This window comes from Serratia sp. PGPR-27 (assembly GCF_022678525.1).
In the GTDB taxonomy this organism is placed as follows: domain Bacteria; phylum Pseudomonadota; class Gammaproteobacteria; order Enterobacterales; family Enterobacteriaceae; genus Serratia; species Serratia nematodiphila.
This window is the reverse complement of record NZ_JALBYS010000001.1, coordinates 170,462-226,676: the sequence shown is the minus strand read 5'-3', so window position 1 is coordinate 226,676 and position 56,215 is coordinate 170,462. Positions and strand designations below refer to the sequence as shown.

The window sequence follows — 56,215 nt, the reverse complement described above, 5'->3', positions numbered from 1 at the left end:
ATGGCGCAGCGCCCGCTTATATTTACAATTACGTAACAATAAACGCGTTAATAGCAACAAACAAGATTAAACGGCTCGTTGAGCTAATAAACCCATCGTAATAGTCATTATTCGCGCTTATGTTTTACTGTGTTTATTTATCAATAAGTTAAAACAACGCGATGATCAATAAGCGAATAATTGTATCCTATCGGGCCGGATAATGCTGAATCGTTCACAGAATTTGAGGTTCTGTGACTTAAACTGGCATTTCTGTAAGTGTTTTTCACAAATCTGTTAACGTGCTACAATTGAATTTGATATATGTCAACAAAGCGTAGTTTTGTTGGGTGATGAATTCGGCACGCGCTGTTATATTGCTGTTAATGGGGTTAGGATATGCGCCGTTTCGGCACCCAAGGGGTTGTAGGGAACAGCATCCCCACCAGGCTAGCGATCTTGTTGACATGAGATGGAAAGTGCATCAAGAACGAGTTTACGTACTTTAGTCATTTGCTGAGAGGGAACGTGGCGCTATCTCTGCCCTCCTCTAAGAAAACAAAGACTTCTGTACTTCCGATTTTCTATTTTGTTGGCAATTTTAGGTAGCAAATATGCAGACCCCGCACATTCTGATTGTCGAAGACGAGTTAGTCACTCGTAACACCCTGAAGAGCATTTTCGAGGCGGAAGGCTACATTGTTCATGAAGCCAATGATGGTGCAGAGATGCACAATATCCTGTCTGAAAATGATATCAATCTGGTCATCATGGACATCAACCTGCCAGGCAAAAACGGCCTGCTGTTGGCGCGCGAACTGCGTGAACAGGCCAGCGTCGCCTTGATGTTCCTGACCGGTCGCGATAACGAAGTGGACAAAATCCTCGGCCTGGAAATCGGCGCCGACGATTACATCACCAAGCCGTTCAACCCGCGTGAGCTGACCATCCGCGCGCGCAACCTGCTGTCGCGCACCATGAACCTGGGCAGCCTCGGCGAAGAGCGCCGTCTGGTCGAGAGCTACAAGTTCAACGGGTGGGAGCTGGACATCAACAGCCGCTCTTTGATCAGCCCGGCCGGCGAACAGTACAAGCTGCCGCGCAGCGAATTCCGCGCCATGCTGCACTTCTGCGAAAACCCGGGCAAGATCCAGTCGCGCGGCGAACTGCTGAAGAAAATGACCGGCCGCGAGCTGAAGCCGCATGACCGCACCGTGGACGTCACCATCCGTCGCATTCGCAAACACTTCGAATCGACGCCGGATACGCCGGAAATCATCGCCACCATTCACGGCGAAGGCTACCGCTTCTGCGGCGATCTGGAAGAGTAATTCCGGCCTGCCGTCATGAAAACGGGGTTCAGCATGCTGAACCCCGTTTTTTTATTTCGTCTCAGCCCACGGCATGATCGGCACCGCGCTCAACGCGTTCTTCGGCGAACCGTCGATCACCTTGTCGGAATAGCTAAGGTAAATCAACGAATTGCGCTTGGCGTCATAGAAGCGCACCACCTGCAACTTCTTGAACACCAGCGAGGTGCGTTTCTGGAACACCACATCGCCTTCCGCCTTGCCGTTTTTGATCTTGTCGCTCAGCTCGATAGGCCCCACCTGCTGGCAGGAAATGGCCGCGTCGGCGGTGTCTTCCGCCAGCCCCAGGCCGCCTTTGATGCCGCCGGTTTTGGCGCGGCTGATATAACAAGTTACATTTTTAACATCCGGATCGTCGAACGCTTCCACCACGATTTTGTGGTCCGGCCCCAACAATTTAAACACCGTATCAACGGAGCCCACCTGCTCCGCCTGCGCGCTGCCAACGGTTGCGCAAACCAAACCGAATAAAAATATCCAGCTTTTTTTCATTTACTTAACTCCGGTATAACCTTGCCGCAAAAATAGATTCGGCGGTCGCCATTATTTATGTCTAAGCTCACGGAATCGGTTTTTTACGGGTCCGCACCGTCCGTTTTAGCACAGAGCGTGACAAAAATCTTTGAGAGTCGCGGAGTAAAAAAATTGCTATGATGCGGCGTCGTTATTTCTTTGCGCCCACTACGGTGTACCCCAATCCAACTCTGGCGCGGCATGCGCGGCAGAGGCAAAGAGTGCAACGCATAATGGCTCATGGATCGGTCTGATAGCGCAGCACCAGCGTGACGAATCAACAGTTCGGGTTCCTACCCCCAAGCTTTACGAGGAAGATCTATGGATCAAGCCGGTATCATTCGTGATCTGCTTAGCTGGCTGGAAAGCCATTTGGACCAACCCTTGTCGCTGGATAACGTGGCGGCCAAGGCAGGCTACTCCAAATGGCATCTGCAACGGATGTTCAAAGATATTACCGGTAACGCCATCGGTGCTTACATCCGGGCAAGGAGGCTGTCCAAAGCCGCCGTCGCGCTGCGTTTGACCAGCCGGCCGATTTTGGATATCGCCCTGCAATATCGCTTCGACTCGCAGCAGACCTTCACCCGCGCCTTCAAAAAACAGTTTGCGCAAACGCCGGCGCTGTACCGCCGCGCCGAAGACTGGAATGCATTCGGCATCTGTCCGCCGATCCGTCTGGGAGCCTTCACCTTGCCGCAGCCGGAATTCGTCTCGCTGCCGGACAAGCAGCTGGTCGGCCTGACCCAAAGCTACTCCTGTACGCTGGAACAGATCACCACCGTGCGCACCGAACTGCGCTCACAGTTCTGGCGTCAGTTCCTCGGTGACGTCGAAACCCTGCCGCCGGTGTTGTACGGGCTGCATCACTCGCGACCGAGCCAGGAGAAGGACGACGAACAGGAAGTGCTGTACACCACAGCGCTGGAGCCGGATCAGGTGCCTGACAAGGTACAGGAAGGCCAGCCGCTGGTGTTGCCGGGCGGTGAGTTTGCGATGTTCAGCTACGAAGGGCCCACCGAGGGACTGCAAGACTTTATTCTGACGGTCTACGGCACCTGCCTGCCGGCGCTCCAGCTGACGCGCCGCAAAGGGCACGACATCGAGCGCTTCTATCCGAAAGGCGAGCGCCGTCCGCATCAGGCACCTATCGAGATCAAGTGCGATTACCTGATCCCGATTCGGCGTTAACGCTGCAGTTCGTCCAACGCGGGCATGTCCAGATGCGTGACATCGCCCGCCGTTTCCACGATCCAGCCGGAAGCCAGCCACGGGCTCTGCTGGTGATCGACGCGCGACAGTGAGCAGTTGCGCAAGCGCAGGCGGCGTTCCGCATAGGCCGGCAGCCCCAGCACCGTACTGATCAAACACCCCAACGCGATACCATGACTGACGAGCAGCGGCTTGCTGCCTTCAGGCAGCATCAGGCAACTCTCCAGCGCGGCGCGCATGCGCTCGCCCAGCTCCTCCATGGATTCGCCTTGAGGGATTCGGCCGTCAGGAGTACCATCGACCATCTGTTTGCGCCACTGCTCTTCCTGCGGCGTCAAACCGTCGATCAGGCGTTCTTCCAGAACCCCCATGTGCAGCTCACGCAAACGCGGATCGCTAATCACTTCGCAGCCACAGGCGTTGGCGATGATCTGTGCGGTGCGGCGCGTGCGCCCCAGATCGCTGGTAATGATGTGCGTAATGCCTTCTTTGCTGACGCGCCTGGCGACCAGACGGGCCTGGTGTTCACCCATGGCGGTTAACGGGCTGTCGGACTGACCCTGGATGCGGCGAGCCGCGTTCCATTCCGTTTCGCCATGGCGAACGAGGTATACCTGTAACATTTTTGTTTTCCGTTATACTGCGTGAAATTTGCATTTATCCCCGGCCCGGTGGCGCTTTTGCCGCTGCCCGGCGTATCGGCCAGAAGGATATCAAACCCGTTATGTACCATGTTGTCGCTGCAACTACCAACCCGGCAAAGATCAAGGCTATTCAACTGGCCTTCGATGACGTCTTTGGCGCAGGCCAATACCGCATTGAATCCGTTGACGTCGCCAGCGGTGTCTCGCTGCAGCCGATAGGCAATCACGAAACTCGCACCGGCTCGCGTCAACGCGTGATGGAAGCGCGCCAGGTCAGGCCCGAGGCCGATTTTTGGGTCGGCGTGGAAGCCGGGATTGAAGAGAATATGACCTTCGCCTGGATGACCATAGAGAACCCGCACATCCGCGGTGAATCCCGCTCGGCGAGCCTGATGCTGCCGGAGGTCATCTTACAAGGTATTCGCGCCGGTCGCGAATTGGGCAGCGAAATGGCGGCGATCACCGGTAACGCCGAGGTGAAGCGTCAGGGCGGCGCCATCGGCGTCTTCACCGACGGCCGGCTGAGCCGCACCAGCGTTTACCATCAAGCGTTGCTGCTGGCGCTGGTGCCGTTCCACAACGACATCTATCAGCAATAGCGCAGAGCCTGCTAGGGCGCATCGTGCAGCAGCTGCTGCTCAAGCCACTGTTTCAGCGCGGGCGACGCCGCTTTCAGGCTGTTTGAACCGCGGGTGATGGTGGCGATCCCCGCGCCCAGTTCATTTTTCAGCTCGCGCTGGCTCATCTCGCCGCGCATCAATTCCTGAATGATCCGTACCCGGGTGCCCAGCGCGGTGCGCTCGTCCGGCGTCAGCATCAGCTGCAGCAGCGGTTGATGCAGTTCTTGCGCAAACGAATTCTGCAGCAGCGCGACGAAGCGCAGCCAATCCTCATTGCCTTGTTCTGAAAGAGCGGGGTCGTTTAATGATAATTGCGTCATGGCAGCCACCATACTATTTAACTAGTACAGCAGCATACCATAGGGTCGTCAAAATCAATAACGTCTCTGCCACTCGGCGTCGGTCAGCACCTTGGCCGGCCGGTGCGTCAGATAGCGGTAAAACGCATCATAGGCCAACACATTCTTGACGTAGCCGCGGGTTTCAGAGAACGGAATGCTTTCGATGAACGCCACCGGATCGATCCGCCCCGCGCTGTTGCCCAGCCAGGTGTTCACCCGCGACGGGCCGGCGTTATAGGCGGCACTCGACAGAATGCGGTTGCGGCCGAACTGCTGATAGACCGACTCCAGATAGCTGGTGCCGATGGTGATGTTAGTCTGTGGATCGAACAGCTGGCTCGGGCCGACGTAACCGGGAATATTGAACATCTGCACCGTATGCTGCGCGGTGCGCGGCATCACCTGCATCAGGCCGGTAGCGCCAACCGGCGACTGCGCTTTCGGATTCCAGGCGCTCTCCTGACGCGCGATCGCCATCGCGTAGCTGGTGGTGATCCCCTTGTCATCGGTCGCGCGGCGGAACTCCTGCGGCCAGGCGACCGGGAAGCGCTCCTCCAGATGATCCCACAGCTTGCCGACGATGGTCGCCTGCACGCTCAGATCGGCCCATTTTTGCTCAAAGGCGTAGCGCGCCAGCGCTTCTTGTTCCGGCCGGCTGCGGCTGGCGACGTAAGAGCCCCACTCGCTGCGGGCCAGGTTATCCATATTCCAGTACATCAGCTCGCGCACCCGGGCGACCTCCGGCCCGTCGACCAGCGACGTGCGCGGCTTGGCCGCCACCGCCACCATCACCGGATAAGTGGCGTTCAGCTTCTGCGCCGCCACCATCGGATAGAAGCCGCGTTCGGTCATCAGGTTACGCAACATCTCCTCGCCTTCGGCGCGTTTGCCTTCGTCCATCAGTTGACTGGCGCGCCAGTAGCGCCACTCATCCTTGTTGCGCGACTCTTCCGGCAGGCGGGCCAGCCAGGTCGCGACGCCCTGCCGATCGCCATAGCCCAACGCCATGCGCACCCGGCGCTCCAACAGCGAAGGCGAACGGCTGCGCAGAATCACCTGATCGCGCCACTGCGCCTGCTCGTAGGTAGCGTCGCTGCCCATCAGGCGCCAGGCCACCGCCTCTTCCAACCCCAGCCGTTCGTCGTCGCTCATTTTCTGCAGCCGCGCGAGCGTCGGGATCATCGCCCGCGCGTTTTCCACATCCTGCCGCGCCAGGCGTTCAAAGGCGATGCCGGTAGCGGCGCGGGTAAAGTCAGTCGGCCCAACGCTGCGGGCGAAGGCTTCCACGGTGGTCGGATCGTTTTGCAAGCGCACCAGGGCGTTGCCCATGGTCTGATAATCGGCCGGCAGCTGGCTGTAGAGGTTGCTGACCAGCGAGCTGTTGCCCTCTTTCAGCGCCAGCTTCATGCGCGCCAGAATATCCAGCGGGGTCTGCTTGCCTGCGCCGCGCCAGACGCTGAACAGCCGATCGCAGGCGCCCGGCAGCGTTTTGCCGTTCAGCCACAGCTCGTCAGCGCCGCTCCAGGCCGCCTGCTGATCGCCGGTGGCCCATTTGGCGTAGTAATAGTTGCAGCGCGCCGCCACCGGTTTGGGCGGCTGCGGGCTGAAAGCCAACAGGGTGCGCCAGTCTTCGCGACGCGCCAGTTCATTGACGAAGCGCGGCACCAGTGATTTCGCCGGCGGCAGCGTCGGGTGGCGTTTGATAAAGTCGTTCACCTCGGAGAACCCCGCCTGGCTCAGATCCTGTGTCAGCTCGCGGTATTCCAGGTAAGGATAAAGCGGGTAATCGCGCAGCGTCGGCATCAGCTGCGCCACCACGTCCATCTGATTGCCATCCCACGCCTGTTTGATCTGCTGGTAACGCTGACGTTGCGCATCCAGAGAATCCGCCAGCGCCGCGCCTGAAAACGCCGTCAGACACAGGCCCATTGCCAACAGCCGTCGCTTGTCCACCTTGACCATCCTCGCTCTTTCCTCACTGGTTATACCGCAGGAGCCGCCCAGCTCCCCCGGTGACCGCCGCACCACGGCGCCGCGGGACAAAATAAAGCCGGGCGCACGGCCCGGACGCGGATATCTACCATAGACAGCGCAATCGCTTATCCATTCAATACTGTAGAAGAAGAAGTGTATCGCCATGACGCGGGCCAGGTAAAAACGTTTACTTTGGCTGACAAATCAGGCCGGCGGGATATTTCCAGCCACCGGATTTTTATTAGCTGCCCCGGCGCTTATTGGAGAAGTAAAATACTTTTTAATTATTAGTCATCACATTATTTGATTTGTTATATGGCGCCACCGTTGCGCAAATCGCCTGACAGCGGGCTAAACGCGCCAACTTTGCAGAAAAGCGGTGGCAAACCCGGGTGGGCATTTTTATACTATCAAAAATAAGTAAGATAATTCCGAGAAAACAGCACATAAAGCGCCCAACGAAGACATCTTATAATACAATCCGCGCCAATTATGGGTTAGATAGTGTTCATTAGGCAGTGCGACTGACAGCTTTCAGCAAAACGATTGTCCCTTCAAGCGGGCCGGATTTTTCCTTGTCAGGCCACGGCCTGCGGGCAGTGGATCAGGCCGGAATGGCGGGTGAAGATGGTGAATAAGACCGCGATAGCGATGCGTTGCGCAAAAAGCCCCGAACCGGGCTTCCTTGACGCACGCCTGAATATCGGCCGCCTGCTGCTGATCGTTTTGTTGGTGCTGCTGACGTTGTCCGAGCCTGCGCACGCCGCCGCTGATCCCTATCAAAAGCGCACGCACGCCGTGACGACCGTAGTGGTAGGCATCATCAGCTACGCACGCTGGTCGCGTGAACCCAATCCGATCCGCTTGTGCGTGACCGCACCCACCCAGTATGCCGAAGGGCTGTTTGATCCGATCCTGCTGAGCGCGCCGCGTCCGATTAAAGCCGAGCGCGTGCCGTTCGATAGCCCAACGCTGAGTACCGGCTGTGATGTCATCTACTTAGGGAACATCACCGCCGCGCAGAGACAAAATTTCATGCAGCGTATTTCCGGCAACTCCATTCTCAGCATCAGCGAGAACGATAGCGAATGCTCCGCCGGCAGCGCATTTTGCCTGCAGATTGATGGGGACCAGGCCAGTTTCAAAGTCAACCTGGACGCTCTGGCGCGCAGCGGCGTGCGCGTTCACCCCAACGTGTTGCAGCTGGCACGCAAACAGGCGCCGCCGCTATGAGGCTGTTGCGTAGAAACCGCTCCGGCAATGCGCGCCCGACGCTGGGCCGAGTGCTGCAGCGGGTGCATCTTGGGCTGGCGCTGATCGCCGTCGGCACCGCCGGCATCTTTTTGACGCTGGTGGCGCTGTTTGCGCTGCGCGCCTATGCCAATCACAACCTGCACCTGATCGCGCGCTCCATCAGCTATACCGTCGAGGCCGCCGTGGTGTTTGAAGACCGCACCGCCGCGCGCGAGGCGCTGATGCTGATATCCTCCAACGAAGAGGTATCAGACGCACGGATCCTCGACAACAACGGCAAGATGCTGGCCAACTGGCGCCATCCTACCGATGGGCCGCTGCACGGCCTGGAGCAGATCGTCGCGCACTGGGCGCTGCCCGAACCGGTCATTCTGCCTATCACCCACGAGGGCAAGCAGGTCGGCCAGGTCTGGCTGAGCGGCAACGGCGGCAGCCTGCTGCGTTTCCTGTTGCGCGGCATGGTCGGCATGATCGCCTGCCTGGTGCTCAGCACCCTGTGCGCCCTGGTGCTGTCGCGCCGCATGCTGGTCGGCATCGTCAGTTCGCTGGACGACATCGCCAACGTGGCGCATGCGGTGCGCCGCGATCGTACCTTCGGCCTGCGGGTGCCGTCAGCGCCTATCGCCGAGCTGCATGAGCTCAGCAACGATTTCAACGGCTTGCTCGACGAGCTGGAGGCCTGGCAGGCCCATCTGAAGCAGGAGAACGACTCGCTGGCTCACCGGGCGACGCACGACAGCCTGACCGGCTTGCCGAACCGCGCCTTCTTCGAAGGGCGGCTGAGCCGCGCGCTGGGCGATATCGAACCGCCGGCGAAATTGGCGGTGCTGTTTATCGACGGCGATCGCTTCAAGGAGGTGAACGACAGTTACGGCCACGCCGCAGGCGATGCAGTGCTGACCACCATTGCCGGGCGCATTCGCGCGCAGCTGCGCGAGACCGATCTGGTCGCCCGCCTGGGAGGGGATGAATTCGCCGTGCTGCTGGCGCCGGTACACAGCACGGAAGATGTCTTGCAGATCGCTGACAACATCATCGACTGCATGACGCAACCGGTCATTCTGCCGAACGACGAGGCGGTCATCACCTCTCTGAGTATCGGTATTGCGCTGTACCCTGATCACGCGTCGACGCCTCAGGGTCTTTTGCACGAAGCTGACGATGCGATGTATCAGGCAAAGCATCGTTATAACGGAGGCTGGCGGCTGGCTATACATAAATAAGAGCCCCGGCTATAACACTTGAACTAGGGATTTTGACTATGATACAGCAACTTTTTAAAGGCCGTTTTTCACTGCTGACGATGATGTTCGTCGCTCTGCTGGCGCTCGCCGGCTGCCAGAGCAAACCGCAGGGCCTGACACCCGAGCAGGTCGCGCTGTTGCAATCGCAGGGCTTCAAACTGACCGATAACGGCTGGGAGTTCGGCCTGTCGGATAAGGTGCTGTTCGGCAACAACATCGGCAAACTGAACCCGGAAAGCACCGAGACGGTACAGAAGATGGGCCGTGCGCTGCTGAGCGTCGGCATCACCAAGTTCCGCCTGGACGGCCATACCGACAACTACGGTGAAGACAGCTATAACGATCAGCTCTCCCTGCGCCGCGCCGATGCGGTGGCCGATCTGCTGGCCAGCGTCGGCATTCCGCGCGCCAATATCGAAACCCGCGGCATGGGCAAGCGCGATCCCGTTGCCGATAACCGCACCTCCAGCGGCCGTGCGGAAAACCGCCGCGTCGCGATCGTCGTCACGCCATAAGCCACCAATATGCGCCTTTATCGGCGCATAAACGGTTATACTTAGCGATCGCTGAGCGATGTCTGGGATCCGAGATCGAAACGGGCTACACTCATGCCGCCAGACATCCTATAAATACTGATATAGAGAGGCTTAGAGCAACGTGGCTCAATACGTCTATACCATGCACCGCGTCGGCAAGGTGGTACCGCCGAAGCGTCATATTTTGAAAAACATCTCCCTGAGCTTCTTCCCTGGGGCCAAAATCGGCGTGCTGGGCCTGAACGGCGCCGGTAAGTCCACCCTGCTGCGCATCATGGCCGGCATCGATACCGATATCGAAGGGGAAGCGCGCCCGCAGCCGGGCATCAAGATCGGTTACCTGCCGCAGGAGCCGCAGCTTAACCTCGAACACACCGTGCGTGAGTCGGTGGAAGAAGCGCTGGCGGAAGTGGTCGGCGCGCTGAAGCGCCTGGACGAAGTGTACGCGCTGTACGCGGAAGAAGGCGCAGACTTCGACAAGCTGGCCGCCGAACAGGGTCGCCTGGAAGAGATCATTCAGGCGCACGACGGTCACAACCTCAACGCCCAGCTGGAACGCGCCGCCGATGCGCTGCGCCTGCCGGACTGGGACGCCAAAATCGCCCACCTGTCCGGCGGTGAACGCCGCCGCGTCGCGCTGTGCCGCCTGCTGCTGGAAAAGCCGGACATGCTGCTGCTGGACGAACCGACCAACCACCTGGACGCCGAGTCCGTGGCCTGGCTGGAACGCTTCCTGCACGATTTCGAAGGCACCGTGGTAGCGATCACCCACGACCGTTACTTCCTGGATAACGTGGCCGGCTGGATCCTCGAACTTGACCGCGGTGAAGGCATTCCATGGGAAGGCAACTACTCCTCCTGGCTGGAGCAGAAAGACGCGCGTCTGGCACAGGAAGCGTCCGCCGAAGCCGCCCGTCGCAAGTCGATCGAGAAAGAGCTGGAGTGGGTGCGTCAGGGCGCCAAAGGCCGTCAGTCCAAAGGCAAGGCCCGCCTGGCCCGCTTTGAAGAGCTGAACAACACCGAATATCAGAAACGTAACGAAACCAACGAGCTGTTCATTCCGCCTGGCGCACGCCTGGGCGATAAAGTGGTCGAAGTCAGCAACCTGCGTAAGTCCTATGGCGACCGCCTGTTGATCGACGACCTGTCGTTCTCGGTGCCGAAAGGCGCGATCGTCGGCATCATCGGCCCGAACGGCGCGGGTAAATCCACGCTGTTCCGCATGATGTCCGGCCAGGAGCAGCCTGATTCCGGCAGCATTGTGCTGGGCGATACCGTCAAGCTGGCGTCCGTCGATCAGTTCCGCGACAACATGGACGGTTCGAAAACCGTGTGGGAAGAAGTCTCCGGCGGGCAGGACATCATGCGCATCGGCAACACCGAGATGCCAAGCCGCGCCTATGTCGGCCGCTTCAACTTCAAGGGCGTCGATCAGGGCAAACGCGTGGGCGAGCTGTCCGGCGGTGAGCGTGGCCGTCTGCATCTGGCCAAGCTGCTGCAGGTTGGCGGCAACGTACTGCTGCTCGATGAACCGACCAACGACCTGGATATCGAAACCCTGCGCGCGCTGGAAAACGCCCTGCTGGAATTCCCTGGCTGCGCCATGGTGATCTCGCACGACCGTTGGTTCCTCGACCGTATCGCTACCCACATCCTGGACTACCAGGACGAGGGCAAGGTGGAATTCTTCGAAGGCAACTTCACCGAGTACGAAGAGTACAAGAAGCGTACGCTGGGCGCCGATGCGCTCGAGCCGCACCGCATCAAGTACAAGAAGATCGCCAAGTAATACGAAAGGCGCCGCATGCGGCGCCTTTTTTTACTCCCGCGCCAGCTCGCGCGCGTAGTCGTCGAACGCCGGATGCTGCAGCACCACATCGATGAAGCAGGCCAACGCCGCGGAATTCAGCTTGCGGCTCGGGTAGACCAGATATAGCTCATTCCCTTCTGCGCGCCACGCCGGCAGCACCTCCACCAACAGTTTCTGCGCCACCACCTCGCGGCTGAGAAACGCCGGCAGCAGCGTGATCCCCGCGCCGGCGATGGCGCATTCGCGCGCATACAGCAGGTTGTCGGTGGTGTGCGCCAGCGGCAGCTGCCAACGGTAGTAGTCATCGCCGCAGCGCAGGTTCCAGGCCGTCCAGGCGCGGTGGGCGATACAGCGATGCTGCTGCAGCTGCTGCGGATGTTCGATCGGCGGGTGCTGCGCCAAATAGGACGGTGCGGCCAACAGATAGCGCGGCGCATACCCGAGACGGCGGCCGATCAGCGAAGAATCCTGCGGCTTGCCGGTGCGCAGCGCGGCGTCGAAACCTTCCTGCACCAGATCCACCATCGCGTCGGACACCGACACCTCCAGCGAAACGTCCGGGTACTGGCGCTGAAAATCCGCTGCCAGCCGCGCCACCAGGGTCGCCCCCAGCCCGGCGGGCGTCGAGATGCGCAGGCGGCCGCTCGGGTTATCGCGCAGCCGCTGCAATGCCAGATCGGCACGTTCGGCAGCAGACATCATGACCTGACAATGTTCCAGATAACGCTCACCGGCGAAGGTCAGGTTCAGCTGGCGCGTGGTGCGATTGAGCAGCCGTAGCCCCAGCGTCTGCTCGAGCTGGCTGATGCGCTGGCTGACGCTGGATTTCGGCAACCCAACGCGCTGCGCGGCGGCGGTAAAACTGCCGCACTCAGCCACCAGCGCGAACAACGCCATGTCCTGCAGTTGTTTGAATTCCATTGTTCACCTTAAACGAACACTCCGTTAGATATTGTCCATCTTATCACCCCACTGTCGCGGGTCTACACTGGGGGCATCATTTGAAAGGAGTACAATCATGTCGATAAAAGCCATTGCCGTAGACCCGCAGAACCCCGCCGATTTCATCGAAATCTCACCGGAGATGCCGGTGCCCGGCCAGTACGATCTGCTGGTGGAAGTGAAAGCGGCGTCGGTCAACCCGGTGGACACCAAAGTGCACGCCGGTCTGCAGAAAAACGGCCTGCAGCAGCCGCGCATTCTCGGCTGGGACGCCAGCGGCGTCGTGGTGGACGTGGGCAACGGCGTCAGCGGCTTCAAGCCCGGCGATGAAGTGTGGTACGCCGGCGACATCACCCGCCCCGGCAGCAACAGCAGTCACCAACTGATCGACTCACGCATCGCCGCGCACAAGCCGCGCAGCCTGAACTGGGCCGAGTCCGCCGCCATGCCGCTCACCGCCCTCACCGCCTGGGAGGCGCTGTTCGAACACCTGAACATTCAGGACGCGCCGGAGCACAAGACGCTGCTGATCATCGGCGGCGCCGGCGGGGTCGGTTCGCTGGCCATTCCGCTGGCCGCGCTGCGCAGCAAGGTGAAAGTGATCGCCACCGCATCAAGACCGGAATCCGCCGCCTGGTGCCTTGAGCGCGGCGCCGATCTGGTGGTGGACTACCGCGATCTGAAGGGCAACCTGGCGCAGCAGGGCATCGAGCAGGTGGATTACATCCTGTGTCTGAACGATACCGACGGCCACTGGCCGGCGATGGCCGAACTGATCGCGCCGCTCGGCCATATCTGCACCATCGTCGAAAACGCGCAGCCGCTGGACCAAAACGCGCTGAAGCTGAAAAGCGCCGCGCTGCACTGGGAATTCATGTTCACCCGCAGCATGTTCACCACCCCGGACATCGCGCAGCAGGGCAAGATCCTGCAGCAGGTGGCGCAGCTGCTGGACGAGGGCAAGCTGAGCACCACACTGAGCGAAACCCTGCACGGGCTGTCGGTAGACACGCTGACCGCCGCGCATCAACAGCTGCTCGGCGGCCATATGCAAGGCAAGCTGGTTATCGCTTACTGAGCCTGAATCGCGGCGGCGCAGCGCGCCGCCGTTACTGCGGACGAACGAAACCGACGCACAGCGTCTGCTCGTCGCTATGCGGATCGGCGCGGAACGTCAGCGTCTGCTGCCAATCGAGGCGCATCTTCGGCCAGTGGGCCAACTCGCCGCCGAAGTCGCTGCGCGCGCAGTCCTCCCCCAACCGCCCGAACAGGGCAACGCCGTGCTGCGCAATCTGCGGATAGCTGATGTTGACGTTGTAGATATTCGGCCGCGTATGATTGGACCAACGCGTAATGGTTCGCGGCCGGGAACCGGCGTACACCGTCATCCACTGCGACAGGTATTCGCCGCCGACGTAGCGCAGTTCAACGCCATACCGCTCCTGCCACTGCCGCTCCACCTCGGCGCTGAACGCCTTGATACCCACCATTTTCTGGCCGGCGTTGCGCACGTTGCCCAGCATCACCGCGGCATACCCCAGATAGACCGCCAGCGCCGCGCACATCAGACCAATGGTCGCCGCGCGCAGCGAACGCACCGGCGGCTGGCGCACGCAACCGACCAACAGCGCAGGCGCCAGCATGAAGAACGGCTGCAGCCATTCGGTCAGCCGGCCGCCGACGTTGAAAGAGAACCAGAAGGTAATGATGCCGAGCGGCAACAGGTAGACCCACAGCAACACCCGCATCGGCAACGCTTTCGGCCAGGCCAGCACCGCCCCGCTGCGCCGCAGGATCAGCCACAGCACCAGCGACGGATAGAACACCAGCAGCAGCGATTGCAGCATGTCGAGATTGAGCTGCATCTTGACTTGCGAATCCACCCACTTAAAGGCGGCGAAGTCGTGGTTCCACAGCCAGAATACGTTCGGCAGCACCAGCGCCAACCAGATCGCCACCGCCAGATAGAACTGCGGCTGGCGATAGCAGCGGCGGATCTGCGGCACGAACAGCGTCGACAGCGCGGCGAAATAGACGAAGGCGAAGGTCGAATACTTGGCCATCATCGCCAGACCGGCGGCCAACGCGAAGGCCGGCCACCAGTTGGCCGAACGGGAAATCGCCATGTGGAAGAACAGCGCCATCCACGGCCACAGCATCACCAACAGGTAGTTGTCGTTGTAGGGAATGATGTCGAAATTGATGATGCCGGACAGATTGAGCGTCAGCAGCGCCATCCAGGCCAGCGAAGTGCTGCCGCTCAGGCGTCGCGCCAGCAGCCAGACGCCCAACATGCCGATGGCGATGGCGATGAAGTGCCCGCCGTACCAGTAAACGTTTAGCGGCAGCCACGACAGCCAGATCGCCGGCTGCATCGCCGCACCGACCAACCAAGGATTTTTCGGTGAGCCCCACTCGCCGTTGAGGCCCCAGTTGAGCGCCTCGACGGCGTCGTAAGGCAGGGTAGGATCAAGATGAACCGTCAGCAGCGTCCAGGCTGCGGCATAGCAGACCAACCAGAGAGCAAGTAAGCGATAAGACATGTCTTCTTCTGAGCGTTATTGTAAAGAAAATCTTAACTTAGTCGCTACCGAATGAACCATGTTTAAACAAACCGTTAAATGTGCGTCCGAGCGGCCGTTTCTGCCGCGCGATCGCACATTACGCTAATTTTTTTCCGCCTGCGGCGTGGCGCTGGGCGGGCGCATTCGCCAGCCGGCCAGCGTCCGCCGCCAGCAGCTGTTGCACCAGCTCGACACAACGCAGGAAGCGCTCTTCGTAATCGCTGGACTCAACGTGCACGTACTCGATGTTGTTGGCGCGCAGCATCTCCTCCAGCAGGCGCTGGAACGCCAGGCGATCGGCGGTGCTGCCGAGACTGCGCAGGCCGTCCGCCACCCACGGCGTGTTGTTTTCCAGCAGGATCACCAGATCGAAGCGGTATTCGTCGATCAGCGCCTGCACGAAGGGATGCTCACGCCCTTCGTACTTTTTGCAAAACGCCTGGGTGGTGACGAAATCGGTATCGATAAACGCCACCTTGTTGGCGTACTTGACCGCGAAATCCACGTATTGCGCCTGCCCGAGGGCAATTTTGTCGTAGTCGGAGTACTGCAACGCCATCTCGTCGCCGCCCAGGTGCGAGAACACGTAATCGCGGCCATATTCCCAGGCGCTGGTGGTGTTGAAGATGTTGGCCAGCTTGTTGACCAGCGTCGATTTGCCGCTCGACTCGCCGCCGAGGATCGCCACGGTGCGCACGAAGAACGGTTTCACCTCGGTCGGGATGTAATCCCAGTAGCGGAACGGATCCTGACGGATCTGATTGCCGCTGATGTTCATGAACGAACGCTCGGGGTCGACCAAAATGGTTTCGATGCCCAAATGCTCGCGGTAGCGCGGCGCATCCTGCGCTTCGCTGGAATAGATGAAGCTCGGCACGATACCCTTCTGTTCCATAAAGGCCTTCATGCCGTCGCTCCACACGTTCCAGCCGTGCGGGTAGGGTTCGATGCCCTGCTCGTCGAACGAGTGGATATGGATGTTTTTCTGGTACTTGAAGGTCTGCAGCAGCCAGCGCAGGCGATCGCTGACCGTCGGCTGTTGCGACATCGAACTGTTTTCGAACAGCTCACGGTCACGCGGCTCGTCGTGGCACAAAATGACGTGCAGCTCATCCACCTGGCTGCAGGCGCGCTGGATCAGATAGATGTGGCCGGTGTGCAGCGGGTAAAATTTACCAAACACCACGCCGACTTTAACCTCTTTACGCGGGAACTCCAGCCCGAGAAAACGGTGCAGCGCTTCGAGCTTTTGCGCGCTCGGGCTTTTGATCTTGTCGTTCAACAGCTGGCTCAGATAGCCCTTGGTCATGCCGCTGGCATCCGCCACCTGCTGCAACGTGCAGCCTTTTTGCTTGATGGACGTCTTCAGGTAATCAAATTGCGGCATGGCCACCTCCGTTTAGTATGCTAAACAAAATAGCATATCTTGCTCGCCGTCGGCGACATTAATAAAACTCTTCCAGCACGTCCAGCGCGTCCGCCAGCTTCTTGACCCCGAACACCTGCATGTTGGCCGGCGGCTTCTTCGGCATATTGCCGTGCGGCACGATGGCGCGCTTGAAGCCGTGCTTGGCCGCTTCGGAGATCCGCTCCTGGCCGCTCGGCACCGGGCGAATTTCCCCCGCCAGCCCCACTTCGCCGAACACCACCAGATCGTTCGGCAGAGGCCGATCGCGCAGGCTCGAGACCAGCGACATCAGCAACGCCAGATCGGCGCTGGTCTCACTGACTTTCACCCCGCCGACCACGTTGACGAACACGTCCTGATCCGACATCTGCAGCCCGCCGTGCCGGTGCAGCACCGCCAGCAGGATCGCCAACCGGTTCTGCTCCAGGCCCACCGCCACGCGGCGCGGGTTGGACATCATCGAGTGATCCACCAGCGCCTGGATCTCCACCAGCAGCGGCCGGGTGCCTTCCCACACCACCATCACCGAGCTGCCGGAGGTGACTTCATCGCCGCGGCTGAGGAAGATCGCCGACGGGTTGCTGACTTCGCGCAGCCCCTGTTCGGTCATGGCGAACACCCCCAGCTCGTTGACCGCGCCGAAGCGGTTCTTGTGGCTGCGCAGGGTGCGGAAGCGGGAATCGGCGTCGCCGTCCAGCAGCACCGAACAGTCGATACAGTGTTCCAGCACTTTTGGCCCGGCCAGCGAGCCGTCTTTGGTGACGTGGCCGACCATCACGATCGCCACGCCGCGCGTCTTGGCGAAGCGCGTCAGGTAGGCGGCGGTTTCCCGCACCTGCGCCACGCTGCCCGGCGAAGACTGAATGTCCGCCATGTGCATCACCTGAATCGAGTCGATCACCATCAGCTTCGGCTGTTCCTGCTCAGCGATCAGGCAGATCTGCTCGATGCTGGTTTCCGACAGCATGTTCAGGCCGCCGGTCGGCAGCCCCAGACGGTGAGCGCGCATCGCCACCTGCTGCAGCGACTCCTCACCGGTGACGTACAGGGTTTTCATCTGTTCAGACAGCTTGCACAGCACCTGCAGCAACAGGGTGCTCTTGCCGGCGCCGGGGTTGCCGCCGATCAGAATCGCACTGCCGGGCACCACGCCGCCGCCCAGCACGCGGTCGAACTCGAGAAAGCCGGTGGTGAAGCGCGGCAGCGCCTCCAGGCTGATTTCCGACAGCTTCTGCACCTTGCTGACGCCGGCGTCGCCGGCATAGCCGCTGAGGCGATCGTTGCGCGCCGCTGCGGGCGACGCGGCCAAACGCACTTCCGTGATGGTGTTCCAGGCATGACAGGCGCTGCACTGCCCCTGCCAACGCGGATAGTCCGCCCCGCACTCATTGCACACAAATGCCCGTTTTGCCGCTTTTGCCACGTCTTACCTCAATCTTTCGTTATCGCACTTCGTGTTTCAGGCTGCCGGTGAGAATACACAGCACGCCCATCAGATCCGCATGCCGGATCGATACCTGCGCTTTTTCATACACTTTCGGCTTGGCATGGTAGGCGATGCCCAGCCCCGCCGCCTGCATCATTTTCAAGTCGTTGGCGCCGTCGCCGATGGCCACGGTTTGCGCCAGCGGGATCTCCAGCTTCTCCGCCAGCCGCAGCAGCGTGTCGGCTTTGAACTGCGCGTCCACCACCGGCCCCAGCACTTCGCCGGTCAGCTTGCCGTCGCGGATCTCCAGCTCATTGGCCGCCGCCGCCACCAACCTCAGCCGGTTGCGCAGGTATTCGGCGTAGTAGGTGAAGCCGCCGGAGGCGATCGCCACATGCCAGCCCATCGCCTGCAGCTTGCCCACCAGGCTGGTCAGCCCCGGCATCAACGGCAGCTCGTCGCGCACCTGCTTGAGGATGTTGGCATCGGCCCCTTTCAGCGTGCCAACGCGCTGGCGCAGGCTGGCGGTAAAGTCCAGCTCGCCGCGCATCGCGCGTTCGGTGACTTCCGCCACCTGCTCGCCGACGCCCGCCAATTTGGCGATTTCGTCGATGCATTCGATCTCGATCGCCGTCGAATCCATGTCCATCACCAGCAGCCCCGGCGTGCGCAGGTGCGGGATCTTGCCGAGCGGCGCCACGTCCAGCCCGCTCTCCGCCGCCAACAGCTTGGCGCGCGGCGTCAAGGTGCCCGCCAGCCGCACCACCTGATAGTCGTCCACGCCCCAGGCGGTGACGATCACCATCGCCGCGCCCAGCTTGCGTTGGAATTGGGTAATGCGCGCCTTGTCCAGCTTCCTGCCGTATAACAGCCACCCGGTATTGCCCGCCCGGTAGTCCAGCGGCATCACTTCGTCGCCGCTGAGCGAAAGGGGAAGACCCGGCCATTGAGAGATCTCCGCCGGAAGATCGCAATAGGTCAGACTGTTTGACATCATTGACTCCTGAATGGACAAAAACGCTGCATGATAAAACGACGCATCAAGCTATCCTATCGCCAGCGGTTCTGGCAACATAAAGTGTCCCCGATGCCCAAGGAACCTGCATGGCTCGCGCTAAACTGAAATTTCGCCTGCACCGCACCGCTATTATCCTGATTTGCCTGGCTTTGCTGGTGCTGCTGATGCAGGGCGCCTCTTATTTTAGCCTGAGTCACCAAATGGCGCGATCCGAGCAGGTGGAAGAGCTGGCGCAGACGCTGACCAAACAGGTCGCCTACAGCCTGGCGCCGCTGCTGGACGACGACGGCAACAACCCGCGCATCGACGCCATCCTCAAGCAGCTCACCGATCACAGCCGCATTCTCGACGTCAGCGTGTATCAGTTGGACGGCACGCTGGTCTCCCACGCCGGGGAACAGATAAGTATACGCGATCGCCTGTCGCTCGACGGCAAACGCGCCGGCAGCTACTTCAACCACCAATTGGTCGAATCCATTCAGGGCAAAGACGGCCCGATCGGCTTTATCCGCATCACCCTCGACACCCACGTGCTGGCGACCGAATCCAAACAGGTGGACAACACCACCAACCTGCTGCGCCTGATGATCCTGCTGGCGCTGGCGATCGGCATCATTCTGGCGCGCACCCTGCTGCAGCACCGCCGCAGCCGCTGGCAGCAGTCGCCCTACCTGTTGACCGCCAACACGCCACTGGAAGAAGGCAATACGGTGGAAGACGACGAAGAGGATGCGCCGGAGACAAAGCAGGAAGCGCCGAAGAAGGAGTAACTCAGGCCAGGCGTTGAATGCGTCCGTGCCGTTTTCTTGTCCTTTCGGTGAATAGATTGTCCGTAACAACGGGATCCACATCCAATTGAAAGGTAGAGCGTTAGCCAAAAACGGCCATGCGGAGTGAATAGATTGACGGGCGGGCGCCATGGCGACGACCGCCGCGGTATTACGCTTTGTCGCCCAGCAGCACGGATTCCAGCGCGATAACGATCATTTCGTTAAAGGTGGTCTGGCGTTCCGCCGCCGTGGTCGCTTCGTGACGCAGGATGTGGTCGGACACGGTGCAGATGGTCAGCGCCTTGCAGCCGAACTCTTCGTACAGCTCCGCCGCCACGCCGTAGATGCCGGCCGCTTCCATTTCCACGCCCAGGATGCCGTACTTCTTCATCACCTGGAACATGTCCGGATCCGGGGTGTAGAACAGATCGGCGGAGAAGATGTTGCCCACGCGCGCCGGGATGCCCTGCGCCGCCGCCGCATCGACCGCGTTGCGCACCATGTCGAAGTCGGCGATCGCCGCGTAGTCGTTGTCCTTGAAGCGCAGACGGTTCACCTTGGAGTCGGTGCACGCGCCCATGCCGATCACCACGTCGCGCAGTTTGATATCGTCACGCACCGCGCCGCAGGAACCCACGCGAATGATCTTCTTCACGCCGAATTCGGCGATCAGCTCGCGCGCATAGATGGAGCAGGACGGGATGCCCATGCCGTGGCCCATTACGGAGATGCGGCGGCCTTTGTAGGTGCCGGTGAAGCCCAACATGCCGCGCACGTTGTTCACTTCCACCGCGCCTTCCAGGAAGGTTTCGGCGATGTATTTTGCGCGCAGCGGATCGCCCGGCATCAGTACTACGTCAGCGAAATCACCCATCTCAGCATTAATGTGCGGCGTAGCCATAATTCTCTTCCTTTAAATCGTATTAAATAGCGTTAAACGTATAAGCCGTGGTATGTCAGGCGGCGGCCAACTGCGCCACCGCCTTAAACTCACGAATTAAAACAGGGTTTTACCGTAATCCATCGGCGACAGGCCAAAATAATTGGCGACGGTCTGGCCGATGTCGGCGAAGGTCTCACGGTGGCCCAGCGAGCCCGGTTTCACTTTCGGGCCGTAGACCAGCACCGGGATGTGCTCACGGGTGTGGTCGGTGCCCGGCCAGGTCGGGTCGCAGCCGTGGTCGGCGGTGAAGATGATGATGTCTTCGTCTTTCACCAGCTTCAGCAGCTCCGGCAGGCGGCGGTCGAACAGCTCCAGCGCGGCGGCGTAGCCCGCCACGTCGCGGCGGTGGCCGTAAGAGGAGTCGAAGTCCACGAAGTTGGTGAACACGATGGTGTTGTCGCCGGCCTTTTCCATTTCAATCAGGGTCGCGTCGAACAGCGCGTCGATGCCGGCCGCTTTCACCTTCTTGGTGATGCCGACGTTGGCATAGATGTCGGCGATTTTACCGATCGACACCACTTCACCGCCCTTCTCGTCCACCAGCTTTTTCAGCACGGTCGGCGCCGGCGGCTCTACCGCCAGATCGTGGCGGTTGCCGGTGCGCTGGAAGTGGCCCGGCTTGTCGCCGACGAACGGACGCGCGATCACGCGGCCGATGTTGTAACCGCCTTCGGTTAGCTCTTCACGCGCGATTTCGCACAGCTCGTACAGGCGATCCAGGCCGAAGGTTTCTTCATGGCAGGCGATCTGGAACACCGAGTCGGCGGAGGTGTAGAAAATCGGCTTGCCGGTTTTCATGTGCTCTTCACCCAGCTGATCGAGGATCACGGTGCCGGATGAGTGACAGTTGCCCAGGTAGCCCGGCAGGTTGGCGCGCTCCACCAGCTTATCCAGCAGCGCCTGCGGGAAGCTGTTGTGCTCGTCCTTGAAATAGCCCCAGTCGAACAGTACCGGCACGCCGGCGATTTCCCAGTGGCCCGACGGCGTGTCTTTACCGGAAGAGAGCTCGCTGGCGTATGCGTAAGCGCCGATGATGTCGGCATTGCGATCCAGCCCCTGCGGGAAGTTGCCGGTGGACTCTTCCGCCGCTTTGCCGAGCCCCAGGCGGCTCAGGTTAGGCAGCGTCAGCGGACCCTGGCGGCCCACGTTGGCTTCACCGCGCGCGCAAACCTCGGCGATGTGGCCCAGAGTGTCGGAACCCCGGTCGCCAAAACGATCGGCGTCTTCGCTGGCGCCGATGCCGAAGGAGTCCAATACCATAATAAATGTGCGTTTCATCTGTGCTCTCCTGCGTGTTCTCACGCTTTGGACGGCCGCGAAAAAGCCGCGGCCGTTCCTGATTCTTGGGTTATTCCGTGACGCGCTTATACACTACCGGCGTCGCTTCCGGCGCCTTGTCACTCAGCGTCATTGCGCTACGCACCGCATCGGCCGCCTGCTGCCAGCTCTCTTCATCGTTGGCGTGGATCATCGCCAGCGGCTGCTGGGCATCCACCTTATCACCCAGGCGCGCCACCTCGGTCAGACCGACGCTGTAATCGATGGCGTCGCTCGCCCGGCGGCGGCCGCCGCCCAGCGAAACCACCGCCATGCCCAGCGCGCGGGTATCCATGGCGCTGATGATGCCCGGATTTTCAGCATACACCGGCTTGCTCAGCGTTGCCGCCGGCAGATAGCTATCATAACGTTCGACGAAGTCTATCGGCCCTTGCTGCGCCGCCACCATGCGGCCAAACACTTCCGCCGCCTTGCCGTTGTCCAGCACCGCCTGCAGTTTGGCACGCGCATCGGCCTCGTCATTCGCCAGGCCGCCGGACAGCAGCATCTCCACGCACAGCGCCAGCGTCACTTCCAGCAGGCGCGGGTTGCGGTATTCACCGGTCAGGAAACGCACCGCTTCGCGCACTTCCACCGCATTGCCGGCGCTGGAGGCCAGCACCTGGTTCATGTCGGTCAGCAGCGCGGTGGTCTTGCAGCCCGCGCCGTTGGCCACGCCGACGATCGCCTGCGCCAAATCTTGCGACAGGGCATAGGTCGGCATAAAGGCGCCGGAACCGACCTTCACGTCCATCACCAGCGCATCCAGCCCTTCCGCCAGTTTCTTGGCCAGAATGGAGGCAGTGATCAGCGGGATAGAATCCACGGTGGCGGTGATGTCGCGGGTGGCGTAAAAACGTTTGTCCGCCGGCGCCAGCGAGCTGGTCTGGCCGATGATCGCCACGCCGACGTCCTGAATGATTTTACGGAAGGCGTTATCGTCCGGGAAAATATTGAAGCCCGGAATGGCTTCCAGTTTGTCCAGCGTGCCGCCGGTATGACCCAGGCCGCGGCCGGAGATCATCGGCACATAGCCGCCGCAGGCCGCCACCATCGGGCCGAGCATCAGCGAGGTCACGTCGCCCACGCCGCCGGTCGAATGCTTGTCGACGATCGGGCCGTTCAGCGCCAAACTCTTCCAGTCCAGCACGGTGCCGGAATCGCGCATCGCCATGGTGAGCGCCACGCGCTCCGGCATGCTCATGTCATGGAAATAAATGGTCATCGCCAGCGCGGCGATCTGCCCTTCCGACACCACATTGTCGCGAATACCGTTGATGAAAAAGCGGATTTCCGCTTCGCTTAACGGCTGGCCGTCGCGTTTCTTACGAATAATTTCTTGAGCCAGGAACAAGGCATCCCCCTGTGTCGCCGAGAGTCGGTGCAGACGGGCGCGCCTGGCGCCCGCCAACGAAATCGATCAGTAGCCGCCGCCGGCGGTCTGGGTCTGGTGGCCCAGCGCGGTCAGCAAGCTGGCCAGCAGGCTGGAAGCGCCAAAGCGGAAATGCCGCGCATCGGCCCACCCCTCGCCCAGAATACGATCGGCAAGTTGCAGATAATGCAGCGCGTCTTCCGCGGTGCGCACGCCGCCGGCCGGCTTGAAGCCCACCGTCTTTGCCACGCCCAGATCGCGGATCACCGACATCATCAGCTCGGCGCTCTCCAGGGTGGCGTTGACAGGCACCTTGCCGGTGGAGGTCTTGATAAAGTCAGCCCCGGCCTTGATGGCGATCTCGGACGCCTTGCGGATCAAATCGGCCTGTTTCAGCTCACCGGTTTCGATGATCACTTTCAGCAGCACGTTGGCCGCCTGGCAAGCCTGCTTGCACTGTTTCACCAGCTCGAAGCCGACCTGTTCGTTGCCGGCGATCAGCGCACGGTATGGGAACACCACGTCCACTTCATCCGCGCCATAGGCGATCGCCGCGCGGGTTTCCGCCAGCGCGATGTCGATATCGTCATTGCCATGCGGGAAGTTGGTCACGGTGGCGATGCGGATGTCCGGCGTGCCTTGCTCGCGCAGCGCCTTACGCGCCACCGGGATAAAACGCGGGTAGATGCAGATGGCCGCCGTGTGGCCGGCCGGGCTGTTGGCCTGACGACAGAGCGCGATCACTTTCTCGTCGGTGTCATCATCATTCAGCGTGGTTAAATCCATCAGGTTCAGCGCACGTTGCGCTGCTGCGGTTAATTCGGTCATAAAACTCTCCAACTGAGTACCTGGGTGTTGGCGAGCGGACTTGGTTCCATGAAGATAGCGCTGGGGAACGGCGTTCCCGCGGCGGCAACTGAGATCCTTCTCACCGCACATGGCCACCCGCCTTGCGGCCGGCCAGTAATAGCTATTTGAACACGAATGCCGGAGGCGATTCGCGTTCATCGTCACACTATATGAAATAGCACTGTAACAGACCGGAATTATATGTGAAGAGCATCACAAAATAACGCGATATCGTTCACAAATTCGCTAAAGAAGCGGCTGAAGATCGCGGGTGCGGCAAACACCCGCGTTGCTTAGAGTATAGGCGGAGTCCCGCGATCGGTCGCGCCGTCGCGGGCTCCGTGATGACTTACAGCGCCAGGAAGAAGCCGGCGATGGTGGCACTCATCAGGTTGGACAGCGTGCCGGCCGCCACGGCCTTCAGACCGAAGCGCGCGATGTCGTGGCGACGGTTGGGCGCCATGCTGCCCAGACCGCCCAGCAAGATCGCCACCGAGGAGAGGTTGGCGAAGCCGCACAGCGCAAAGGAGATGATCGCCTTGGTGTGCGTCGACAGCACCTGCAGGCCTTCCGCCGCCACTACGTCATCCGGGCGCAGATAGGCGCCGAAGTTCATGTAGGCGACGAATTCGTTGACGATGATCTTCTGGCCGATGAACGAACCGGCGGTCATCGCCTCGCTCCACGGCACGCCGATCAGGAAAGCGATCGGCGAGAACACCCAGCCGAGGATCAGTTCAAGCGACAGCTGCGGATAATCGAACCAGCCGCCGATACCGCCGAGAATACCGTTAAGCAAAGCGATCAGCGCGATAAACGCCAGCAGCATCGCACCGACGTTCAGCGCCAGCTGCATGCCGGAAGCCGCGCCGGAAGCCGCCGCATCGATCACGTTGGCCGGACGATCCTCTTCGGCGATCAGCTTCATCGCATCGTCTTTATCGTGGGTCTGCTCGGTTTCCGGCACCATCAGCTTGGCGAACAGCAGCCCGCCCGGCGCGGCCATGAAGGACGCGGCGATCAGATATTCCAGCGGCACGCCCATCTGCGCGTACCCCGCCAACACCGAACCGGCTACCGAGGCCAGGCCGCCGCACATCACGGCGAACAGTTCTGACTGGCTCATGGTGGCGATATAGGGGCGTACCACCAGCGGCGCTTCGGTCTGGCCAACGAAAATGTTGGCGGTCGCCGACAGCGATTCGGTGCGCGAGGTGCCCAGCAGCTTGTGCAGGCCGCCGCCCAACACGCGGATCACCAACTGCATGATGCCGAGGTAGTACAGCACCGCAATCAGCGAGGAGAAGAACACGATCACCGGCAGGACGCGCAGCGCGAATACGAAGCCGCCGCCGCCGAACACCTCGAACATCTTGTCGGACACCAGCCCGCCGAAGATGAACGAAATGCCCTGATTGCCGTAGGCGATAACGTTTGCCACGCCGTTAGACATACTGCCGAGAATGCTGCGGCCCAGCGGCACGTACAGCACCAGCGCGCCGATGCCGACCTGAATGATGAACGCCCACACCACGGTGCGCAATTTGATGGCCCGACGGTTGCTGGAGAGCAGCACCGCAATGGCGATCAGCACCGCCATACCGACCAGACTCATGATGAGTTGCATGCAAAGTTTCCCTGTTGCAAAAAATAAAATACATCCCTGCTCATGAAGAGAGGTCTGCTATTGGAGAGTTTCGGGGGGATTATACTGAGCGAGGTCACCCTCGCACCGATTTATGTCACAAATGTATACAACGAGACGCAAATGAAAATCCTATAACGTGACACAAGTCACGTTATAAGCTCATCAATCCGGCATGGCAAACAGTGACTGGGTATTGCGTTGCAGATGAGCGGCGATCTCGTCGGCCGGTTCCGGCCGCAGCTCGCACAGCGCGTGAAACACCTCGGCGGCACGCTCGGGGCGATTCGGCTGCCCCTGATAACCGGCCAGCGGCATGTCCGGCGCATCCGTCTCCAGCAGCAGCGCCTCAAGCGGCAGCTGCGCCATCACGCCGCGCGTTTTCTGCGCCCGCTCATAGGTGATGGTGCCGCCCACGCCGATGTAATAGCCGAGGCGGATAAACGCCTGCGCCTGCGACAGGCTGCCGGCGAAGCCGTGCACCACGCCGCGACGCGGCAGCTGCATGCGCCGCAGCGCCGCGGCCAGCTGATCGTGGGTACGCCGCGAGTGCAGGATCACCGGCAGGTCATGCTGTTTCGCCAGCCTCAGTTGGGCCAGCAGCACGCTTTGCTGGCGCTCGAACTGCGGGTTGTCCATATACAGATCGAGCCCGATCTCCCCCACCGCCACCAGCTTGCGCGGCCGTTCGGCCAACAGCGCCGCCAGCTGTTCCAGCTGCGGCTCATGATGCTGCGCGATATACAGCGGGTGCAGCCCCAACGCGGCGAACAGCGGCGCGTGATCCTGCGCCAGCCGCAGCACCCGCGTGAAGCGATCGGCGGTAACCGTCGGGACGATGATGCGCTGCACGCCGGCGCTTGCCGCCCGCGTCAGGCTCTCGGCCTCATGTCCGGTAAAGGGCGGGAAATCGAAATGGCAGTGGGTGTCGGTAAAGGCGTAGCTCACAGCGCGCCCCCTTCACCCGGCGGCAGATCGCCCGGCAGAATGAGCTTCGGCGCCGCCACCGCAGCCTCCGGCTGCGCCGTGAGATCGGGCGACATGGCGATGTCGGTCACGATCGGCGAAGGCATTCTGACGTTCTCCGGCTGGATCAGGCGGCGCGACAACGATTTTTGCACCTTGATACCGTCCGGTTCCTGCTGCGCCATCCACTGGCCGACGGTGGCCAGGAAGTAGCGGCCGCAGCGGCGCCCCAGGTGATAATCCTGATTGAGCGCCCCCAGTCGGCTGCCCAGCGCATTGCTGGCCAGCGGCTTAGGCGGGAAGATCTCGAAGATGCGCAGCTTGCCCGGCGGCTTCTCGATAAAGCGCTGGATGCGGTGATAGCTTTGCTCATGATGCTGCAGGATGCGCACCATCTGCTGCAGGCTGCTGTCGCTCAGCCAGTGCTCCATGCGCTTCATCCACTGCGGGGTGTAGTACATTTGCGAAGGCACGGTGCGGATCACCACGATGGTGTCGGCGCCGCGGCGGTAGGCCTCTTCCACCGGGATCGCATCGCTGATGCCGCCGTCCTGATAGCTGACGCCGTCCAACTCCACGCCCTGACGGTAAAAGCCGGGAATGGCGCTGGACGCCTTGATGGCCGGCAGCCAGCGTTCACGCTGCGCCGGCAGATAGGCCGGTTCGAAATCGTCGCTGCGGCAGGCGCACAGCAGGAATTCGCGCCCGTCGATAAAATGCTGTTCCGCCACGTCCATCGCCAGCGGCATCTGCGCCGCCGCCGTATCAACCAGCCAATCGAGATCGATCAGATGCCCGCCGCGCACGAAGCGCAGCGGATTGAAGAACTGGGCCGAGGTGGTGTAACGGGTGATCACCCGGCGCGCGTAGCCCATCTGCCCGCAGATATAGGCGGACAGATTTTGCGCGCCGGCCGACGTGCCAATCAGCAGATCGAAAGGGTTAAAGCCCGCGCGCTGGAACTCGTCCAGCACGCCGGCGGTGAAAATGCCGCGCTGGCCGCCGCCTTCGCAGACCAACGCCATCTTGCCTGGCCGAAAGGGTTTAGACGCCAGCGGTTCTATATTGCCGAGCGTGATGGGTATTCTGTATCCCAACTTGGCATCCTCAGTGAGACGTTTTCTCCGAGGATACCGCGTCTCGCTCTCTTCCGTAATCCTCTTGCAGCACGCCGACGAGGAAATCATTGCTGCCGGCCAACCAGGCACCATCGCTGCCGGACCATTCGGCCCACGCCTGCCATACCTGACCTTTCAGCTGTTTCCAGCGCCCGACGATAATGTCGCTGTTCATGGCCGGCCCTCCCCGAGGTGAGAAAAGGAATTAAGCTTTGTTACAGTTTGCAGGAAAATGCCGGCTGGCTAAGGGCGCCGACGGCCGGTGAACAGGCTGACCAGGAACAGGATGATGCCGACAACGAACACGACTTTGGCGGCCCAGGCGGCGGTGCCCGCCAGCGAACCGAACCCCAGTGCCGCAGCGATAAGCGCGATGACTAAAAAGATAATGCCCCAACGAAACATAAGCTTCTCCTTACCATTGTGAAAAAATTCGCTGCCGTCTACCGCCCCGACAACGGGACATCGACGGCAAATCAGTTTCTTTTTTTGGTGGTACACGTCGGGCCGCCTTCACGGCCCGACAGATGCGGCTTGTTGTTACTTGTTACGGGCGCCTGGCGGGATTACGGCTTGACCACCAGGTCGTTTTTCACGCTTTTCACGCCGTCGATAGCCTTGGCGATGCTTTCGGCACGCTCAGACTGCGCCTGCGTTTTCACCTCACCGGAAAGCTGCACCACGCCATCGGTGGTTTCCACTTTCACATTGCGCGACGGCACGATGTCATCGGCCAGCAGCTTGGCTTTCAGCTCGCTGGTGGTGGCGGTGTCGCCGGCATACGATTTGATCGACTGGTTGGCTTCATCTTTCACGTGCAGCTTGTCGCTGACGGTTTTGACGCCTTCCACCTTACCGGCAACCGCAACCGCATGCTCCGCCTGCGCCTGGCTGCCGACAAACCCGCTCAGGATCACGGTGCCTTTTTCGGTTTTCACCGAAATGTCAGTGCTTTTGATGGTTTTATCGTCCACCAACGCACTTTTAACTTTAGCCGTTATCGCGCTGTCATCCATGTAACCGTCAACTTTTTTCATGGAGCTATCGATTTTGGCACCGGCACTGTCCGCGGCGTTAGACGCCTTGTTGAGCAGACTGTCTTCAGCCAGCGCAGTGCCGCTCACCAAAGCAGAACCCAAAACAACAGCCATCAGCGAGTGTGCAAATTTGGTCTTTTTCATCGATCTCTTCCTTTTGTTGGGGGCCCCAGCGCCAGAGCGCCGGAACCCTTCAGCCGCCTTCACGCGGCCTCTCGGTAAATACTTCATCATCGCTATACGATTAAGCGTTCACGACAGGAATATTGCAACCGCCGTGCCAACTCCATAAACACCTTAAAAATCAAACAAAAAAAGCATTGAGTCGGATTTTTAATCAAAAAACTGTCGCCTATTGACGACAGACTAAGTGACACGAAACGGTAAAACAGTCATCTCATTGATATTTAAGGAAACATACTGTCGCCTATCGGCAACACATCAGAATAATTCACCAAACAATCAGCGTATTACAGTGATTTACTCTCAAGCAATGTGCGGACATCTCGTTAAAGATAGACCATGCGGCGGAAAACGCAGGCCTAACGAACGCTGCCTGGCGATATCGGTTTTCGGCATAAAAGGTGAGGAAGTTTTATTAATTAGCGGAGTGAGGATGAGGGAGGTTGGCAGGGCGCACCGGGCGCCCTGCCGATTTATCAGTGTTCGCGGGTTTTGCGGAAGGTCACGTCAGGATAGCGTTCCTGCGTCAGGTTGAGGTTCACCATGGTCGGCGCGATGTAGGACAGGTTGTCCCCACCGTCCAGCGCCAGGTTGATCTCGTTCTTGCGCTTGAACTCTTCGAACTTCTTCACGTCGTCGCACTCGACCCAGCGCGCGGTCGACACGTTGACCGACTCATACAGCGCTTCCACGTTGTACTCGCTCTTCAAGCGCGCCACCACCACGTCGAACTGCAGCACGCCGACCGCGCCGACGATCAGATCGTTGTTGGCGATCGGGCGGAACACCTGCACCGCGCCCTCTTCGGACAGCTGCACCAGCCCCTTCAGCAGCTGTTTCTGCTTCAGCGGATCGCGCAGGCGAATGCGACGGAACAGTTCCGGCGCGAAGTTCGGGATGCCGGTGAACTTCATGTCTTCACCCTGGGTGAAGGTATCGCCGATCTGGATGGTGCCATGGTTGTGCAGACCGATGATGTCGCCCGGGTAGGCTTCTTCCACGTGCGAACGGTCGCCGGCCATAAAGGTCAGCGCATCGGAGATCACCACGTCTTTGCCGGTGCGCACCTGGCGCAGCTTCATGCCCTTCTCATAACGGCCGGACACCACACGCATAAAGGCCACGCGGTCGCGGTGCTTCGGATCCATGTTGGCCTGGATCTTGAACACGAAGCCGGTGAATTTCTCTTCCGCCGCCGTCACTTCGCGGGTGTCGGTTTTGCGCGGCATCGGCGCCGGCGCCCAGGCCACCAGGCCGTCCAGCATGTGATCCACGCCGAAGTTGCCGAGTGCGGTACCGAAGAACACCGGGGTCAGTTCGCCGCTCAGGAAAGCCTCCTGATCGAACTCATGGGAAGCGCCCTGCACCAGTTCCAGCTCATCGCGCAGCTGCGCCGCCAGATCTTCGCCCACGGCGACATCCAGTTCCGGGTTATTCAGGCCTTTGACGATGCGCACTTCCTGAATGGTGTGGCCTTTACCGGTCTGATACAGGTAGGTTTCATCCTTGTACAGGTGGTAAACGCCTTTGAACAGCTTGCCGCAGCCGATCGGCCAGGTGATGGGCGAGCAGGCGATCTTCAGTTCACGCTCAACTTCGTCCATCACTTCCATCGGATCGCGGATGTCGCGGTCCAGTTTGTTCATGAAGGTCAGGATCGGCGTGTCGCGCAAACGGGTGACTTCCATCAGTTTGCGGGTGCGATCCTCAACGCCCTTGGCGGCGTCGATCACCATCAGACAGCAGTCGACGGCGGTCAGGGTACGGTAAGTATCTTCGGAGAAGTCTTCGTGCCCCGGGGTGTCCAGCAGGTTGACCAGGCTGTCGCGATACGGGAACTGCATCACCGAGGTGGTGATCGAGATCCCACGCTGCTTTTCCATTTCCATCCAGTCGGATTTGGCGTGCTGGCTGGAGCCGCGGCCTTTTACCGTACCGGCGGTCTGGATCGCCTGTCCGAACAGCAGCACTTTTTCGGTAATGGTGGTCTTACCGGCATCGGGGTGCGAGATGATGGCGAAAGTTCTTCTTTTGGAGACTTCGCGGGCAAATTCACTAGGAGACATGGTTTTCAGGTTCTACGGTTAGTCCGCCCTGCGACATCATCAGAACGCGCCGATCGCGGCGCCGGGCAAAGCGGTGAATAAAAGATAACAGCCGGGCATTTTCGCCGATTTGCCAACCGGTGACAATCAATGCTTTTTCCGGCCGGGCTGATTACGCCAGCGGCAGCGCCATCACGATCGCGTCTTCGCGGCCGTGGGCGCTCGGGTAATAATTGCGGCGCACGGTGACTTCGTTGAAACCGAGATCTTCATACAGCGCGATCGCCGCCTGGTTGGAGGCGCGCACCTCCAGCCACAGCGTGACCACGCCGCGGCTCTCCAGCTGTTCGATCAACGCGTTGAGCAGCAGGCGGCCAAAGCCCCGGCGCTGGTGCTGCGGATGAATGGCGATGTTGAACAGCGTGGCTTCGTCCAGCACGATCTGCGTGATGGCGAATCCCGCCATCTCCCCATCGGCGCTCAGCTTCAGGTTAAGGTAGCGATCGCCCTGATTGCTGGCGAAGGTGGTTTCCGTCCAGGGGAAAGCGTGGCTGGCTTGCTCAATGTTGAAGGCCGTGGCCAGGTCGGCCGCCGTCAGGGTAGAAATCGTGTTCATGATGACAAATCTGCTGCCAGAGGGCGCGTTTGGCCCCCGCGTCTTGGGAAAGCTCGGCCAGCGCCGGGCTGTGTAGCTGCGCGCCGGCGACCGCGAGCGGTTCCGTCACGCCCAGCCGCCAACTGTTGCATGTGGTCTCTGCAGGCAGCATCGCCGCCTGTTCCGGCGTCAGGCTGTAGGTTTGCGCCGGCGTCAGCCCCAGGCTGCGCAGCACGTCGCAAAACAGCGGATCGTCGGGTGCGGGCAGCGTCTGCGCGACCACCAGCAGGCGCGCCTCGGGCGGCAGACTGACCGCCACTTCGCCCTGCAACACGCCCGGGCGGCGCAATGTCCACTGCGTAATACCCAGTTGTTGTAACAGCCAGTCGCGTTTTGATGCCATGCCGATTCCTACCCGTTGTGGTGCGCCATGCCTGCCATGCGCCGCGCTATGCTAACAAACCCGCGCAGCCCGCGCCAACAAACCCGTCGAACATATCGCCACAAAGCTCTATAATCCCCGGTCTCATTTCCAGGAGCCAATATCTGATGTCTGCATTAACCCCCGCCAGTGAAGTCATGCTGCGCCACAGTGATGAATTTATCGAACGCCGCGTGCTGTTTGCCGGCGACCTGCAGGACAGCCTGCCGGCCCAATTCGAGGCCGCGGACGTGCGCGTCCACACTCAGCATTACCATCACTGGCAGTTACTGAACCGGACGATGGGCGATAACGTGCAGTTCGGTTTGACCGTCGATCCCGCTTTCGTCGCCGACTGCGACACGCTGGTTTACTACTGGCCAAAGAGCAAGCAGGAAGCGCAATTCCAGCTGTGCAACCTGCTGGCGCTGCTGCCGGTGGGCGCGGACGTGTTCGTGGTCGGTGAAAACCGCAGCGGCGTGCGCAGCGCCGAGCCAACGCTGGAAGGCCACGTCACGCTGGTGAAAATCGACAGCGCGCGCCGCTGCGGCCTGTATCACGGCCGCCTGGACGCGCAGACCGAGTTCGACCTGAACGAGTGGTGGGACAGCTATCAGCTGCACGATCTGGAAGTGAAAACGCTGCCGGGCGTGTTCAGCCGCGACGGCCTGGACGTCGGCAGCTCGCTGCTGCTGTCGACGCTGGAAAAACACATGAAAGGCAAGGTGCTGGACATCGGCTGCGGCGCCGGCGTCATGGCCTCGGTGATGGCCAAGCTGTCGCCGAAGGTGAAACTGACCCTCAGCGACGTCAATGCCGCCGCGGTGGAATCCAGCCGCGCAACGCTGGCCGCCAACGGCATCGAAGGCGAAGTGATCGTCAGCAACGTTTACTCCGATATCACCGGCCGTTTCGACATGATCATCTCCAACCCGCCGTTCCACGACGGGCTGCAGACCAGCCTGACCGCTGCCGAAACGCTGATCCGCGGCGCGGTGAAGCACCTGCCGATCGGCGGCCAGCTGCGCATCGTCGCCAACGCCTTCCTGCCCTACCCGGACATTCTGGACGCCACCTTCGGCAGCCACGAAGTGCTGGCGCAAAACGGCCGCTTCAAGGTGTACCAGGCGACCGTCGGCCGTCCGCCGCGCGCGCCGAAGAAAAAATAAGTTTCCGTTGGCGGAAAACGACAGAGCGCGGCCCGAGGCCGCGCTTTTTTTTTAGCCGTTGATATAGGTCATCGACTCCGCGCCGTAGCGATCGCCGGCCGCCGCGCTCAGCGGAAACACCGCTTCTATCGCCGCCAGTTCAGCCGCGCTCAGCGCGATCTCCGCCGCGGCGACGTTCTCTTCCAGATAGCGACGGCGTTTGGTGCCGGGGATCGGCACAATGTGTTCGCCCTGCGCCAATACCCAGGCCAGCGCCAACTGAGAAGGCTTGACGCCCTTCTGCGCCGCCAGCTCGCTCACCTTCTCCACCAGCGCCAGGTTGCGAGCGAAGTTTTCCCCCTGGAAGCGCGGGTTACTGCGGCGGAAATCGTCCTCGGCCAGATCCTCCGGCCGCCGGATAGCGCCGGTGAGGAAACCGCGCCCTAACGGGCTGTAGGGCACAAAACCGATGCCCAGGCGCTCGCAGGCCGCCAGCACGCCCTGCTCGGCGTCGCGCGTCCACAGCGAATATTCGGTCTGCAGCGCGGTGATCGGATGCACCTTGTGCGCCCGCTCCAGCGTGGCGACCGACGCCTCGCTCAGGCCGATGTGGCGGATCTTGCCTTCGCGGATCAGATCCGCCATCGTGCCGACGACGTCTTCGATCGGCACTTGCGGATCGACCCGGTGCTGATAATAGAGATCGATCTCCTCCACGCCCAAGCGCCGCAGGCTACCCTCTACGGAGCGCCGGATATACTCGGGCCGGCTGCTGACGCCGCGCGCCGAAGGATCCGCCGGATCGCGCAGGATGCCGAACTTGGTGGCCAGGAACACCTGTTGCCGCTTGCCCCTGATCGCCTCCCCCACCAGCTCTTCGTTGGTGTGCGGCCCGTACATGTCGGCGGTGTCGAGCAGCGTGACGCCCAACTCCAGCGCCCGGTGCAGCGTGGCGATGGCCTCCTGCCGATCGGCGCCGGTGGAATAGAAGTCGCTCATGCCCATGCACCCCAGCCCCAGGGCGGAGACGACGGGACCGTTGGAACCGAGTTTACGTTGTTGCATTGTGCTGCCCTCATGCGGTGAATGGATAACGCAGCAAAGTCTGGTTGTTTACGCGACAAAGATAAATAATGCAGATTGCACATCACTGTTCAAAAATCACCAACAATCCGGAGTGGACATGGATCAGGTTCAAGCCATGCGCATTTTTACCCGCATCGTCGAACTGGGTAGCTTCAGCCGGGCGGCCGAACGCCTGCAGCTGCCGCGCGCCACGGTCAGCAACGCGCTGAAACGGCTGGAACAGCGGCTGGGCGTGCGCCTGCTGATCCGCACCACCCGCCAGGTGCAGGTGACCAGCGAAGGCAGCCTCTATTACCAGCGCTGCGTACAGCTGCTGGGGGCGCTGGAAGAGGCGGACACGTTGTTCAGCCAGCATAAGCTGCAGCCGTCCGGCAAGGTGCGCATCGATATGCCCCATTCGCTGGCGCGCGAGGTGGTGATTCCGGCGCTGGACGACTTTTATCGGCGGTATCCCGACATCACGCTGGCGCTGGGCGCCAACGACACCCACGTCGATCTGTTGCGCGAAGGCGTGGACTGCGTGCTGCGCGCCTGGGAAACCGAAGACGACGGCCTGGCGGCGCGGCGCATCGCCCAGCTGCCGCAGGTCACCTGCGCTTCCCCCGCTTATCTGCAGGTCCACGGTACGCCGCTTGACATCGATAGCTTGGAGCCGCATCGCGCGGTGGGGTATTTTTCACTGGCCAGCAACCGCGATTACCCGCTGGAATTCTGCCGCGGCGGCAAGCTGGAACTGCGCGAGCTGCCCGCCCGGCTCAGCGTCAACGGCGCCGACGCCTACATCGCCGGCGCACGCGCCGGCATGGGATTGATTCAGGCGGCGCGCTATTCGCTGGCGCCCTGGCTGAAACAGGGAGAGCTGGTGGAAGTGTTGGCGGACACGCCGCCTCCGCCAATGCCGATTTACATCATGTATCCGCCCGGCCGTTTCCTGGCGCCGCGGGTCAGGGTGTTGATTGATTGGCTGATTTGGCTGTTTGACCAGCAGAAAAGCGGCGATATGGCTGTTTTTCCAGCAAACGCCCGCAAAGCGGGGAAATAACTGTTGACGTGCCCGCCAAAATCTCTAGAATTCGCCTCCGTGGTAACGTTACTCCGGTAATGTTTCTGGTACGCGAAGGTGGCGGAATTGGTAGACGCGCTAGCTTCAGGTGTTAGTGTCCTTACGGACGTGAGGGTTCAAGTCCCTCTCTTCGCACCAAATAACCACATGATTTATATTGCACTCAGCATCGATGCGAAGGTGGCGGAATTGGTAGACGCGCTAGCTTCAGGTGTTAGTGTTCTTACGGACGTGAGGGTTCAAGTCCCTCTCTTCGCACCAAGCTGGCGACGTAATATAAATCAAAGCAACAACATCGACTGTGCGAAGGTGGCGGAATTGGTAGACGCGCTAGCTTCAGGTGTTAGTGTCCTTACGGACGTGAGGGTTCAAGTCCCTCTCTTCGCACCAATTGATGATCTCTCCGGTAGTTCCTTCGAAAAAATCCCAACGCATTGATGATAAACACGCTTAAGCGTGGTTTTGCCGTTTCTGGCGTTTCACCCAAAGCTGAAGTTGAGGCTGACTGCCGCCAGGCCGCCCGCCAGCGCCATGCAGGAAGGCAGCAGCAGATAGTGGCGCAGCCGGCTATTGAACAGCATCACCAGCGTGGCCAACATCGCTATCACGATCAGGGTGCGCAACTGCAGCATATCCAGGTTGATCAAGGCCAGCAGCGGCATCAACGCACAAGGTAGCAAAACGCCCCAGGCGCTGGCCAGGCGATCCCCGAGGCACCAACTGACGCCCCACAGCCCGCACGCGGCAATCATGGCAGTGAGCATGACCCCCTCCTTAAGTGATAATGATAACCAATATCATATAACACTTTTTTGGCCGCTGCATCATTTTCACTGCGCTGACCAAACTCAGATGACACCAGCAGGAAAAAATGATAATTTGACATAAGAAAATTCCTAGTCCTGTTTGCATGATAATAATCACAATCCTCAACCATGCAATTCAAGTGGATATTCGCGCCAAAGGAATGCTTCTCAACCTTAATTATTCGACAGAACGACTTTGCAAAGAGTGACCTCCGTATGAACGCCCGTTCTTATCAGGAATTACTGAACAGCAAGCAGCGCCTGGCATTATTTCTTTTTCTGATAATGAATGCCGCCTCTTCCGTATTTACATTATTGTTCCCTTTTAGGGATACGCCCGCATTTACCCTACCTTTATTATGTATACCGCTATTTTGTCTGGTAGCGGCGCTATTTTCCCTGCAAACACCACGTAACTATTTGTGCAAACTCAACCTGTTCGCCAGCGTACTCGGCCTGCTCTGGGCCGCACATATTTACGTTAAAAGTCAATATTGCCTACCGAATAACCAAGATTTTTTATTAATTAGTTTGTTTAGCATCTTTTTTATCAGCGCTATTTCTCTGACGGATAACTTTACCGCCTTTTGTTTACACGCCGTACCTTCCGCAATGATGATCCTGGCTTTAGACGGCATGCATAATACCCTGCGGATATTATTCACCACGCTATTACCTATTATCGCTTTCTCCATTCATCACCTGATGTTGAAACGCAGTGAAATCTTTACCCACGCGCTGGTGGCCAACCTGTATAACGAGCGGGACAAATTCAATAATTTGAGCATGCTCGATCCCCTGACCGGCCTTTATAACCGACGTGGGCTGGAGAATAAGATCACTATGCTGCTGGAACCGCAAACCGGCCACCATTACGTGCTATTGCTGGATATCGACCACTTCAAGGTCTACAACGACAGCTACGGCCACGCCATGGGCGATCGGGCTTTGGTGCAGGTGGCGGTCGCCATCCGCGATGCGGTGCGTTCGCGCGATATCGTGGTGCGTTACGGCGGGGAAGAGTTTTTGGTGCTGCTGACCAACGTGCACGAAGGCTACGCGGCGCAGCTGGCCGAGCGGGTGCGCCAACGCGTGGCGGAACTGAACATCCCGCACGGCGCCAGCCCGCAGCACAGCGGCACGCTGACGCTTAGCGCCGGCATCTCCGCGCTGGAAAAACTGGACATCGAATCGGCGATAGGCGCAGCCGACGCCGCGCTCTATCTGGCGAAACACAGCGGCCGCAACAATATCCAGCTGGCGCAAAACGTCCAGCCCGTCGTCATTCACCCTTAAGCCGCCGCCGAAACGGCGCGGCGGCCGTCAGTAAAACTTAAGCAAAGGTGGAACGAAGCCCGTTCAACAACAGGTTCAAACTGGCCAAGGCCTGCTCCAGCGCCACGTCTTTTTCCGGCTGATGGGCGACCCACAGCGCAGCATCCATCAGGCCGCCATTGATTAAATGCGCCAGCGCTTCCGGTTCGGCGGTAGCGATACGCCGCTGCGCCATCAACGCCTGTAAGGCCCCCGTCATCCAGGTGATGCAACCCAGCTTGCTGGCCTGCAGATAGTCGGCTCCCAGCACCGAGGGCGAATCACGCAACAGAATGCGCTGCGATTGCGGCTCCGTCATCATGATCAGATAACCGCGGCAACGCCCCGCGAAGGCCTCCCAGTCATCCGGCGTGCTCGCGGTAATGTCGGCCAGGCGCGCATCCATTTCGGCGTCGATTTCCTGCACGACGGCCAAAAACAATCCCTTCTTGTCGCCAAAATGGTGATAGAGCGCACCGCGCGTCATACCGGCTTGCGCAGTAAGCTCATCCATCACCGTCTCGGCATACCCCACGCCGCCGAACTGCTGACGGGCGGCCGCCACCAGCTTACGCCGGGTTTCTTCAATCATTTCTGTGCGCGCTTTACGTGCCATGGATTCACTCCCGTCTTGCCATTGATGACGTTATAATTGACATACGCCATGTATGTCAATTAACGTAACATACGTGGCGTATGTCAATGATGGGCATTGCGCGAATACCGAGCCGCCAACATTCAGGAACCCTATTCATGGCAAATCCTTATTTCACACTGTTCAGCGCACCGGGCAGCAAGGCGTTTTCCTCTGCCGGGTTGATCGCACGCCTGCCGATCTCAATGACCGGTATCGGCATCATCACCATGCTTTCGCAGGTACGCGGCTCCTATTGGCTGGCGGGTGCGGTGGCAGCGACATTCGCCTTTTCCATGGCGCTGCTCGCGCCGCAAATCGCACGCGCGGCGGACCGCTACGGCCAAAGTCGCGTGCTGCCCTACGCCACCGGGGTCAGCGCACTCGCCCTGTTGCTGCTGCTGATCTGCACCCACTATCGGGCGCCGGACTGGACGCTGTTCGTCTTCGCCGCACTCGCGGGCGGCATGCCCAGCATCTCCGCAATGGTCAGAGCCCGCTGGAGCGAAATTTATCGCGGCACGCCGCAGCTGCACACGGCGTTTTCATTCGAGTCGGTGTTGGACGAAGTGGCCTTTATCGTCGGCCCGCCGATCGCCGTGGGGCTCAGCGTTGCGCTCTTCCCTGAGGCCGGCCCTCTGGCGGCCGCGCTGCTTCTGGTGGCGGGCGTTTCGGCATTCGCCTGGCAAAAAAGCACTCAGCCCCCGGTTTATCCCCGCAATAACCAGCGGCAGCGCGCCATCCTGGCCATGCCGTCGATGCAGATCCTGGTGCTGGCGCTGATCGCGCTGGGCACCATCGTCGGCACCGTGGACGTCATCAGCGTGGCCTTCGCCGAGCAGCAGGGGCAGCCGGCCGCCGCCAGCATCGTGCTGTCGGTTTACGCAGGCGGCTCCTGCCTCGCCGGGCTGATTTTCGGCGCAATAAAGCTGCCGTCCCCATTGCCTCGGCAGTTCTTATACGCCGCCTTCGCCACCGCACTCACCACTCTGCCGCTGCTGTGGGTGCACAATGTCTTAACGCTGGCGGCGGCGATGTTTGTCGCCGGACTGTTTTTCGCGCCGACCATGATCGTCGCCATGGGGTTGGTTGAACGCCTCGTGCCGCCTTCACGTTTGACGGAAGGATTGACCTGGATGGTGACCGGCCTGGGGGTTGGCGTGGCGCTCGGCGCCGCCTTGGCGGGGCTGGCGATCGATGCGCTGGGGATCAAGGCCGGCTTTGGCGTCACGCTCACGGCTGGCCTGGTCGTACTGCTGGTGGCGGCCGGCGGCTATCGCTTAATGCGGCGAACGCTGGCCGTGCAAGCGGCATGAACCGCTCGCGCTAGGCGCTTTCCCAAATCGCCTTGCCCTGCCAGCGCCGTTCGATCGCCGCCAGAAACAGTTTCACCTTGGGGGAAAGGTGGCGCCGGCTGGGATAGACGGCGCAGATCGGCGGCCCCGGGCGACAATAGCGCTCCAGTATCGGCACCAGCGTGCCGGCCGCAATCTGCTCACCGACCAGAAACGCCCCTACCTGACACAGACCGGCCCCGGCGACGGCCGCATCCCGCAATGCCTCGACGTTGTTGAAACGCATCCGGCCGCGCACCGGCTGTTCGTGCAGTTGACCGTTAACCCGATAGCGCCAGGGCGCCGGCAATCCCTGGTGGCTGAAGACCAGCGTCTCGTGATCGCCCAACGCCTCCGGTTTCGCAGGCGTACCGTGCCGCGCCAGATAGTCCGGCGCCGCGCAGGTGATCAGGCGATGCGGCGCGAGCACCCGCCGCACCAGTCGGCTGTCGTCGCTGCCGCCGACGCGGATCGCCACGTCGATGCCGTCGCGCACCAAATCGCTGTAATCGTCGGAGAAGCTGACGTCGGCGTCCACCTCCGGCCACTGCGCCAAAAATTCCCGCAGAATCGGCAAAATATGCAACCGCCCCAACGAGACCGGCACATCCAGCCGCAGCCGCCCGCGCGGGGTTTGCCGCCGCGTATTGAGCGCCGTTTCCGCCTCTTCGGCCTGCGACAGGATGCGCTGCGCATACTCGTAAAATACCGCGCCGTCTTCGGTCAGGCTGACGCTGCGCGTGGTGCGCTGCAGCAGCCGGGTCGCCAATCGCGCCTCCAATCGGGTCACGCATTTGCCCGCCGCCGATCGGGAGATGCCCAGCCTCTCGGCCGCCAGCGTGAAGCTGCAGGCATCGGCGACGCGAATGAATACCAGCAGGTCGGTCAGGTTATCCAACGGCATAGACGGTAAATTAGCCACGATTTGTCCCCAATGTTGCGCATTCAGGCCAGTTTATCAGCCATTTTGGCGCGGATACACTGAGGTTCTTCATCTGTTGGGAGAGTCATTATGAGTGCCTTACACGCCGACGGCGGCGCAAAAGCGTGGCTGGCGCCCCTCACGGTCGGCCTGTCCACCTTTACCGTCGTCACCGCAGAAATGCTGCCCGTCGGGCTGCTGACCCCGATCGTCAATACCCTGAACGCGACGATCGGCCGCGCCGGGCTGCTGATTTCCCTGCCGGCCCTGTTCGCCGCGCTGTTCGCCCCGCTGGTGGTGCTGGGCGCCCGGCGCACGGACCGCCGCAGCCTGTTGGCAGGCTTTCTGCTGCTGCTGATCGCCGCTAACCTGCTGGCCGCCGCCGCCACCTCCCTGGCCCTGCTGTTCGCCGCGCGCATCCTGCTGGGTTTTTGCATCGGCGGTATCTGGGCCATCGCCGGCGGGCTGGCGGAACGCCTGGTGCCGCCGGCCTCCGTCGGATTGGCGCTGTCCGTCATCTTCGGCGGCGTAGCGGCGGCCTCGGTGTTCGGCGTGCCGCTCGGGGTATTCCTCGGCGAAGCGCTGGGCTGGCGCCTGGCGTTTCTGGCGGTCGCCGTTCTGGCGGCGCTGACCCTGCTGTTGCTGGTGTGCGTGCTGCCGCCGCTGCCGGTCACGCAGGCGATAAGCTGGCGGTCGTTCACCGCGCAGCGCGCGAATCGCCGGCTGCTGACCGGGCTGCTGCTGACGTTTTTGCTGGTCGCCGGTCACTTTATGGCTTACACCTTTGTCCGTCCGCTGCTGCAGACGGTCTCCGGCATCGAGAGCCGCTGGGTGGGGCCGCTGCTGTTCGCCTACGGCGTCACCGGCCTCGTCGGGAATTTCATCGCCGGCCAGGCCGCCGCCAAACGGCTGCGCCGCACCCTGGCGCTGATCGCCCTCGGGCTGGCGCTCGCCGTTCTGCTGCTGCCGCTGCTGGGCCACGCGCCGCTGAGCGGCGGTGCCTTCCTCCTGCTGTGGGGCATCGCCTACGGCGGCGTTTCCGTTACGCTGATGGCGTGGATGCTCAAGGCGGTGCCCGATGCGGTCGAGGTCGCCTCTTCGCTGTATATCGCGCTGTTTAATCTGGCGATTTCCTGCGGTTCGCTGGCGGGCGGGCTGGTGGTGGACGCCGGAGGCTTGACGATAAACGGCGCGCTGGCCGGCATGGTGCTGCTGCTGGCGTTGGCCATCCTGATGCGAACCCGCCCGCAGGCGCTGACAACGGCGGCGAAGCCCGATTCGCCGCCGGGTTGAATCAGCCGCGGCGCTGCCGCAGGCCATAAACCAGCACCACCGCGAAGCACAGCAGCGGCAGCAGATAAGAGAACGCGGTGCTGTAGCGGTCGGCCAGCGCCCCCATAAAGTACGGCATGATGGCGCCGCCGACGATCGCCATGATCATGAACGAGCTGGCGCGCTTGGTGTGCTTGCCCAGATTTTTCACCCCCAGGGCGAAAATGGTCGGGAACATGATCGACATAAAGAAGAACACTGCGATCAGCGCCACTACCGACACCCCGTCGACGCTCAGCATCACCACGCCGCACAGCGCGATGTTGATCAGCGCATAGGCCGCCAGCAGCGTCGCCGGTTTGACCCGCCCCATCAGCCAGGTGCTGAAGAAGCGCCCGACCATAAAGCAGATCATGGCAATCGACAGCAGGTAAGAGGCGTTCTGGTTAGACACCTCGCGCCAGTGCTCGGTGGCGTAGTTGATGAAGAACGCCCCGACGCCCACCTGCGCCGCCACGTAGAAGAACTGTGTGATAACCCCGCCGACGAAATGCGGATGCTGCCACAATCCCTGCGCTATCACGCCTTGCACCGGTTTTTCCTCTTCGCGGATCGCCGGCAACCGGGTGCGGCTGAACAACAGCGCGATCAGCAGCACCAGCGCGGCGATCGCCACATAGGTCATCTTCACCGCGCTCTGATCGCCGTCGCCGGCGGACTGGCCGGCGGAGAAGAACAGCGTGCCGCCGATCAGCGGGCCGATAAACTGCCCGAGGCCGTTGAACGACTGCGCCAGGTTGAGCCGCCGTTCGGCGCCCTGCGCGTCGCCCAGCACCGTGGCGTACGGGTTGGCCGCCGTTTCCAGGCACCCCAGGCCGCTGGCGATAACGAACAGCGCAAACAGGAATACGCCGAAGCTGTTGGCCGACGCCGCCGGCACGAACAGCAGCGCCCCCAGCGCGTACAGGCACAGCCCGACCAGAATGCCCGCCTTATAACCCTTGCGATCCATAAAGTACCCGGCGGGCAGCGCCACCAGGAAATAGGCGCCGAAGTAGGCCGCCTGCAGCAACCCCGACTGCGCCTTGGTGACGTGCAACGTCTCCTGAAAATGTTTGTTCAATACGTCCAGCAGGCCGTAGGACAGCCCCCACATGAAGAACAGGCTGGTGACCAGGATAAAGGCCCAGCGCAGATTGGCGGTCACGGGGACGCCCGGCTGCGCGGAGGCCGCACTTTTTTCAGCAAGCATGGTGATACCCTCGTATCGTCTGGCGATGATGATGTTGGCGTTATTGCTGTTGCAGAGAGAAAATCCGCGCCATTTCCACCCATTTTTCACCCTGCGGCGTCCAGGGGGTGGCGGCCTGGTAGTGCCACATCAGCGCTTCCCATCGCTGTACTTCGGGGTTGTTCAGGCTGGCGGCGTCAAAGCGCGCGGCGTCGAAATCGGCGCTGACCTCCACGATCATGAACAGCCGGGTGCCCAACCGGTAAATTTCCATGTCCAGAATGCCGTGCTCGCGCAAATGCGCGGCGATGCCCGGCCAAATGCGCTGATGATGCTGCTGGTACTCCGCAATCAGCGCCGGTGAGTCAATCAGATCGAGCGCCTGGCAGAAACGGCGCCGCCCTGCCGCCGCGCCGCTCACGTCAGCGCCCGATCGAGATGCAGGTAGCCGCCATCCACCGACAGCCACTGCCCGGTGGTGTGCGATGACCGCGACGACAGCAGAAACGCCACGGTGTCGGCGATCTCCTGCGGCGTGGTCATGCGCTGCCCGAGCGGAATGCGCGCAGTGATCTTCTCCATCTGCCGCTGCGGCTCGGCGAAGGTGTTGAGCCAGCGCTGGTACTGCGGGGTGATCACCTCCGCCGGCACCACCGCGTTCACCCGCACCCCGTCATGACGGAGCGATACCGCCCATTCGCGCGTCAGCGCCAGCACCGCGCCCTTGGCGGCGGTGTAACCGCTGGTGCCCCCCTGGCCGCTGAGCGCGGTCTTGGAGGCGATGTTGACGATGGCGCCCCGGCTCTCCCGCAGCGCCGCCTGGCACAGGTGCGCCATCAGGTAGTAGTGCACCAGGTTCTTTTCCAGCGAACTGACGAACGCTTCACGCCCCGCCTCCAGCCCGACGCCGTCATTGACCCCGGCGTTATTCACCAGTCCGTCGATGCGGCCGAAGGTCGCCAGCGTCTGGCTGACCGCCCGGCGGCAGGCCGCCTCGTCGCACAATTCGGTGAGGATCACCTCGGTGCACGGCTGCAGCCGCTGCAAATCGGCCAGCAGCGCCGCCTCCGGCGCGGCGTTAGTGACCAGCACCGGGATCGCCCCTTCCTCGGCCAGCACATGAGAAATCGCCGCGCCGATGCCGGAACCGCCGCCGGTAACCAACACCACCTTATCTTGCAGATACAGATCCATAACCAGACTCCGTTAAACCGTAAATTCGCCAGGCGGTGCCGCCCCAAATCGCCGCCTGTTCGGCGGCCCCCAGCGTCGACAGCGCCTGTTCGCACAGTTGCACCACCTGGCGGTAGTCGCCGGCCAACAGGCACACCGGCCAGTCGGAGCCGAACATCAGCCGCTGCGGGCCGAACGCCTCCAGCGCGGCGTCGAAGAACGGCAGCAGCTCCTCCGCCCGCCACCGCCCGCCCGGCGCCTCGGTGATCAGTCCCGAGAGCTTGCAAGCCACGTGCGGCAATGCCGCCAGCGGCCGGATTTGCTGCGCCCAGTGCCGCGCGCCGCGCGCGATGTCCGGCTTGCCGAGATGATCCAGCACCAGCCAGTGTTGGTCGTGGCGGGCGGCAAACGCCGCCGCGGCCGCCAGATGCCGGTGCGTCACCAGGATCTCGTACACATACCCGGCGCGCTGCAGCGTTTGCATGCCGCGTTCCACCTCCGGCCGCGCCAACCAGGCCGCTGGATCCGCTTCGTCCTGCACCTGATGGCGCACCCCGCACAGCGCGCGATAAGGCCGCAAAGTTTCCAGACGCTGCGCCAGCTGTGGCGAAGCGATATCCAACCAGCCCACCACACCGCATACGCCCTCGCTCCGCTCAGCCAGCGCCAGCAGGGTCAGCGTCTCTTCCTCGCTGGGACGCGCCTGCACCGCCAGCGCGCCGTCGAAACCGTGCGCCTGCAACAGCGACCGCAGCTGGGCCGGCCCAAAATCCTGCCGCAGCACGCGCATCCGCTCGTCGATCCACGGGTAATGCTGCGGGTGGTAGCGCCAGTAGTGCTGGTGAGCATCGATGCGCGGCATGCGATCCCGCTTCACCCGCGGAACCGATACTGCTCGATCGACGACGGATGCATCTCGATCGAGTAACCGGGCCGGCTCGGCGGCATGTAGGCCGCTCCCTTGATCACGCAGGGATCGACAAAGTGTTCATGCAAATGATCGACGTACTCGATCACCCGGCCCTCGTGGGTGCCGGCGATGCACAGGAAGTCGATCATCGACAGGTGCTGCACGTATTCGCACAGCCCGACGCCGCCGGCGTGCGGGCAGACCGGCAACTGGTATTTGGCCGCCATCAGCATCACCGCCAGCACTTCGTTGACCCCACCGAGGCGACAGGCGTCGATCTGCACCACGTCCACCGCGCCGCGCATGATGAACTGTTTGAACATGATGCGGTTCTGGCACATCTCGCCGGTAGCCACCTTGACCGGCGCTACCCCTTCGCGGATGCGGCGATGCCCTTCCACGTCGTCCGGGCTGGTCGGCTCTTCGATAAACCAGGGTTTGGCGAACGCCAGATGCTTCACCCACGGAATGGCTTCATCGACTTCCCACACCTGGTTGGCGTCGATCATCAGCCGGCGATCCGGGCCGATCACCTCACGCGCGATGCGCGCCCGGCGAATGTCGTCTTCCAGATCGCGCCCAACCTTCAGCTTCAGGTAGGAGAAACCGGCGTCGACCGCCTCCTGGCACAGGCGGCGCAGCTTGTCGTCCGGATAACCCAGCCACCCTGCCGAGGTGGTGTAGCAGGGATACCCTTCCTGCAGCAGCCGCTCCAGGCGGCGTTCTTTGCCCTCGGCCCGCTGTTTCAGCAGCGCCAGCGCTTCCTGCGGCGTGATGCAGTCGGTGATGTAACGGAAGTCGATGCAGCGCACCAGCTCCTCCGGCGTCATCTCCGCCACCAGCCGCCATACCGGCTTGCCGACCGATTTGGCCCACAGATCCCACACCGCGTTGACCACCGCGCCGGTCGCCAGGTGAATGGCGCCCTTGTCCGGCCCGATCCAGCGCAGCTGGCTGTCGCTGGTGAAGCGCCGCCAGAAGGCGCCCATGTCAGCGGCGATATCCTCCAGCCGCTCGCCGACGATCTGATGTTCCAGCGCGCGGATCGCCGCGCAGCAGATCTCGTTGCCGCGCCCGATGGTGAACGTCAGCCCGTGGCCGCTGAGATCCGCGCGATCGGTCTCCAGGATCACGTAGGCGGCGGAATAGTCGGGATCCGGATTCATGGCGTCGGATCCGTCCAGCCCCAGCGACGTGGGGAAACGAATGTCTTCAACCCGCAGTGCGGTAATGGTGGTCATGGCGGCGCTCCCGGTTAAGCCTGTACGGTTTGCTGGCGCTGTTCGCCCAGCCCTTCGATACCCAGACGCATCGTCTGGCCCGCCCGCAGGTAGATGGGCTGCGGTTTCTGCCCCATGCCGACGCCCGGCGGCGTGCCGGTGGAGATCACGTCGCCCGGCTGCAGGCTCATAAAGCGGCTGAGGTAGCTGACGATCTGCGGAATGCGGAAGATCATGGTGCTGGTGTTGCCGTCCTGATAGCGCTTGCCGTCCACCTCCAGCCACAAATTCAGGCTGTGCGGATCGGCGATCTCGTCGGCGGTCACCAGCCAGGGCCCGATCGGCCCGAAGGTGTCGCAGCCTTTGCCCTTGTCCCAGGTGCCGCCGCGCTCAATTTGATATTCGCGTTCTGAGACGTCGTTGATCACGCAATAACCGGCGACGTGGCGCATCGCATCCGCTTCGCTGATGTAGCGCCCGCCCAGGCCGATCACCACGCCCAGCTCCACTTCCCAGTCGGTTTTCTGCGAGCCGCGCGGGATCTCCACCCGGTCGTAGGGGCCGACCACCGCGCTGGTCCATTTGTTGAACACCACCGGTTCTTCAGGAATGGCTGCGCCGGTTTCCGCCGCGTGATCGGCGTAGTTCAGGCCGATGCAGATGAACTTGCCGATGCCGCCGACGCAGGCGCCGAGGCGCGGCTGCCCTTCGACCAGCGGCAGCGCGGCGCTGTCCAGCGCGCGCAGTTTGGCGAGCGACGCCGGCGATAACGCGGTGCCGCCCACGTCGGCGATATGCTGCGACAGATCGCGCAGGCGACCTTGCGCATCCAACATGCCGGGGCGCTCTTGCCCGGGTACCCCATAACGTAAAAGTTTCATGCCTTCCTCTCTCAAAAATGACGGATCAGTTGCTCCAGCCGCCGTCGATGATCTGCACCGTGCCGGTGGTGTACGAACTGGCGTCGGAGGCCAGATACAGCGCCAATTGGGCGATCTCCTCGGTGGTGCCGATGCGCCCGATCGGCTGACGGGCGACGAACGCCTGATACACCTCTTGCTCGCTGCGCCCCTGTTCGCGCGCCTGCTCATTGATGCGCTGGCGCAGCGACGGCGATTCCACCGTGCCGGGGCAAATGGCGTTGCAGCGGATGCCCTGGGTGACGTAATCCGCCGCCACCGAGCGCGTCAGGCCGATCACCGCCGCCTTGCTGGCGCCGTAGGCGAAGCGGTTCGGCACCCCTTTCACGCTCGAGGCCACCGAAGACATGTTGATGATCGAGCCTTTGCCGCGCGCCAACATGCCCGGCAGGAAAGCGCGGATCATGCGGAACATCGCGGTCACGTTGAGATCGAGCGCGAACGCCCACTGATCTTCGCTGCAATCGAGGATCGATCCGCTGTGCACCACGCCGGCGCAGTTGAACAGCACATCGATCGGGCCGATCGCTTCCGCCGCCGCCGCGATGGCGGCCGGATCGGTGACGTTCAGCGTCAGCGCGCGGATCCCGGCGCAGCCCTGCAGGCGCTCGAGGTTGATGTCGCTGGCGATCACCTCGGCACCGGCGGCGGCGAACAGCCTGGCGGTGGTAAAACCGATCCCTTGCCCGGCGGCGGTGATCAGTACGCGTTTCCCGGTTAAATCCATCTTGACTCCTCGGCCTAAAGGTCTAATGGTCAGGCCACTAAGGGCGATTAAAGGTCAGGCCTCTAACATGACAAGAGACGCTTTACGCGTTATCGTTGGGGGAAGAAGTTAATAAAACAGCCTTGAAACCACATTTAAATTAACCTTTTTTTTACACTTGAATAACGATTACTCAAGCGCCTTGTCGCATAATTGTGCGCCAAATCACTGAACGCCGAATCGTCAAAGGTCAAAAATGCCGATTACCCGACTGGAAAACCCAAGGATTTACAGACAGATAGCCGACCAGCTCAAACGTCTTATCGAGAATAACGAATTTCCGCCTGGCAGCCGCCTGCCCTCGGAGCGCGATCTTGCCCAGCAGTTGCAGGTCAGCCGCGCGTCGGTGCGCGAGGCGCTGATCGCGTTGGAAGTGATCGGCCTGGTGGACGTCAAGGTGGGCAACGGGGTGATCGTGCGTTCGCAAACGCCACCGGCGGCGTCGCAGGAATCGGTGATGGCCCAGGCCGGCCGCAACCAGTGGGCGGAGATCGACGACGAACTGAATATCGAGCTGGATTTCAACGCCGAGCTGCCGCCGTTTTCACTGCTGCAAACCCGCCTGCTGATTGAACCGGAGACCGCCGCGCTGGCCGCGCGCCACGCCACCGACGAGGAGCTGGTGGGCATCCGCGCCGCCTATGAGCAGAACTGCCGCGATAACCGCGCCGGCTCCGCCACCCACCCCGGCGATCGGCTGTTCCACATCCGCATCGCCCAGGCCAGCGGCAACCCGGCTTACGCGTTTATCATCGGCCATCTGCTCGGCCACCGCTACGGCAGCATGTTCCGCGTGCTGCAGCGCCACTATACGCCGGACGACATGCCGCACCGCTCCGAGCTGGAACACCGGGCGATCCTGGCGGCGATCGAAGCGCGCGATGTGCGCGGCGCCCGCAAAGCGATGAAGGCGCACCTGGATGAAGTGATCGCCATTTTCGCCCGCGCGCAGTAAGCCGCCGGCGGTTAAAAAATTTTATCGCCACCGCTCTTTTTTCTACATGCAGCGGGGGGGCGGGCGCATTACACTGGGCGATGGATTACGCCCTTTCCCGCTGCATTGTTAAATGGATAACGACCGTTGAAGAACTCTGTCTCCGCTTTATTGCTGGCGCTGGGCCTGTGCGCCGCGCCGCTGGCCGTGCAGGCCGCGCCCCCGCAGCTGGCTTCGCAAATCGTCGACCAGTATGCCGAACATATTTTCTACAACAGCGGCGCCACCGGCATGGCGCTGGTGGTGATCGACGGCAATCAGGTGGTTAACCGCAGCTTCGGCGACACCAAGCCCGGCAACAACCTGCGCCCGCGCCCGGATTCGCTGATCCGCATCGCCTCGATCACCAAGCTGATGACCAGCGAAGTGATGGTGAAAATGGCGGCGGCAGGCCAAGTCAAGCTGACCGACCCGCTGCGCAAGTACGCTCCCAAGGGCGCCTATGTGCCGTCTTACAACGCCGGCCAGCCGATCACCTTATTGAACCTGGCGACCCACACCAGCGCGCTGCCGCGCGAGCAGCCGGGCAAAAAGCCGCCGAAAACGCCGGTGTTCACCTGGCCGACCAAGGCTCAGCGCTGGCAGTGGCTGGCGCATGCCAACGTCACGGTGCCGCCGGGCGTGCGCGCCGCGTATTCCAACCTGGCGTACGATCTGCTGGCCGACGCGCTGTCGCGCGCCGCGGGCAAGCCTTACAGCGCGCTGCTGAAAGAGAAAATCACCGCGCCGCTCGGCATGGTCGACACCACGTTGACGCCGAGCCCCGAACAATGCTCGCGCCTGATGGTGGCGGCGGCCGGCCCGAGCGCCTGTCGCGACACCACCGCCGCGGCCGGCAGCGGCGGCGTCTACTCCACCCCGCGCGACATGCAGCGCTGGATGCAGCAGTTCCTCTCCTCCAGCGCCAGCGGCCCGCGCAAAGCCACCGCCGCCAGCGAGCAAACCATGTACTTCCAGCGCCACGATCTGGTGTCGCTGAAGGGCATGGACGTGCCGGGGCAAGCGGATGCATTGGGATTGGGCTGGGTGTATATGGCGCCGAAGGACGGGCTGCCGGGCATCATTCAGAAGACCGGCGGCGGCGGCGGATTCATTACCTACATGGCGATGATCCCGGCGAAAAACGTCGGGGTGTTCGTGGTGGTGACCCGCTCGGAGCTGAGCAAGTTCACCAACATGAGCGATCCGGTCAACCGTCTGGTGAGCGATCTGGCGGCCAACAAGAGTTGAGATGAGGGGCGCAGCCAACTGCACCCCCACGCCTCAGGCCGGCACCGCCATCTGGTGGATCACCGAATGGAAGTTGCGCTTGAAGTAGATCAGGCCGTTGCCGGCTTCGCTCAGCGCGATCTGCTTGATCTGCACCAGGTACATCTGGTGGGTGCCGATGCTCTGGATCTGCTCGATCTCCCCTTCCAGGCTGGCCAGGGTATTGCGCAATACAGGCTGCCCCAGCGCGCCAAGCTGCCACTCTTCCAGCCGGAAACGATCTTCCATGCTGACGCCGGTCATGCCGGCGAAGTGGCGCGCCATCAGTTCCTGTTCGTGGTTGAGCACGTTGACGCACAGCCTGCGGTTTTCCTGAAACACCGGGTTCATCGCGCTGTTGCGGTTGATGCACACCAGCAGCGTCGGCGGCGTATCGGTCACCGAGCACACCGCCGTGGCGGTGATGCCGCAGCGCCCCGCCGGGCCATCGGTGGTGACGATATTCACCGCCGCCGACAGGCTGGCCATCGCGTCACGAAAGCGCAACCGCTGTTCATTTTCCTGAGACATACAACCTCCTCCTGAATTACTTCAGCAGATTATCCAACTGATTAATATCGTCATTGTTCCGCAGGTGCGGCACCTTCCAGCCGTGCTGATCGTAATCGGCCAGGCACTTGTCGACCATCTGCATCATGCGATCCATGTTGCCGGATCCCTGCGCGTGGCGCAGGCACTGCAGGCGGATCTCATCCTGACTGCCGGCGTAGTTGATCTCATACAGCTCGTGGCGCCCGCCGAATTCGCTGCCGATCGCATCCCACATCAGCTTGAGGATCTTGATGCGCTCGACGTGATCCATGCCGTCCGATCCGCGCACGTAGCGCGCCAGGTACTTGTCGATCTCCGGGTTGTTCATGTCGCGCACGCTGGACGGCAGGTAGATCAGGCCGCTGGTGACGTTCTTCTCGATGATGTGTTTCACCTTGGTGTAGGCCATCGGCGCCATCACGCGGTAGGTCTGCAGCGCGGCGGAATCCGGCAGGTAGGCGCCGTTTTCCCATTGCGTGGCTTCGGCGCACATTGCGTCGCTCAGCGACCAGAACAGGTTGCGCCAGGCCACCACTTCGCCCAGATCGGCCTGCACGCCGCGGAACTCCAGCACGCCGGTGCACGAGAGGCTCTTTTGCAGCAGCGCGGTGATGAAGTCCATCTTCACCGCCAGGCGCACGCAGGCCTGCAGCGGGAACAGCCGGGCGAAACCGCCCTGGGTGCTCCAGCGGCGACAGCGGTCGAAATCGCGGTAGATCAGCACGTTTTCCCACGGGATCAACACATGATCCATGATCAGGATCGCGTCGTTCTCGTCGAAGCGGCTGGTCAGCGGGTAGTCGAACGGCGATCCTGTGGCGCCGGCCACCAGCTCGTAGGAGGCGCGCGAAATCAGCTTCACCCCTTCGGCGTCCATCGGCGCCACGAACATCAGCGCGAAGTCCGGGTTATCGCCCATCACCTGCGCCGAACCGAAGCCGATGAAGTTGTAGTGGGTCAACGCCGAGTTGGTGGCCACCACTTTGGCGCCGCTGACGATGATGCCGGCGTCGGTCTCTTTCTCCACCTGAATGTAGACGTCCTTCACCTCGTTGACCGGCTTATGACGATCGATCGGCGGGTTGACGATAGCGTGGTTGAAATAGAGCCCGGTTTCCTGAATGCGTTTGTACCAGTGGCGCGCGTTATCGGCGAACTGGCCGTAGAACTCCGGATAAGCGCCCAGCGCGCAGCCGAAGGCCGCCTTGTAGTCCGGCGTGCGCCCCATCCAGCCATAGCTTTGGCGCGACCAGTCGGCGATGGCGTCGCGCTGCTGGCGCATCTCTTCCGGGCTGCGGGCATAGCGGAAGAATTTGTGGGTGTAGCCGCCGTTGCCGGTGTCGGTATTCCAGCACAGGCGATCCTGGCTGGCCGGATCGTGCAGCGCGTCGTACAGCTGGCCGACAGACGCCGCCGCGTTGCGGAACGCCGGATGGGTGGTGACGTCTTTCACGCGCTCGCCGTAAATGTAGATTTCGCGGCTGTCCTGCAAACTTTTCAGGTATTCGGCGCCGGTGAACGGGCGTTTGCTGTCGGCACGAAAGTCTTCTGGTTTCATCGGGTCTTCCTCGTAATCGGCATTTTTCAGGCCGTGGAGTCGGCCATTTGTTAAAATAATGTTTTCTTTTGGTTGCTTAATTGAAGCTGCCAAAGCCGGTTTCGAGAAGAGACTTTTGCGGCAATCGCCGGTACTTTTCAGGTCAGTTTGCCGCTTTCGCGGCAAACTGTGATCGCGGTTACGAAAGGGCGTGTTGCGCCGCGCGGTAGGTCGAGGGGGAACAGCCTTCCAGCCGATTGAAAAAACGGGCGAAATAGGCAGGATCCTTGAAGCCGAGGCTGTAGGCGGTTTCATGCACCGTGCAGGCGCTGAACAGCAGCATGCGCTTGGCCTCGCGCAGTAGCCGATCGAAGATCAGCCGCTTGGGCGGCCGGTTGGCGAAGCGCCGACACAGGTCGTTGAGCCGCGATTCGGTCACCCCCAACGCCTGCGCATACTCCGGCACCGGCAGGTGCTCGCGAAAACGCTCGTCCACCATCTTGTTGAAGCGCTGGAACAGCTGCAGTTCGCCACGCACGCCGCTGTTGGCGCTGTCTTCCAGCGCGGTATTGCGCAACAGCAACGTGAACACCGCCTGCGCCAGCAGCGCCAGCGTCTGTTCGCGCCCGGCCAGGTTCTGCGCGAACTCGCGGCGGATCAGCGCCCAATAGTGGCTGAGCGCCGTCAGCTCCTGCGGCGCGTCGGCCAGCGACAGGCAGATGCCCGGCATGTCGAGCGCCAGGTTGCTGCCGGGGTACAGGCGCTCCAGCAGCGGCCAAATCAACTCCTGACGCACCGTCAGCACGTGACCGTCGCTGTCCGGTTCGGTGAAGAACGCATGCGGCACCGACGGCGGCGTGAGGATGAACAGCGGCGCCTGCACCGAATAGTGCTGATCGTCGAGCTGCAGCTCTATCTTGCCGGTCTCCAGAAAATGCACCTGGAAGAAGCAGTCGTGCCAGTGCACCTGCATGTCGCGGCCAAAGAATGCCGCCAGCCCGGCGAAGGTTTCGTAGTGCACCTCGTCGGCGGCGTAGCGCGCGTCATACTCTTTGCAAATATCGATGTTGGCGATAAAACCGGTACTTTTCCGCACCTCATTACCTCCTGCAATCCTGCCTGTCTGCGTATCAAGGCGTCGCTCTCGGGCGCGAATCCTTCATCGGGATGCGCCACACCAGCACGGCACCGACGATCAACAGCGCCGAGACGAAATACAGCCCGGAGTTGAAGCTGCCGGTCAGATCCTTGAACCAGCCGATCAGCAGCGGGCTGAGCGCCGATCCGATGTTGCCGGTGGCGTTGATCACCGCGATCCCCACCGCTCGCGCTTCCAGACTGATCGACTGATCCGGCGTGGTCCAGAAGATCGCCATGGCGGTAAAGGAACCGACCGACGCCATCACGATCCCCAGCAGCTGGATCAGGCTGTGATCGGTGGCGGACGCCAGCAGCCAGCCGGCGGCGGCGAACAGGTACGGCAGCGCGGTGTGATGCTTGCGCTCCTGCAGCCTGTCGGATCGTTTGCTCCACCACACCATGCCGGCGATGGTGCAGATCTGCGGGATCGCCGCCAGAATGCCGATCGTCACGTTGCTGCTGCCCTGGTTGAAGCTCTGCAGGATCTGCGGCGTCCAGATATTGATCGCGCTCAGGGTGTTGGTCAGGCAGAAATAGGCCAGCGTATACATCAACACAATCGGCGTGAAAATCTCGCGCCACAGGCTGCGCTGCTGCAGCGCGCGGTGGCTGCTCGGCCCGTTGGGCTGCACCAGCTGCAGCTTGTCGGCCTCCATCATCGCCTTCAGGCTGGCTTTTTCCTCGTCGGTCAGCCACTTGGCCTTGGCCGGCGTGTCGTCGAGGTAGAACCACACCACCACGCCCAGCAGCACCGACGGAATGCCTTCCAGCAGGAACAGCCACTGCCAGCCCTTCAGGTTCATCACCCCGTCCAGCGCCAGGATATAGCCGGAGACCAACGAGCCGATCGCCATGGTCACCGGCATGGCGATCATGAACAAGGCGTTGGCGCGGGCGCGGTAGAACGCCGGGAACCAGTAGGTGAGGTACACCAGAATGCCCGGCAGGAAGCCGGCCTCGGTGATGCCGACGATCATGCGCAGCACATACAGGCTGGTCGGCCCGGTGGCGAACATGGTGCAGGTGGAGGCGATGCCCCACAGCACCATGATGGTGGCGATCCAGCGCCGCGCGCCGACCCGGCTCAGCATCATGTTGCTGGGAATGCCGAAGATCACGTAGGTGACATAGAACAACGTCGCCGCCAGCCCGAACATGGTCGAGCTGAGGCCGAGATCTTTGCCCATCGTCAATCCGGCGAAGCCGATGTTGATGCGGTCGAGGAAAGAGAAAACAAACAGCACGAACAGGAAAATAATCAGGCGCCGAAACAACTTTTTAATCACCGATTGCTCGGCGGCGGTTAACGCTTTATGTTGCTGCGCCGGGTTGGCCGGCGGCAGCGAATCGACGTGGTTCATGGTTCAGTAGACTCCCGATGAAGGCGCTTGCGCCCCGCCCTGTTTGAACTCGTCCGCCAAGGCTTCCGCCGCCCGCGCCAGCAGGGTGGTATCCACCCCTACCGCGACGAACAGCGCGCCGGCTTCCAGATAGCGCTGCGCCAGCGCCTTGTTGGCCATCAAAATGCCCGGCGCCTTGCCGGCGGCGCGGATGCGCACGATGGCGTCGTCGATGGTGCGCTGCACCTCCGGATGCTGCGGGTTGCCGGCAAAGCCCATGTCGGCGCTGAGATCCGCCGGGCCGATGAACACGCCGTCCACTCCTTCCACCTGCAGGATCGCCTCCAGGTTTTTCACCGCCTCGCGGGTTTCAATCTGCACCAGCACGCACATCTGCTCGTCGGCCTGCTGCAGGTAATCGGGCACCCGGTTCCAGCGCGAAGCGCGCGCCAGGGCGCTGCCGACGCCGCGCACGCCGTGCGGCGGATAGCGCGTGGCGCGCACCGCGTCGCGCGCCTGTTCGGCGTTCTGAATCATCGGGATCAATAAGGTTTGCGCGCCGACGTCCAGCAGTTGCTTGATGATCACCGCGTCGTTCCACGGCGGCCGCACCACCGGCTGGCTGGGGTAAGGGGCGACCGCCTGCAGCTGCCCCAGCACCGTCTGCACGTTGTTGGGCGCATGTTCGCCGTCGATCAACAGCCAGTCGAAACCGGCGCCGGCCAGCAGCTCGGCGCTGTAGCTGCTGCACAGCCCGAGCCACAGCCCGATCTGCGGGCGTTTTTCCTGCAACGCCCGCTTGAAGTGGTTGGTTAACATCGCATTCTCCCTGACAAGCGGGCGCGGCGCGTGGCCCCCGCCCGGTTATTGCGGCCCGGTTCGCCGAGCCTGCTTATTAGACGAAGCGGCAGCTGATGCAGCCCATCGGGCCGTAATCGACGTGGAAAGTATCGCCGCGCCGCGCCGGCACCGGCCGGGTGAAGGAACCGCCGAGGATCACCTGCCCCGCTTCCAGCTCCACCTCATACGGCGCCAGCTTGTTGGCCAGCCAGGCCACGCCGTTGGCCGGGTGGTTGAGCACCGCCGCCGCCACGCCGGACTCTTCAATCACGCCGTTGCGGTACAGCAGCGCGGAGATCCAGCGCAGATCCAGCGCATCCGGCTTGATCGGCCGCCCGCCCATCACCACCCCGGCGTTGGCGGCGTTGTCGGAGATGGTGTCGAACACCTTGCGCGGCCGCTGCGTCTCGGGATCGACGTTGTGGCTGCGCGCATCGATGATCTCCAGCGCCGGAATGACGTAGTCGGTGGCGTTGTAGACGTCGAACAGCGTACAGTTCGGCCCGCGCAGCGGCTTGGCCAGCACGAACGCCAGCTCCACTTCCACCCGCGGCACGATAAAGCGATCGATCGGAATGTCGCTGCCGTCGTTGAAGAACATGTCGTCCAGCAGCGCGCCGTAGTCCGGTTCGGTGATCTGCGAGCTCAC

At 61.6% G+C, this 56,215-nt stretch carries 55 protein-coding genes and 3 tRNA genes (1 of these 58 only partly in view); 19 read left to right on the top strand and 39 right to left on the bottom strand.

Going from position 1 to position 56,215, the window contains the following annotated elements; translation table 11 throughout:
• The first annotated feature begins 593 nt into the window (after window positions 1-593).
• Entirely contained in the window at window positions 594-1,310 is a 717-nt protein-coding gene (gene arcA / locus MMS95_RS01125) for a two-component system response regulator ArcA (protein WP_004933003.1), read from the top strand.
• A 51-nt stretch (window positions 1,311-1,361) separates the two neighbouring features.
• Here the strand turns inward: arcA and creA are convergent, their stop codons facing one another.
• Window positions 1,362-1,841 (bottom strand): protein CreA, encoded by a 480-nt coding sequence (gene creA / locus MMS95_RS01120; RefSeq protein ID WP_004933005.1) that lies wholly within the window; start codon window positions 1,839-1,841, stop codon window positions 1,362-1,364.
• A gap of 342 nt (window positions 1,842-2,183) precedes the next feature.
• Between creA and robA the strand changes: the two genes are divergently transcribed.
• Window positions 2,184-3,053, top strand: coding sequence for an MDR efflux pump AcrAB transcriptional activator RobA (gene robA / locus MMS95_RS01115; RefSeq protein WP_015376605.1), 870 nt, complete (start codon window positions 2,184-2,186; stop codon window positions 3,051-3,053).
• Here the strand turns inward: robA and gpmB are convergent.
• Window positions 3,050-3,697 carry a 2,3-diphosphoglycerate-dependent phosphoglycerate mutase GpmB gene (gene gpmB / locus MMS95_RS01110; RefSeq protein ID WP_156866089.1) on the bottom strand — a complete coding sequence of 216 codons (648 nt, stop codon included), beginning with the start codon at window positions 3,695-3,697 and terminating at the stop codon, window positions 3,050-3,052. The genes robA and gpmB overlap by 4 nt on opposite strands.
• 101 nt (window positions 3,698-3,798) lie before the next feature.
• Between gpmB and yjjX the strand changes: the two genes are divergently transcribed.
• Window positions 3,799-4,317, top strand: a complete 519-nt coding sequence (gene yjjX / locus MMS95_RS01105) for an inosine/xanthosine triphosphatase (protein ID WP_082997240.1) — start codon at window positions 3,799-3,801, stop codon at window positions 4,315-4,317.
• Between the two features lie 11 nt (window positions 4,318-4,328).
• Here the strand turns inward: yjjX and trpR are convergent, their stop codons facing one another.
• Together trpR and sltY are read right to left on the bottom strand one after the other, a co-directional pair.
• Window positions 4,329-4,658, bottom strand: coding sequence for a trp operon repressor (trpR, locus tag MMS95_RS01100; protein WP_016929152.1), 330 nt, complete (start codon window positions 4,656-4,658; stop codon window positions 4,329-4,331).
• A 54-nt stretch (window positions 4,659-4,712) separates the two neighbouring features.
• Window positions 4,713-6,641: a murein transglycosylase gene (gene sltY, locus MMS95_RS01095; protein WP_156866090.1), complete on the bottom strand. Its 1,929-nt coding sequence runs from the start codon at window positions 6,639-6,641 to the stop codon at window positions 4,713-4,715.
• 639 nt (window positions 6,642-7,280) lie between these two features.
• Here sltY and MMS95_RS01090 point away from each other — a divergent pair.
• The 4 genes from MMS95_RS01090 to ettA all read left to right on the top strand — a co-directional run bounded on the left by MMS95_RS01090 (window position 7,281) and on the right by ettA (window position 11,476).
• The gene (locus MMS95_RS01090; RefSeq protein WP_015376603.1) at window positions 7,281-7,886 is read left to right on the top strand and encodes a YfiR family protein; all 606 of its coding nucleotides are present in this window, start codon (window positions 7,281-7,283) and stop codon (window positions 7,884-7,886) included.
• Complete coding sequence (locus tag MMS95_RS01085) at window positions 7,883-9,130, top strand: diguanylate cyclase (RefSeq protein ID WP_033631750.1); 1,248 nt, start codon at window positions 7,883-7,885, stop codon at window positions 9,128-9,130. Before MMS95_RS01090 ends, MMS95_RS01085 begins: the two co-directional genes overlap by 4 nt.
• 38 nt (window positions 9,131-9,168) lie before the next feature.
• Complete coding sequence (locus MMS95_RS01080) at window positions 9,169-9,666, top strand: OmpA family protein (protein WP_015376601.1); 498 nt, start codon at window positions 9,169-9,171, stop codon at window positions 9,664-9,666.
• Window positions 9,667-9,808: 142 nt separating this feature from the next.
• Window positions 9,809-11,476, top strand: coding sequence for an energy-dependent translational throttle protein EttA (ettA, locus tag MMS95_RS01075; RefSeq protein ID WP_015376600.1), 1,668 nt, complete (start codon window positions 9,809-9,811; stop codon window positions 11,474-11,476).
• 30 nt (window positions 11,477-11,506) lie between these two features.
• Here ettA and MMS95_RS01070 read toward each other — a convergent pair whose 3' ends face one another.
• A complete protein-coding gene (locus MMS95_RS01070) occupies window positions 11,507-12,418 on the bottom strand; it encodes a LysR family transcriptional regulator (RefSeq protein WP_015376599.1) in 912 nt (303 codons plus the stop codon).
• Between the two features lie 97 nt (window positions 12,419-12,515).
• Between MMS95_RS01070 and MMS95_RS01065 the strand changes: the two genes are divergently transcribed.
• Window positions 12,516-13,517: a zinc-binding alcohol dehydrogenase family protein gene (locus MMS95_RS01065; RefSeq protein WP_082997238.1), complete on the top strand. Its 1,002-nt coding sequence runs from the start codon at window positions 12,516-12,518 to the stop codon at window positions 13,515-13,517.
• Window positions 13,518-13,548: 31 nt separating this feature from the next.
• Here the strand turns inward: MMS95_RS01065 and MMS95_RS01060 are convergent, their stop codons facing one another.
• The 4 genes from MMS95_RS01060 to serB form a co-directional block, all read right to left on the bottom strand.
• Complete coding sequence (locus tag MMS95_RS01060; protein WP_242141320.1) at window positions 13,549-14,982, bottom strand: glycosyltransferase family 39 protein; 1,434 nt, start codon at window positions 14,980-14,982, stop codon at window positions 13,549-13,551.
• 118 nt (window positions 14,983-15,100) lie between these two features.
• Window positions 15,101-16,390: a multifunctional transcriptional regulator/nicotinamide-nucleotide adenylyltransferase/ribosylnicotinamide kinase NadR gene (gene nadR, locus MMS95_RS01055; protein ID WP_216474081.1), complete on the bottom strand. Its 1,290-nt coding sequence runs from the start codon at window positions 16,388-16,390 to the stop codon at window positions 15,101-15,103.
• A 58-nt stretch (window positions 16,391-16,448) separates the two neighbouring features.
• Window positions 16,449-17,834 carry a DNA repair protein RadA gene (radA, locus tag MMS95_RS01050; protein ID WP_025159617.1) on the bottom strand — a complete coding sequence of 462 codons (1,386 nt, stop codon included), beginning with the start codon at window positions 17,832-17,834 and terminating at the stop codon, window positions 16,449-16,451.
• Window positions 17,835-17,853: 19 nt separating this feature from the next.
• Window positions 17,854-18,831, bottom strand: coding sequence for a phosphoserine phosphatase (gene serB / locus MMS95_RS01045; protein ID WP_004933052.1), 978 nt, complete (start codon window positions 18,829-18,831; stop codon window positions 17,854-17,856).
• 110 nt (window positions 18,832-18,941) lie between these two features.
• On the opposite strand from serB, the gene MMS95_RS01040 reads away from it, so the two are divergent.
• The gene (locus tag MMS95_RS01040; RefSeq protein WP_004933054.1) at window positions 18,942-19,625 is read left to right on the top strand and encodes a YtjB family periplasmic protein; all 684 of its coding nucleotides are present in this window, start codon (window positions 18,942-18,944) and stop codon (window positions 19,623-19,625) included.
• Window positions 19,626-19,794: 169 nt separating this feature from the next.
• Here MMS95_RS01040 and deoD read toward each other — a convergent pair whose 3' ends face one another.
• The 13 genes from deoD to MMS95_RS00975 all read right to left on the bottom strand — a co-directional run bounded on the left by deoD (window position 19,795) and on the right by MMS95_RS00975 (window position 32,098).
• Complete coding sequence (gene deoD / locus MMS95_RS01035; RefSeq protein WP_004933059.1) at window positions 19,795-20,526, bottom strand: purine-nucleoside phosphorylase; 732 nt, start codon at window positions 20,524-20,526, stop codon at window positions 19,795-19,797.
• A 96-nt stretch (window positions 20,527-20,622) separates the two neighbouring features.
• Window positions 20,623-21,846 carry a phosphopentomutase gene (gene deoB, locus MMS95_RS01030; protein ID WP_242141319.1) on the bottom strand — a complete coding sequence of 408 codons (1,224 nt, stop codon included), beginning with the start codon at window positions 21,844-21,846 and terminating at the stop codon, window positions 20,623-20,625.
• Between the two features lie 70 nt (window positions 21,847-21,916).
• Window positions 21,917-23,239, bottom strand: a complete 1,323-nt coding sequence (gene deoA, locus MMS95_RS01025) for a thymidine phosphorylase (protein WP_004933068.1) — start codon at window positions 23,237-23,239, stop codon at window positions 21,917-21,919.
• A gap of 66 nt (window positions 23,240-23,305) precedes the next feature.
• Complete coding sequence (gene deoC, locus MMS95_RS01020) at window positions 23,306-24,085, bottom strand: deoxyribose-phosphate aldolase (protein WP_004933072.1); 780 nt, start codon at window positions 24,083-24,085, stop codon at window positions 23,306-23,308.
• 370 nt (window positions 24,086-24,455) lie between these two features.
• Complete coding sequence (locus MMS95_RS01015; RefSeq protein ID WP_004933076.1) at window positions 24,456-25,733, bottom strand: NupC/NupG family nucleoside CNT transporter; 1,278 nt, start codon at window positions 25,731-25,733, stop codon at window positions 24,456-24,458.
• 183 nt (window positions 25,734-25,916) lie between these two features.
• Window positions 25,917-26,699: a TatD family hydrolase gene (locus MMS95_RS01010; protein WP_033631742.1), complete on the bottom strand. Its 783-nt coding sequence runs from the start codon at window positions 26,697-26,699 to the stop codon at window positions 25,917-25,919.
• Window positions 26,696-27,814, bottom strand: coding sequence for a patatin family protein (locus MMS95_RS01005; RefSeq protein WP_033631741.1), 1,119 nt, complete (start codon window positions 27,812-27,814; stop codon window positions 26,696-26,698). The genes MMS95_RS01010 and MMS95_RS01005 overlap by 4 nt, the downstream gene beginning before the upstream one ends.
• Window positions 27,815-27,824: 10 nt before the next feature.
• A complete protein-coding gene (locus MMS95_RS01000; protein WP_004933086.1) occupies window positions 27,825-28,010 on the bottom strand; it encodes a hypothetical protein in 186 nt (61 codons plus the stop codon).
• Window positions 28,011-28,078: 68 nt separating this feature from the next.
• Window positions 28,079-28,240 (bottom strand): DUF1328 domain-containing protein, encoded by a 162-nt coding sequence (locus MMS95_RS00995; protein ID WP_004933089.1) that lies wholly within the window; start codon window positions 28,238-28,240, stop codon window positions 28,079-28,081.
• Between the two features lie 161 nt (window positions 28,241-28,401).
• A complete protein-coding gene (osmY, locus tag MMS95_RS00990) occupies window positions 28,402-29,016 on the bottom strand; it encodes a molecular chaperone OsmY (RefSeq protein WP_004933091.1) in 615 nt (204 codons plus the stop codon).
• Between the two features lie 515 nt (window positions 29,017-29,531).
• The gene (prfC, locus tag MMS95_RS00985; protein ID WP_049241937.1) at window positions 29,532-31,121 is read right to left on the bottom strand and encodes a peptide chain release factor 3; all 1,590 of its coding nucleotides are present in this window, start codon (window positions 31,119-31,121) and stop codon (window positions 29,532-29,534) included.
• Between the two features lie 151 nt (window positions 31,122-31,272).
• A complete protein-coding gene (gene rimI, locus MMS95_RS00980) occupies window positions 31,273-31,716 on the bottom strand; it encodes a ribosomal protein S18-alanine N-acetyltransferase (protein WP_033631740.1) in 444 nt (147 codons plus the stop codon).
• On the bottom strand, window positions 31,661-32,098 hold the full coding sequence (locus MMS95_RS00975) for a DNA polymerase III subunit psi (protein ID WP_242141318.1): 438 nt from the start codon (window positions 32,096-32,098) through the stop codon (window positions 31,661-31,663). Before MMS95_RS00975 ends, rimI begins: the two co-directional genes overlap by 56 nt.
• 146 nt (window positions 32,099-32,244) lie before the next feature.
• Between MMS95_RS00975 and rsmC the strand changes: the two genes are divergently transcribed.
• On the top strand, window positions 32,245-33,285 hold the full coding sequence (gene rsmC / locus MMS95_RS00970) for a 16S rRNA (guanine(1207)-N(2))-methyltransferase RsmC (protein WP_103085927.1): 1,041 nt from the start codon (window positions 32,245-32,247) through the stop codon (window positions 33,283-33,285).
• 51 nt (window positions 33,286-33,336) lie between these two features.
• Here rsmC and MMS95_RS00965 read toward each other — a convergent pair whose 3' ends face one another.
• Window positions 33,337-34,329: an aldo/keto reductase gene (locus MMS95_RS00965; RefSeq protein ID WP_021505389.1), complete on the bottom strand. Its 993-nt coding sequence runs from the start codon at window positions 34,327-34,329 to the stop codon at window positions 33,337-33,339.
• A 118-nt stretch (window positions 34,330-34,447) separates the two neighbouring features.
• On the opposite strand from MMS95_RS00965, the gene MMS95_RS00960 reads away from it, so the two are divergent.
• The 4 genes from MMS95_RS00960 to MMS95_RS00945 all read left to right on the top strand — a co-directional run bounded on the left by MMS95_RS00960 (window position 34,448) and on the right by MMS95_RS00945 (window position 35,803).
• Window positions 34,448-35,392, top strand: a complete 945-nt coding sequence (locus tag MMS95_RS00960) for a LysR family transcriptional regulator (RefSeq protein ID WP_242141317.1) — start codon at window positions 34,448-34,450, stop codon at window positions 35,390-35,392.
• A 72-nt stretch (window positions 35,393-35,464) separates the two neighbouring features.
• A tRNA-Leu gene (locus MMS95_RS00955) sits at window positions 35,465-35,551 on the top strand.
• 36 nt (window positions 35,552-35,587) lie between these two features.
• Window positions 35,588-35,674: transfer RNA gene (locus MMS95_RS00950), tRNA-Leu, on the top strand.
• Between the two features lie 42 nt (window positions 35,675-35,716).
• Window positions 35,717-35,803: transfer RNA gene (locus MMS95_RS00945), tRNA-Leu, on the top strand.
• 89 nt (window positions 35,804-35,892) lie between these two features.
• Here MMS95_RS00945 and MMS95_RS00940 read toward each other — a convergent pair.
• Window positions 35,893-36,177, bottom strand: a complete 285-nt coding sequence (locus tag MMS95_RS00940; RefSeq protein WP_004933115.1) for a DUF1435 domain-containing protein — start codon at window positions 36,175-36,177, stop codon at window positions 35,893-35,895.
• Window positions 36,178-36,435: 258 nt separating this feature from the next.
• Here MMS95_RS00940 and MMS95_RS00935 point away from each other — a divergent pair, with 258 nt between their 5' ends.
• Complete coding sequence (locus tag MMS95_RS00935; protein WP_033631737.1) at window positions 36,436-37,515, top strand: GGDEF domain-containing protein; 1,080 nt, start codon at window positions 36,436-36,438, stop codon at window positions 37,513-37,515.
• Between the two features lie 37 nt (window positions 37,516-37,552).
• On the opposite strand, the gene MMS95_RS00930 is transcribed toward MMS95_RS00935, so the two are convergent.
• Window positions 37,553-38,149 carry a TetR/AcrR family transcriptional regulator gene (locus tag MMS95_RS00930; protein ID WP_242141316.1) on the bottom strand — a complete coding sequence of 199 codons (597 nt, stop codon included), beginning with the start codon at window positions 38,147-38,149 and terminating at the stop codon, window positions 37,553-37,555.
• Window positions 38,150-38,286: 137 nt separating this feature from the next.
• On the opposite strand from MMS95_RS00930, the gene MMS95_RS00925 reads away from it, so the two are divergent.
• The gene (locus tag MMS95_RS00925; RefSeq protein WP_242141315.1) at window positions 38,287-39,483 is read left to right on the top strand and encodes an MFS transporter; all 1,197 of its coding nucleotides are present in this window, start codon (window positions 38,287-38,289) and stop codon (window positions 39,481-39,483) included.
• Window positions 39,484-39,493: 10 nt separating this feature from the next.
• On the opposite strand, the gene MMS95_RS00920 is transcribed toward MMS95_RS00925, so the two are convergent.
• Complete coding sequence (locus MMS95_RS00920) at window positions 39,494-40,405, bottom strand: LysR family transcriptional regulator (RefSeq protein WP_060558525.1); 912 nt, start codon at window positions 40,403-40,405, stop codon at window positions 39,494-39,496.
• Window positions 40,406-40,513: 108 nt separating this feature from the next.
• On the opposite strand from MMS95_RS00920, the gene MMS95_RS00915 reads away from it, so the two are divergent.
• Window positions 40,514-41,716 carry an MFS transporter gene (locus tag MMS95_RS00915; protein WP_242141314.1) on the top strand — a complete coding sequence of 401 codons (1,203 nt, stop codon included), beginning with the start codon at window positions 40,514-40,516 and terminating at the stop codon, window positions 41,714-41,716.
• Between the two features lies 1 nt (window position 41,717).
• Here the strand turns inward: MMS95_RS00915 and fucP are convergent, their stop codons facing one another.
• The 7 genes from fucP to MMS95_RS00880 are packed head-to-tail and all read right to left on the bottom strand — an operon-like array spanning window position 41,718 to window position 47,876.
• On the bottom strand, window positions 41,718-42,947 hold the full coding sequence (fucP, locus tag MMS95_RS00910) for an L-fucose:H+ symporter permease (RefSeq protein ID WP_033631732.1): 1,230 nt from the start codon (window positions 42,945-42,947) through the stop codon (window positions 41,718-41,720).
• 40 nt (window positions 42,948-42,987) lie between these two features.
• On the bottom strand, window positions 42,988-43,347 hold the full coding sequence (locus MMS95_RS00905; RefSeq protein WP_015376547.1) for an L-rhamnose mutarotase: 360 nt from the start codon (window positions 43,345-43,347) through the stop codon (window positions 42,988-42,990).
• Entirely contained in the window at window positions 43,344-44,120 is a 777-nt protein-coding gene (locus MMS95_RS00900) for an SDR family oxidoreductase (protein ID WP_242141313.1), read from the bottom strand. Before MMS95_RS00900 ends, MMS95_RS00905 begins: the two co-directional genes overlap by 4 nt.
• The gene (locus tag MMS95_RS00895) at window positions 44,098-44,961 is read right to left on the bottom strand and encodes an amidohydrolase family protein (RefSeq protein WP_242141312.1); all 864 of its coding nucleotides are present in this window, start codon (window positions 44,959-44,961) and stop codon (window positions 44,098-44,100) included. The genes MMS95_RS00900 and MMS95_RS00895 overlap by 23 nt, the downstream gene beginning before the upstream one ends.
• Window positions 44,962-44,972: 11 nt before the next feature.
• Window positions 44,973-46,250 (bottom strand): L-fuconate dehydratase, encoded by a 1,278-nt coding sequence (locus MMS95_RS00890; RefSeq protein ID WP_242141311.1) that lies wholly within the window; start codon window positions 46,248-46,250, stop codon window positions 44,973-44,975.
• Between the two features lie 14 nt (window positions 46,251-46,264).
• Window positions 46,265-47,110 (bottom strand): fumarylacetoacetate hydrolase family protein, encoded by an 846-nt coding sequence (locus MMS95_RS00885; RefSeq protein WP_242141310.1) that lies wholly within the window; start codon window positions 47,108-47,110, stop codon window positions 46,265-46,267.
• A 25-nt stretch (window positions 47,111-47,135) separates the two neighbouring features.
• Window positions 47,136-47,876: an SDR family oxidoreductase gene (locus MMS95_RS00880; protein ID WP_021505398.1), complete on the bottom strand. Its 741-nt coding sequence runs from the start codon at window positions 47,874-47,876 to the stop codon at window positions 47,136-47,138.
• Between the two features lie 235 nt (window positions 47,877-48,111).
• Between MMS95_RS00880 and MMS95_RS00875 the strand changes: the two genes are divergently transcribed.
• Both MMS95_RS00875 and ampH read left to right on the top strand, forming a co-directional pair.
• Complete coding sequence (locus MMS95_RS00875; protein ID WP_242141309.1) at window positions 48,112-48,870, top strand: FadR/GntR family transcriptional regulator; 759 nt, start codon at window positions 48,112-48,114, stop codon at window positions 48,868-48,870.
• Window positions 48,871-48,996: 126 nt separating this feature from the next.
• Window positions 48,997-50,139 carry a D-alanyl-D-alanine-carboxypeptidase/endopeptidase AmpH gene (ampH, locus tag MMS95_RS00870; protein ID WP_015376541.1) on the top strand — a complete coding sequence of 381 codons (1,143 nt, stop codon included), beginning with the start codon at window positions 48,997-48,999 and terminating at the stop codon, window positions 50,137-50,139.
• 33 nt (window positions 50,140-50,172) lie between these two features.
• On the opposite strand, the gene hpaC is transcribed toward ampH, so the two are convergent.
• The 6 genes from hpaC to hpaH form a co-directional block, all read right to left on the bottom strand.
• Window positions 50,173-50,688, bottom strand: a complete 516-nt coding sequence (gene hpaC, locus MMS95_RS00865) for a 4-hydroxyphenylacetate 3-monooxygenase, reductase component (protein ID WP_004933156.1) — start codon at window positions 50,686-50,688, stop codon at window positions 50,173-50,175.
• A gap of 16 nt (window positions 50,689-50,704) precedes the next feature.
• Entirely contained in the window at window positions 50,705-52,267 is a 1,563-nt protein-coding gene (hpaB, locus tag MMS95_RS00860) for a 4-hydroxyphenylacetate 3-monooxygenase, oxygenase component (protein ID WP_004933158.1), read from the bottom strand.
• Window positions 52,268-52,445: 178 nt separating this feature from the next.
• Complete coding sequence (gene hpaA / locus MMS95_RS00855; RefSeq protein WP_004933161.1) at window positions 52,446-53,342, bottom strand: 4-hydroxyphenylacetate catabolism regulatory protein HpaA; 897 nt, start codon at window positions 53,340-53,342, stop codon at window positions 52,446-52,448.
• Between the two features lie 34 nt (window positions 53,343-53,376).
• Complete coding sequence (hpaX, locus tag MMS95_RS00850; RefSeq protein WP_033631725.1) at window positions 53,377-54,747, bottom strand: 4-hydroxyphenylacetate permease; 1,371 nt, start codon at window positions 54,745-54,747, stop codon at window positions 53,377-53,379.
• A 3-nt stretch (window positions 54,748-54,750) separates the two neighbouring features.
• Window positions 54,751-55,545 carry a 4-hydroxy-2-oxoheptanedioate aldolase gene (gene hpaI, locus MMS95_RS00845; protein WP_085337471.1) on the bottom strand — a complete coding sequence of 265 codons (795 nt, stop codon included), beginning with the start codon at window positions 55,543-55,545 and terminating at the stop codon, window positions 54,751-54,753.
• A gap of 76 nt (window positions 55,546-55,621) precedes the next feature.
• Window positions 55,622-56,215, bottom strand: the 3' portion of a protein-coding gene (hpaH, locus tag MMS95_RS00840) for a 2-oxo-hept-4-ene-1,7-dioate hydratase (RefSeq protein WP_004933170.1). Its footprint extends 210 nt past the window's final position; only the last 594 of its 804 coding nucleotides appear in the window; its start codon lies beyond the right edge, outside the window; the stop codon is at window positions 55,622-55,624.

Bases quoted from the DNA above. Each gene is read 5' to 3' on its own strand.
- arcA (WP_004933003.1), top strand. From the start codon at position 594: ATGCAGACCCCGCACATTCTGATTGTCGAAGACGAGTTAGTCACTCGT.
- MMS95_RS00900 (WP_242141313.1), bottom strand. From the start codon at position 44,120: ATGGATCTGTATCTGCAAGATAAGGTGGTGTTGGTTACCGGCGGCGGT.
- MMS95_RS00920 (WP_060558525.1), bottom strand. From the start codon at position 40,405: ATGCCGTTGGATAACCTGACCGACCTGCTGGTATTCATTCGCGTCGCC.
- MMS95_RS00975 (WP_242141318.1), bottom strand. From the start codon at position 32,098: ATGGCATCAAAACGCGACTGGCTGTTACAACAACTGGGTATTACGCAG.
- deoB (WP_242141319.1), bottom strand. From the start codon at position 21,846: ATGAAACGCACATTTATTATGGTATTGGACTCCTTCGGCATCGGCGCC.
- sltY (WP_156866090.1), bottom strand. From the start codon at position 6,641: ATGGTCAAGGTGGACAAGCGACGGCTGTTGGCAATGGGCCTGTGTCTG.
- yjjX (WP_082997240.1), top strand. From the start codon at position 3,799: ATGTACCATGTTGTCGCTGCAACTACCAACCCGGCAAAGATCAAGGCT.
- MMS95_RS00895 (WP_242141312.1), bottom strand. From the start codon at position 44,961: ATGCCGCGCATCGATGCTCACCAGCACTACTGGCGCTACCACCCGCAG.
- MMS95_RS00890 (WP_242141311.1), bottom strand. From the start codon at position 46,250: ATGACCACCATTACCGCACTGCGGGTTGAAGACATTCGTTTCCCCACG.
- MMS95_RS00925 (WP_242141315.1), top strand. From the start codon at position 38,287: ATGGCAAATCCTTATTTCACACTGTTCAGCGCACCGGGCAGCAAGGCG.
- osmY (WP_004933091.1), bottom strand. From the start codon at position 29,016: ATGAAAAAGACCAAATTTGCACACTCGCTGATGGCTGTTGTTTTGGGT.
- MMS95_RS01015 (WP_004933076.1), bottom strand. From the start codon at position 25,733: ATGCAACTCATCATGAGTCTGGTCGGTATGGCGGTGCTGATCGCCATT.
- MMS95_RS01065 (WP_082997238.1), top strand. From the start codon at position 12,516: ATGTCGATAAAAGCCATTGCCGTAGACCCGCAGAACCCCGCCGATTTC.
- trpR (WP_016929152.1), bottom strand. From the start codon at position 4,658: ATGACGCAATTATCATTAAACGACCCCGCTCTTTCAGAACAAGGCAAT.
- hpaC (WP_004933156.1), bottom strand. From the start codon at position 50,688: ATGTCTCAGGAAAATGAACAGCGGTTGCGCTTTCGTGACGCGATGGCC.
- MMS95_RS00960 (WP_242141317.1), top strand. From the start codon at position 34,448: ATGGATCAGGTTCAAGCCATGCGCATTTTTACCCGCATCGTCGAACTG.
- gpmB (WP_156866089.1), bottom strand. From the start codon at position 3,697: ATGTTACAGGTATACCTCGTTCGCCATGGCGAAACGGAATGGAACGCG.
- MMS95_RS01060 (WP_242141320.1), bottom strand. From the start codon at position 14,982: ATGTCTTATCGCTTACTTGCTCTCTGGTTGGTCTGCTATGCCGCAGCC.
- MMS95_RS00935 (WP_033631737.1), top strand. From the start codon at position 36,436: ATGAACGCCCGTTCTTATCAGGAATTACTGAACAGCAAGCAGCGCCTG.
- MMS95_RS01080 (WP_015376601.1), top strand. From the start codon at position 9,169: ATGATACAGCAACTTTTTAAAGGCCGTTTTTCACTGCTGACGATGATG.
- serB (WP_004933052.1), bottom strand. From the start codon at position 18,831: ATGTCAAACAGTCTGACCTATTGCGATCTTCCGGCGGAGATCTCTCAA.
- MMS95_RS01000 (WP_004933086.1), bottom strand. From the start codon at position 28,010: ATGAACAGCGACATTATCGTCGGGCGCTGGAAACAGCTGAAAGGTCAG.
- MMS95_RS01085 (WP_033631750.1), top strand. From the start codon at position 7,883: ATGAGGCTGTTGCGTAGAAACCGCTCCGGCAATGCGCGCCCGACGCTG.
- deoC (WP_004933072.1), bottom strand. From the start codon at position 24,085: ATGACCGAATTAACCGCAGCAGCGCAACGTGCGCTGAACCTGATGGAT.
- MMS95_RS01090 (WP_015376603.1), top strand. From the start codon at position 7,281: ATGGTGAATAAGACCGCGATAGCGATGCGTTGCGCAAAAAGCCCCGAA.
- MMS95_RS00880 (WP_021505398.1), bottom strand. From the start codon at position 47,876: ATGGATTTAACCGGGAAACGCGTACTGATCACCGCCGCCGGGCAAGGG.
- MMS95_RS00885 (WP_242141310.1), bottom strand. From the start codon at position 47,110: ATGAAACTTTTACGTTATGGGGTACCCGGGCAAGAGCGCCCCGGCATG.
- prfC (WP_049241937.1), bottom strand. From the start codon at position 31,121: ATGTCTCCTAGTGAATTTGCCCGCGAAGTCTCCAAAAGAAGAACTTTC.
- hpaB (WP_004933158.1), bottom strand. From the start codon at position 52,267: ATGAAACCAGAAGACTTTCGTGCCGACAGCAAACGCCCGTTCACCGGC.
- MMS95_RS01040 (WP_004933054.1), top strand. From the start codon at position 18,942: ATGGCTCGCGCTAAACTGAAATTTCGCCTGCACCGCACCGCTATTATC.
- MMS95_RS01070 (WP_015376599.1), bottom strand. From the start codon at position 12,418: ATGGAATTCAAACAACTGCAGGACATGGCGTTGTTCGCGCTGGTGGCT.
- MMS95_RS00915 (WP_242141314.1), top strand. From the start codon at position 40,514: ATGAGTGCCTTACACGCCGACGGCGGCGCAAAAGCGTGGCTGGCGCCC.
- MMS95_RS00930 (WP_242141316.1), bottom strand. From the start codon at position 38,149: ATGGCACGTAAAGCGCGCACAGAAATGATTGAAGAAACCCGGCGTAAG.
- hpaI (WP_085337471.1), bottom strand. From the start codon at position 55,545: ATGTTAACCAACCACTTCAAGCGGGCGTTGCAGGAAAAACGCCCGCAG.
- rimI (WP_033631740.1), bottom strand. From the start codon at position 31,716: ATGAACACGATTTCTACCCTGACGGCGGCCGACCTGGCCACGGCCTTC.
- MMS95_RS00875 (WP_242141309.1), top strand. From the start codon at position 48,112: ATGCCGATTACCCGACTGGAAAACCCAAGGATTTACAGACAGATAGCC.
- nadR (WP_216474081.1), bottom strand. From the start codon at position 16,390: ATGCCGCAATTTGATTACCTGAAGACGTCCATCAAGCAAAAAGGCTGC.
- deoD (WP_004933059.1), bottom strand. From the start codon at position 20,526: ATGGCTACGCCGCACATTAATGCTGAGATGGGTGATTTCGCTGACGTA.
- MMS95_RS00965 (WP_021505389.1), bottom strand. From the start codon at position 34,329: ATGCAACAACGTAAACTCGGTTCCAACGGTCCCGTCGTCTCCGCCCTG.
- fucP (WP_033631732.1), bottom strand. From the start codon at position 42,947: ATGCTTGCTGAAAAAAGTGCGGCCTCCGCGCAGCCGGGCGTCCCCGTG.
- creA (WP_004933005.1), bottom strand. From the start codon at position 1,841: ATGAAAAAAAGCTGGATATTTTTATTCGGTTTGGTTTGCGCAACCGTT.
- robA (WP_015376605.1), top strand. From the start codon at position 2,184: ATGGATCAAGCCGGTATCATTCGTGATCTGCTTAGCTGGCTGGAAAGC.
- MMS95_RS00995 (WP_004933089.1), bottom strand. From the start codon at position 28,240: ATGTTTCGTTGGGGCATTATCTTTTTAGTCATCGCGCTTATCGCTGCG.
- hpaX (WP_033631725.1), bottom strand. From the start codon at position 54,747: ATGAACCACGTCGATTCGCTGCCGCCGGCCAACCCGGCGCAGCAACAT.
- MMS95_RS00940 (WP_004933115.1), bottom strand. From the start codon at position 36,177: ATGCTCACTGCCATGATTGCCGCGTGCGGGCTGTGGGGCGTCAGTTGG.
- rsmC (WP_103085927.1), top strand. From the start codon at position 32,245: ATGTCTGCATTAACCCCCGCCAGTGAAGTCATGCTGCGCCACAGTGAT.